The organism is Sulfitobacter undariae (assembly GCF_014196805.1).
GTDB lineage: Bacteria > Pseudomonadota > Alphaproteobacteria > Rhodobacterales > Rhodobacteraceae > Sulfitobacter > Sulfitobacter undariae.
Window position 1 is genome coordinate 1 of sequence record NZ_JACIEI010000016.1, and the last position, 57671, is coordinate 57671.

Annotated in this window: 54 protein-coding genes and 5 tRNA genes (1 of these 59 running past the window's edge); 26 read left to right on the forward strand and 33 right to left on the reverse strand. The window is 52.9% G+C overall.

The features are described from left to right. Positions 1–231: 231 nt before the first annotated feature. A tRNA-Met gene (locus GGR95_RS15630) sits at positions 232–308 on the reverse strand. Between the two features lie 547 nt (positions 309–855). On the opposite strand from GGR95_RS15630, the gene GGR95_RS15635 reads away from it, so the two are divergent. Then, entirely contained in the window at positions 856–1041 is a 186-nt protein-coding gene (locus GGR95_RS15635) for a hypothetical protein (protein WP_184567531.1), read from the forward strand. A 110-nt stretch (positions 1042–1151) separates the two neighbouring features. On the opposite strand, the gene GGR95_RS15640 is transcribed toward GGR95_RS15635, so the two are convergent. Together GGR95_RS15640 and GGR95_RS15645 are read right to left on the reverse strand one after the other, a co-directional pair. Then, a complete protein-coding gene (locus GGR95_RS15640) occupies positions 1152–1430 on the reverse strand; it encodes a DUF167 domain-containing protein (protein WP_184567533.1) in 279 nt (92 codons plus the stop codon). A 4-nt stretch (positions 1431–1434) separates the two neighbouring features. Further along, entirely contained in the window at positions 1435–2760 is a 1326-nt protein-coding gene (locus GGR95_RS15645; RefSeq protein WP_184567535.1) for a DUF7986 domain-containing protein, read from the reverse strand. A 453-nt stretch (positions 2761–3213) separates the two neighbouring features. Between GGR95_RS15645 and GGR95_RS15650 the strand changes: the two genes are divergently transcribed. Beyond that, positions 3214–4068: a hypothetical protein gene (locus GGR95_RS15650; protein WP_184567537.1), complete on the forward strand. Its 855-nt coding sequence runs from the start codon at positions 3214–3216 to the stop codon at positions 4066–4068. 232 nt (positions 4069–4300) lie between these two features. Here GGR95_RS15650 and GGR95_RS15655 read toward each other — a convergent pair whose 3' ends face one another. Next, positions 4301–4591 carry a hypothetical protein gene (locus GGR95_RS15655; protein ID WP_184567539.1) on the reverse strand — a complete coding sequence of 97 codons (291 nt, stop codon included), beginning with the start codon at positions 4589–4591 and terminating at the stop codon, positions 4301–4303. Positions 4592–4864: 273 nt separating this feature from the next. On the opposite strand from GGR95_RS15655, the gene GGR95_RS15660 reads away from it, so the two are divergent. The 3 genes from GGR95_RS15660 to GGR95_RS15665 all read left to right on the forward strand — a co-directional run bounded on the left by GGR95_RS15660 (position 4865) and on the right by GGR95_RS15665 (position 7471). Beyond that, positions 4865–6586: an AIPR family protein gene (locus tag GGR95_RS15660; protein ID WP_184567541.1), complete on the forward strand. Its 1722-nt coding sequence runs from the start codon at positions 4865–4867 to the stop codon at positions 6584–6586. Between the two features lie 121 nt (positions 6587–6707). After that, positions 6708–6830, forward strand: a complete 123-nt coding sequence (locus GGR95_RS19070) for a hypothetical protein (protein WP_281395963.1) — start codon at positions 6708–6710, stop codon at positions 6828–6830. 104 nt (positions 6831–6934) lie between these two features. Beyond that, a complete protein-coding gene (locus tag GGR95_RS15665; RefSeq protein WP_184567543.1) occupies positions 6935–7471 on the forward strand; it encodes a hypothetical protein in 537 nt (178 codons plus the stop codon). Positions 7472–7823: 352 nt separating this feature from the next. Here the strand turns inward: GGR95_RS15665 and GGR95_RS15670 are convergent, their stop codons facing one another. From GGR95_RS15670 to GGR95_RS15690, 5 genes are all read right to left on the reverse strand, one after another. After that, on the reverse strand, positions 7824–8465 hold the full coding sequence (locus tag GGR95_RS15670; protein WP_184567545.1) for a ParA family protein: 642 nt from the start codon (positions 8463–8465) through the stop codon (positions 7824–7826). Beyond that, on the reverse strand, positions 8462–9448 hold the full coding sequence (locus GGR95_RS15675; protein WP_184567547.1) for a ParB/RepB/Spo0J family partition protein: 987 nt from the start codon (positions 9446–9448) through the stop codon (positions 8462–8464). Before GGR95_RS15675 ends, GGR95_RS15670 begins: the two co-directional genes overlap by 4 nt. 440 nt (positions 9449–9888) lie before the next feature. After that, positions 9889–10230, reverse strand: coding sequence for a hypothetical protein (locus tag GGR95_RS15680; protein WP_184567549.1), 342 nt, complete (start codon positions 10228–10230; stop codon positions 9889–9891). After that, positions 10227–11177 carry a DnaJ C-terminal domain-containing protein gene (locus GGR95_RS15685; protein WP_184567550.1) on the reverse strand — a complete coding sequence of 317 codons (951 nt, stop codon included), beginning with the start codon at positions 11175–11177 and terminating at the stop codon, positions 10227–10229. Before GGR95_RS15685 ends, GGR95_RS15680 begins: the two co-directional genes overlap by 4 nt. A gap of 239 nt (positions 11178–11416) precedes the next feature. After that, positions 11417–11683, reverse strand: a complete 267-nt coding sequence (locus GGR95_RS15690; RefSeq protein ID WP_184567551.1) for a hypothetical protein — start codon at positions 11681–11683, stop codon at positions 11417–11419. Positions 11684–11948: 265 nt separating this feature from the next. Between GGR95_RS15690 and GGR95_RS19180 the strand changes: the two genes are divergently transcribed. From GGR95_RS19180 to GGR95_RS15715, 5 genes are all read left to right on the forward strand, one after another. Further along, positions 11949–12359, forward strand: coding sequence for a helix-turn-helix domain-containing protein (locus GGR95_RS19180; RefSeq protein WP_425506414.1), 411 nt, complete (start codon positions 11949–11951; stop codon positions 12357–12359). 232 nt (positions 12360–12591) lie between these two features. Beyond that, on the forward strand, positions 12592–14355 hold the full coding sequence (locus tag GGR95_RS15700; RefSeq protein ID WP_184567553.1) for a hypothetical protein: 1764 nt from the start codon (positions 12592–12594) through the stop codon (positions 14353–14355). A gap of 35 nt (positions 14356–14390) precedes the next feature. Further along, a complete protein-coding gene (locus tag GGR95_RS15705) occupies positions 14391–16037 on the forward strand; it encodes a hypothetical protein (protein ID WP_221384947.1) in 1647 nt (548 codons plus the stop codon). 243 nt (positions 16038–16280) lie between these two features. After that, on the forward strand, positions 16281–16649 hold the full coding sequence (locus GGR95_RS15710; RefSeq protein WP_221384948.1) for a MarC family protein: 369 nt from the start codon (positions 16281–16283) through the stop codon (positions 16647–16649). Between the two features lie 13 nt (positions 16650–16662). Then, the gene (locus tag GGR95_RS15715; protein ID WP_184567555.1) at positions 16663–16935 is read left to right on the forward strand and encodes a YrhK family protein; all 273 of its coding nucleotides are present in this window, start codon (positions 16663–16665) and stop codon (positions 16933–16935) included. Positions 16936–17248: 313 nt separating this feature from the next. Here the strand turns inward: GGR95_RS15715 and GGR95_RS15720 are convergent, their stop codons facing one another. Beyond that, complete coding sequence (locus tag GGR95_RS15720) at positions 17249–17530, reverse strand: hypothetical protein (RefSeq protein ID WP_184567556.1); 282 nt, start codon at positions 17528–17530, stop codon at positions 17249–17251. A gap of 479 nt (positions 17531–18009) precedes the next feature. Between GGR95_RS15720 and GGR95_RS15725 the strand changes: the two genes are divergently transcribed. Next, positions 18010–18333 carry a hypothetical protein gene (locus tag GGR95_RS15725; protein ID WP_184567557.1) on the forward strand — a complete coding sequence of 108 codons (324 nt, stop codon included), beginning with the start codon at positions 18010–18012 and terminating at the stop codon, positions 18331–18333. Between the two features lie 145 nt (positions 18334–18478). Here GGR95_RS15725 and GGR95_RS15730 read toward each other — a convergent pair whose 3' ends face one another. Next, complete coding sequence (locus tag GGR95_RS15730) at positions 18479–18790, reverse strand: hypothetical protein (protein ID WP_184567558.1); 312 nt, start codon at positions 18788–18790, stop codon at positions 18479–18481. 95 nt (positions 18791–18885) lie between these two features. On the opposite strand from GGR95_RS15730, the gene GGR95_RS15735 reads away from it, so the two are divergent. Both GGR95_RS15735 and GGR95_RS15740 read left to right on the forward strand, forming a co-directional pair. Beyond that, entirely contained in the window at positions 18886–19215 is a 330-nt protein-coding gene (locus GGR95_RS15735; protein ID WP_184567560.1) for a hypothetical protein, read from the forward strand. Continuing rightward, a complete protein-coding gene (locus GGR95_RS15740) occupies positions 19212–19625 on the forward strand; it encodes a hypothetical protein (RefSeq protein WP_184567563.1) in 414 nt (137 codons plus the stop codon). The genes GGR95_RS15735 and GGR95_RS15740 overlap by 4 nt, the downstream gene beginning before the upstream one ends. Positions 19626–19942: 317 nt before the next feature. Here the strand turns inward: GGR95_RS15740 and GGR95_RS15745 are convergent, their stop codons facing one another. From GGR95_RS15745 to GGR95_RS15755, 3 genes are all read right to left on the reverse strand, one after another. Further along, positions 19943–22012, reverse strand: coding sequence for a tyrosine-type recombinase/integrase (locus tag GGR95_RS15745; RefSeq protein WP_184567565.1), 2070 nt, complete (start codon positions 22010–22012; stop codon positions 19943–19945). A gap of 204 nt (positions 22013–22216) precedes the next feature. Then, positions 22217–22291 (reverse strand) — tRNA-Asn (locus GGR95_RS15750). 58 nt (positions 22292–22349) lie between these two features. After that, on the reverse strand, positions 22350–23282 hold the full coding sequence (locus GGR95_RS15755; protein ID WP_184567567.1) for an MBL fold metallo-hydrolase: 933 nt from the start codon (positions 23280–23282) through the stop codon (positions 22350–22352). Between the two features lie 44 nt (positions 23283–23326). Between GGR95_RS15755 and GGR95_RS15760 the strand changes: the two genes are divergently transcribed. Next, positions 23327–24646 (forward strand): ATP-binding protein, encoded by a 1320-nt coding sequence (locus GGR95_RS15760; protein ID WP_184567569.1) that lies wholly within the window; start codon positions 23327–23329, stop codon positions 24644–24646. A gap of 80 nt (positions 24647–24726) precedes the next feature. Here GGR95_RS15760 and GGR95_RS15765 read toward each other — a convergent pair whose 3' ends face one another. From GGR95_RS15765 to GGR95_RS15795, 7 genes are all read right to left on the reverse strand, one after another. Then, positions 24727–26694: an ABC transporter permease gene (locus tag GGR95_RS15765; protein ID WP_184567571.1), complete on the reverse strand. Its 1968-nt coding sequence runs from the start codon at positions 26692–26694 to the stop codon at positions 24727–24729. Further along, positions 26694–27713, reverse strand: a complete 1020-nt coding sequence (locus GGR95_RS15770) for a quaternary amine ABC transporter ATP-binding protein (protein WP_184567573.1) — start codon at positions 27711–27713, stop codon at positions 26694–26696. Before GGR95_RS15770 ends, GGR95_RS15765 begins: the two co-directional genes overlap by 1 nt. A gap of 72 nt (positions 27714–27785) precedes the next feature. After that, complete coding sequence (locus GGR95_RS15775) at positions 27786–28736, reverse strand: ABC transporter substrate-binding protein (protein ID WP_184567575.1); 951 nt, start codon at positions 28734–28736, stop codon at positions 27786–27788. A gap of 613 nt (positions 28737–29349) precedes the next feature. Beyond that, entirely contained in the window at positions 29350–29712 is a 363-nt protein-coding gene (locus GGR95_RS15780; protein ID WP_184567577.1) for an SUF system Fe-S cluster assembly protein, read from the reverse strand. A 130-nt stretch (positions 29713–29842) separates the two neighbouring features. Next, positions 29843–30553, reverse strand: a complete 711-nt coding sequence (locus tag GGR95_RS15785; protein ID WP_184567579.1) for an aquaporin — start codon at positions 30551–30553, stop codon at positions 29843–29845. A gap of 173 nt (positions 30554–30726) precedes the next feature. Then, complete coding sequence (locus tag GGR95_RS15790) at positions 30727–31002, reverse strand: NfeD family protein (protein WP_184567581.1); 276 nt, start codon at positions 31000–31002, stop codon at positions 30727–30729. Further along, the gene (locus tag GGR95_RS15795; RefSeq protein WP_184567583.1) at positions 31002–31895 is read right to left on the reverse strand and encodes an SPFH domain-containing protein; all 894 of its coding nucleotides are present in this window, start codon (positions 31893–31895) and stop codon (positions 31002–31004) included. Before GGR95_RS15795 ends, GGR95_RS15790 begins: the two co-directional genes overlap by 1 nt. Positions 31896–32005: 110 nt before the next feature. On the opposite strand from GGR95_RS15795, the gene tgt reads away from it, so the two are divergent. Continuing rightward, positions 32006–33133, forward strand: coding sequence for a tRNA guanosine(34) transglycosylase Tgt (gene tgt, locus GGR95_RS15800; protein ID WP_184567585.1), 1128 nt, complete (start codon positions 32006–32008; stop codon positions 33131–33133). On the opposite strand, the gene GGR95_RS15805 is transcribed toward tgt, so the two are convergent. Genes GGR95_RS15805 through pcaF form a run of 9 tightly spaced genes read right to left on the reverse strand, consistent with a single transcriptional unit; the run spans position 33130 to position 41676 of the window. After that, positions 33130–33999, reverse strand: coding sequence for an aldose 1-epimerase family protein (locus tag GGR95_RS15805; protein WP_184567587.1), 870 nt, complete (start codon positions 33997–33999; stop codon positions 33130–33132). The two genes, tgt and GGR95_RS15805, sit on opposite strands and share 4 nt — an antisense overlap. 35 nt (positions 34000–34034) lie before the next feature. Further along, the gene (gene paaZ, locus GGR95_RS15810) at positions 34035–36074 is read right to left on the reverse strand and encodes a phenylacetic acid degradation bifunctional protein PaaZ (protein WP_184567589.1); all 2040 of its coding nucleotides are present in this window, start codon (positions 36072–36074) and stop codon (positions 34035–34037) included. A 10-nt stretch (positions 36075–36084) separates the two neighbouring features. Continuing rightward, the gene (locus tag GGR95_RS15815) at positions 36085–36852 is read right to left on the reverse strand and encodes a Phenylacetic acid catabolic protein (RefSeq protein ID WP_184567591.1); all 768 of its coding nucleotides are present in this window, start codon (positions 36850–36852) and stop codon (positions 36085–36087) included. Further along, complete coding sequence (gene paaE, locus GGR95_RS15820; protein ID WP_184567593.1) at positions 36842–37909, reverse strand: 1,2-phenylacetyl-CoA epoxidase subunit PaaE; 1068 nt, start codon at positions 37907–37909, stop codon at positions 36842–36844. The genes GGR95_RS15815 and paaE overlap by 11 nt, the downstream gene beginning before the upstream one ends. Positions 37910–37916: 7 nt before the next feature. Then, entirely contained in the window at positions 37917–38375 is a 459-nt protein-coding gene (gene paaD / locus GGR95_RS15825; protein ID WP_184567595.1) for a 1,2-phenylacetyl-CoA epoxidase subunit PaaD, read from the reverse strand. Then, the gene (gene paaC / locus GGR95_RS15830) at positions 38372–39130 is read right to left on the reverse strand and encodes a 1,2-phenylacetyl-CoA epoxidase subunit PaaC (RefSeq protein WP_184567597.1); all 759 of its coding nucleotides are present in this window, start codon (positions 39128–39130) and stop codon (positions 38372–38374) included. The genes paaD and paaC overlap by 4 nt, the downstream gene beginning before the upstream one ends. Further along, the gene (gene paaB, locus GGR95_RS15835; RefSeq protein ID WP_184567599.1) at positions 39130–39444 is read right to left on the reverse strand and encodes a 1,2-phenylacetyl-CoA epoxidase subunit PaaB; all 315 of its coding nucleotides are present in this window, start codon (positions 39442–39444) and stop codon (positions 39130–39132) included. The genes paaC and paaB overlap by 1 nt, the downstream gene beginning before the upstream one ends. Further along, on the reverse strand, positions 39441–40433 hold the full coding sequence (gene paaA / locus GGR95_RS15840) for a 1,2-phenylacetyl-CoA epoxidase subunit PaaA (RefSeq protein WP_184567601.1): 993 nt from the start codon (positions 40431–40433) through the stop codon (positions 39441–39443). Before paaA ends, paaB begins: the two co-directional genes overlap by 4 nt. Positions 40434–40470: 37 nt before the next feature. Next, entirely contained in the window at positions 40471–41676 is a 1206-nt protein-coding gene (pcaF, locus tag GGR95_RS15845; protein ID WP_184567603.1) for a 3-oxoadipyl-CoA thiolase, read from the reverse strand. Positions 41677–42000: 324 nt separating this feature from the next. Here pcaF and lon point away from each other — a divergent pair, with 324 nt between their 5' ends. The 6 genes from lon (at position 42001) to purU (ending at position 47405) form a co-directional block, all read left to right on the forward strand. After that, the gene (lon, locus tag GGR95_RS15850; protein ID WP_184567605.1) at positions 42001–44412 is read left to right on the forward strand and encodes an endopeptidase La; all 2412 of its coding nucleotides are present in this window, start codon (positions 42001–42003) and stop codon (positions 44410–44412) included. 221 nt (positions 44413–44633) lie between these two features. Further along, positions 44634–45143 (forward strand): HU family DNA-binding protein, encoded by a 510-nt coding sequence (locus tag GGR95_RS15855; protein WP_184567607.1) that lies wholly within the window; start codon positions 44634–44636, stop codon positions 45141–45143. A 222-nt stretch (positions 45144–45365) separates the two neighbouring features. Then, positions 45366–45941 (forward strand): histidine phosphatase family protein, encoded by a 576-nt coding sequence (locus GGR95_RS15860; protein WP_184567609.1) that lies wholly within the window; start codon positions 45366–45368, stop codon positions 45939–45941. Between the two features lie 41 nt (positions 45942–45982). Next, a tRNA-Val gene (locus tag GGR95_RS15865) sits at positions 45983–46058 on the forward strand. Positions 46059–46087: 29 nt separating this feature from the next. Continuing rightward, positions 46088–46164: transfer RNA gene (locus tag GGR95_RS15870), tRNA-Asp, on the forward strand. A gap of 356 nt (positions 46165–46520) precedes the next feature. Further along, positions 46521–47405 (forward strand): formyltetrahydrofolate deformylase, encoded by an 885-nt coding sequence (purU, locus tag GGR95_RS15875; protein ID WP_184567611.1) that lies wholly within the window; start codon positions 46521–46523, stop codon positions 47403–47405. A gap of 186 nt (positions 47406–47591) precedes the next feature. Here the strand turns inward: purU and GGR95_RS15880 are convergent, their stop codons facing one another. Then, positions 47592–49103 (reverse strand): leucine-rich repeat domain-containing protein, encoded by a 1512-nt coding sequence (locus tag GGR95_RS15880; RefSeq protein WP_184567613.1) that lies wholly within the window; start codon positions 49101–49103, stop codon positions 47592–47594. 152 nt (positions 49104–49255) lie between these two features. On the opposite strand from GGR95_RS15880, the gene GGR95_RS15885 reads away from it, so the two are divergent. Further along, positions 49256–49332, forward strand: a tRNA-Asp gene (locus GGR95_RS15885). A 135-nt stretch (positions 49333–49467) separates the two neighbouring features. Here GGR95_RS15885 and GGR95_RS15890 read toward each other — a convergent pair. Together GGR95_RS15890 and GGR95_RS15895 are read right to left on the reverse strand one after the other, a co-directional pair. Then, positions 49468–50211, reverse strand: coding sequence for a DsbA family protein (locus tag GGR95_RS15890; RefSeq protein WP_184567614.1), 744 nt, complete (start codon positions 50209–50211; stop codon positions 49468–49470). A 7-nt stretch (positions 50212–50218) separates the two neighbouring features. Continuing rightward, on the reverse strand, positions 50219–51550 hold the full coding sequence (locus tag GGR95_RS15895) for a M48 family metalloprotease (protein ID WP_184567616.1): 1332 nt from the start codon (positions 51548–51550) through the stop codon (positions 50219–50221). 24 nt (positions 51551–51574) lie between these two features. Here GGR95_RS15895 and GGR95_RS15900 point away from each other — a divergent pair, with 24 nt between their 5' ends. From GGR95_RS15900 to prfB, 4 genes are all read left to right on the forward strand, one after another. Beyond that, positions 51575–52717 carry a pyridoxal phosphate-dependent aminotransferase gene (locus GGR95_RS15900; protein ID WP_184567618.1) on the forward strand — a complete coding sequence of 381 codons (1143 nt, stop codon included), beginning with the start codon at positions 51575–51577 and terminating at the stop codon, positions 52715–52717. 76 nt (positions 52718–52793) lie between these two features. Further along, positions 52794–54011, forward strand: coding sequence for an N-acetylmuramoyl-L-alanine amidase (locus GGR95_RS15905; protein WP_184567620.1), 1218 nt, complete (start codon positions 52794–52796; stop codon positions 54009–54011). Positions 54012–54147: 136 nt separating this feature from the next. After that, positions 54148–56691, forward strand: a complete 2544-nt coding sequence (locus GGR95_RS15910; protein ID WP_184567622.1) for a PBP1A family penicillin-binding protein — start codon at positions 54148–54150, stop codon at positions 56689–56691. A gap of 85 nt (positions 56692–56776) precedes the next feature. Further along, positions 56777–57671, forward strand: the 5' portion of a protein-coding gene (prfB, locus tag GGR95_RS15915) for a peptide chain release factor 2 (protein WP_184567625.1). It continues 230 nt past the right edge of the window; the window shows 895 of its 1125 coding nt (coding positions 1–895); it begins with the start codon at positions 56777–56779; the stop codon falls past the right edge of the window.

Consider the following 57671-nt stretch of genomic DNA (forward strand, 5'->3'; position numbering starts at 1 on the left):
GCGCTCCATGGAGAAACTCCCTTATAATCCATCTGTCAGGGCTGAATCTCAGATCAGGGGCTCACAAGGAAGGTGGGGTGGGCGCACCGCTTACATATCATTGCCGAGTCAGATCAAAATAAATTAGGATTTTGCGAAAATTCAATGACATCGAATGATTAACTGTGATGCTAAACGCAGCAAGGCCCGCCAGTGTTGCGGGCCTTGCTGAATGCGAAATTTCGCCTAAATTGGTTGCGGGAGTAGGATTTGAACCTACGACCTTCAGGTTATGAGCCTGACGAGCTACCGGGCTGCTCCATCCCGCGCCAATTCACTTAGACCTACTACGCGTGCTATCAATCAATCACAAGGAAATTATCGATCGGCAACCCGCATCGCACTTGCGAGGACCTTGCGAACAGCATCAGTCGCTTTCCACCCTTCGGGGCTGTTGTTACTTAGATTGGGATAAGCCTTGGTCAGGGCAGCAGGTCGTCGATGGCGTAAAGGTTCGCTTTCCCAAAGCAACCGATAAGGCGCAAAATTTACCTGATTCTGTGGTAGGCTTTAGAAACGATGGTTGAATTCAGAGTTGTTTAATTGGCTTCTTGATAGGAAGCTGAGCATTGGCAGTATTCGCTCCAATTGACGGGTGATAAATAAATGGCAATGTTGTGGAATAATGAACATAAATCTTGAGGTTGCACAATCTTGGACCACCCTATCGCCGAAGACGGATTGAAACAAATCGCTGCGCTCTATCGGATCGAAAAGGATACCTTCCCAACTCTCGCGAGGAAGAACTGATAATCAAGACAAAAATTATGTCCTATAAGACTGGTTGTCGGATACAAAATCGGGCAGGATCGCAGAATGAGAGACAAAGATGATGACACGTTCAGCGAGGCCTTCCGCAAGGCAAGAGGCAAAGTGTCGCCCGAAATCGACCTCGAGTTCTTTGACGCGTCGCGCGACATCGATATAGCCGATGCAGCTGACTTAGCTGACCCCGTTGGCCAGTATCTCGAATACTTGGAAGCGCGGCAACTGAACAAGTGAAAGTAAGAGACGTATGGTAGTAATATGTGCTTGATTGGAAACTCATTTGGCTCAGCATCGACGGAATGACCTCACACCGATTACCGGCGGGGCCTGCCTGAGCTGGCTTATTAAGCCCCGTGATAGACAAATGTCTTGGTGCGAGATGTCTGGCCGCGATGCAAGCTGAGGTGGGACGGGGCAACCTTCATCGCACGCGCGAGGACCTTGCGCACAGCATCATTCGCTTTTCCACCTTCTGGGGCCGTTGTTACTGAGATTAAGATAACGCCATCAGTAAAGCTGATGGCACTTTGCCGCGCCCCTGGTGTCACTTGCACTTTGATCTCTGCTTGCGGGCAGGCCAGGTCGGAAAGATCGGGGATATTGCGAATTTTTGGCTTTGCCATTTCGCTATGGATCCCTTTGAAGCCCGAGCTCTTGCCACATCCACCCGAAGTCATATTCCCCGATTGTACTGTCGTCGCGTTTCGCGCTTCGGTTTTCTATCTGCTTAAGCCATTCAACCACCTGCGCGCGACCCGCAGCACTCTTGACTGCCTTACGTGGCGTTTTGTTACCTAAGGCTGGGACGGGAGTGTCCAGTGTCTCGCGATAGTGGTTGTCCATATATTCATGTGCAATTTGTTGTGCGATTTCCGGAGGAAGGTCATCTTCCTCGTAATCGTCTGGGTGTTCTTCTTCCATCATCTGTTCGACGGTGCGGATTGTCGTCAGCGGCGTCTTTAAGAGGTCGCCAGTGGCCTTGGTCACAAGGGCTTCGATCTTGGCTGCTCGGTTGCTTGAATTCACCCCAATCAGAAGTGCCTTCCCTTTCAGCTCAAGTGTCCCAAGGATCGTTTTTCCATCTATCTGGGTATCCAGCATTAAGCCTTCTGCTTCATTTGTTGTGCGCTTTCGGATTGGAGCAACCCAATTCCAGTATCGCGCTCCATCGGGTATGAGGTTTTTGATGTCTTTTAGTCGTTCCCTTATGTCTTTTTGCAGGACGCGAGGCGCGAGTTGGAAGCGGAGGTCGTGGAACATCACCTCGTCGCCGTCTGAGTTGAGGAATGTTTGCTGCTGCGGGTACATTGCCCGGGGCAGGGTATCAAAAAGCCAGGCGCTTGTGAAAATGGGCGCGCATTTATGCAGCTGTTCTTTGCTAAGAGCTATGACTGCGCTCTCATCAAGTCCGAGAGTGTGGCGCAGGCCGTCAAACAGTATTTCGACCGCATCGGGAGAGAAGGCCAGCAATGCGCCAGATATGATATGCTGATCTCCGTCAGCTATCACCCTGACTACGATCTTATCCCACTTGTTTAGGGATTGTGTGGCAGATTTTTCCACAACAGTGATGGCTTCGCGGCCGCCCAGTAGGTCTTTTAGCACCATTGAGGCACCTGGTTTAACATTGGTGATCTCGTAGAGGCTGACGGGGGTATCACGCAGAGCAGTGAAGTAATCACGGTTGGGGCTGGTCTCGTTCCATCCGCGCCTCTTCAGGTAGAGGTCTACGATATTGTCTTTTCCATAGTGTCGTCCCAGAAAATCTTCAAACCCGCATCCCCAGAGTACACCCGGCCAAGGTTCGCCCAGAATATCTGACATGTCATCATCATTGATTTCGAACTCGGTCAGGGCTGGCATAAGGTGTTCGGCGACGACATCGTGCAGCCTTTCGCGCCAAATGCTATCTTTGCCGATGAAGGTCAGTAAATTTGAAATGTCGTTTCTCATGCTCATCTCTCGGAACTGGGGGTGTGAGCACAATCTAGCAAACATTTTGGCAAAGATACCAGAACTGGCGTGCTACTTGATGCCGTGGTGACCGATTACAGAAGCGGTCTTCATTAATAATTGATATTGAACAGGAAATTACTCGCTTGGGCAGCCGCACGTGTTGTTTTTTGCAACAAAATTTACCCCTCTTTATGGACCGAAAGGTCTTTCTAAGGTTCTGGGTTTCTTAAGGTTCTAAGGTTCGCATAGGGCATTATGTATTTGATACAGCGTCTTAGAAGGGGCATTGCCTCAAAAATACAGGCAGTCGCGCTTAAAAACAGGCGTTTTATCACAGATACCGCGAACGATGGCACGAATACGGGAAACCAAATCTACTGTGAGTCAAACTTAGGTTCCTTTCGATGCGGTTGACCAAATTTCCCTTCCAGAAACTGGAAAGGAAAAACTATGGTTCAAGGCAATAGAAATTTTGTAATATCATGGGCAATGGCGGAGTACCTGAAACTGTCACCACTGCCCGGCGCGGCAAAAAAGCTGTTGCTGGCATTGATATATTTTCAAGAAAATGAACGTGAGGCGTGGCCTACAGCAGAGGTCTATAATGGCGAGTGGTGTTGGCGATATGAGGGCCCAGGTTTGCAAACACATTTTGCGACCCTGGACATGTTCTATGACCTCGGATTTGCCCCATCATCTAAAAACAGCCGGTTCCTCAATGTGCCGGTAGAAGCATTGATAACTCAAACAGGCTTGTTCGATGAACTTAAGTGGCACGGAGGGGAACGGCGGTGCCTTACATGGAAATTCAGCGGTAAAGCTGCGGTAATAATGTCAGACAGGGAACGCTACGCCTTAATGCATCCTGAGGATATTGATGCTTGCTCGGCTGAACTGGATGTCCCTTTGCTGGTGCAGATCTATCTGACGCATAAAATGAAATGGCCGCAGTTCCAGCTGCTACATCCAGACCCGATGTTTCTTCAGGAGGCTCACCCTGGCTTGTTGGCGGCGGTTGGCTGCTCAAATGTAGAGGTTCCAGACACGCGCAGATACAAGGCGAAACTCAAAAAGGCACTGGAAAAGTGGGCGAAAGTAAAGGGCTACAGCTTTTTTGTGGTGTTTCAACAAGAAGGTAGCCGGCCAGGATGCACTGGCATAAATATTAGGATCAGACACTCTGACACAATGTGGAACGACGACCAATTGGGCAAACAACATCCCCGAGATAAGTTAATGGTGGTTCGGCCCGAGGAAAAGCCTGCTGTGCGATCTGAAACGGATGTTTTGATGAGTGAATTTTAAGTTCATAAATTTACTTGCAGGAACAAAACGGCGAAATCTGGAATATTGCGGCGTCATACTTCACTGGCTATGACCTGTTCTAGAGACTTAGCGACCTTTTGTTTTTAAGAAGTTGACGTTAAGACTAAGTAGGTAATTCGTCTAAAAAGGGCTTTGTTGTGCGTTCCCAATTGTCATTCTGGATTTACAGAGCTTGCATAGCGGTTGTTCTTTTTGCGTCGTATAAAAGCGCTCAATATATGTATGAAATGTTCTCCGAGGTTGGTGTCGGTATCTTAGATGCAGGCGGAACTAACGCGGTCTGGGTGACTGCCCTTTGGTCTTCTTTGACCACCCCCATCCTTCTGTTTTTATTAGCTTGTTCTCTTATCTGCCGGTCAGGTGCATCTGTGTGGCTTGCTACATGGTTGTTCTTGTCAGAAGTTGTACCCGTACTTTTTGCGAGCATTGAAAGCGCGTCTGGGGGCGGCCTGATTTTACTTATTTCGACAATGTTTATTCTTGTTATTATTGTCGCAAGCATCTTCGTTTTTCTGATCAGGTCGGGCGAAATTCGGAAGCCATAGTCAGTGGTGTGTTAGTACAGGGGGAAAAGGGCCGTGAGAAGTCGTCTTGTCTTGAAGCAACAATATGGGCGGAGAGCTGCCGTTCGCTGCACGTGCGACCACTTCAGCCTTACATACTCAGGGTGGTATTTTTTCTTAGAGCCGATCTCGCAGACCAGTCATGAACGAGTTGCTGATCAACCTATTTTCCGCTTAGAGTTGAAGAACTAATTTAATAAGGATATTTTTTAATGGCCATGAACCCTATTGTCCGCGCTCAATTAACCGATTTCAAGAATGCTAATGCGCACGAAGAAGGTGATGACAGTGACTTTTTTGAGGTAATGTCCATTTTTGCTGTAGAAAATGGGATTTTGGGCGAAAATATTGATCCGTTTCGTGCTCATCTGAAGGGCGAAGAGTTCGGCATTGATGGGATCGCAATTAGTATTCAAGGCACATTGTGTGTTGACGCTGACGAAGCCGAGTCAATTCTTGCAGTTGGGAGGAACCACGTCGGGTCTTTCCATATGTATCAATCAAAAACCTCTGACAGCCTTGACTACGGTCAGATTTCGAAATTTCTTGACGGTGTTTTTGACTTTTTCACCGACTTAAAGCTCTTAAAGGGTGATCAGATTGAAGATTTGGTCGGTGCGCGCGATCGGGTATTTGCAGCAGCAACGAGATCAAACCCTGACTTAAAGTGCTATTTCTGCACAACAGGTTCTGGGGATGTGTCGGATGCAATCTGTTCCCTGATTGAAAGCAACCGATCTAGACTGGAGGCCCTTAATGTGTTCGGCTCAATCGACATTCTATGTCTAGGTGCCCGCGACATTCAGGAAGCGTTCAGAGCTGCGACAAACTCATCGTTAGCATCAATTAGTTTTCCAAAAAACATGACTCTTCCAGATCACGATAACATCGAAGAGGCCTATATCGGCTATGTAACCGCAGACCAAGTTTTAGAGATGGCTCTAGGGGATGAAGATAGCCAGGGCAAACGTCATATAAACCGTGCAATATTTTATGACAACGTTAGAGATTTTAATCCAAATTCAGAAATTAATAAGTCAATACTTTCTGAACTGGAGGGGGGCGACCTTTCGTCTTTTGTATTCAAAAACAATGGCATTACAGTGGTTTCAAAGAGTATTTCGCGAAAAGGAGATACATTTACTATTGAAGACTACCAAATTGTCAACGGCTGCCAAACCACCAACATCCTTGCTCAAGTTCCCGAAAGTGCAGCCAGTATTAGTGTGCCGCTGAGATTGATCGGAAGCTCTGATCCGGATTTTATAGCCAAAATCATAGTAGGTACGAACAAGCAAAATGAGGTTCGAGAAGATCAATTTTGGGCCTTGCTGCCTTTCATGAAGGACCTTGAGATATATTGCTCTGGTCAAGATGGAGATGCAAGAATTCTTATCGAGCGAAGGGACAATCAGTACAGGGATGTCGCAATAGAGCGAACTCGAATTATGAAGCCGTCTGACCTAATGAAAGTTGCCGCCGCCGCATTCTTTTTTCAACCGAATCGCGCGGCACGCGATCATAGAGGAATTCGCAAAGAGTTTGCCGATAAGATATTTTTGCAAGACCATAGTGTCGAACTCTATCATATGGCGGCGCTCTCTTTATACAAGTTCGACTACCTTGTTCGCACAACCAAAATTCCTCGTTCCTACGTCATCAATAAATTCTTTGTCCTGTATGCCTTAGTCCGTCAGTATTGGGGCACAGCGAACATTTTAGAGGCGCATCCAAAGCAGCGCGCCAAAGTACACAAATCTGTTATGGCCATCATACTCGATAACGACGAATACACAGCGCATATCGAGAACGTTTCAAGCCATATTGATAAATTGATTGCAGCCTCGGGTGCAAAGACTCGAGAGCAGGTGCGGGACTTTATTCGAACAGAGAGTTTCTCCGATAACTTCACAAAATCCTATTTCAAAAAATAGCCGAAAACGGTTTTTCCACCCATTCTGTTCAACGCGTGTAATCTCAATTTTCAGGAGCTTTGTGTTCTACATGCAAGGGTTCACACTTTTTTGCGCGGCTCTCTGCATTGCAGAAATCAGATTGCGCTTCAATGTCCGGTTTGGGCCGGAAGCGGCGCTCAACACAGGGGGGCGGACGCCGACATTAGCTGCGATCCGCACCAACGGCAACTATGCGCAGGAAGTGAACTTCGCAAAGTTGTAATCATTTCCGGTAAGTAGAAATAATTGTGGCATGTATTCCGGAGATTGAAGTAACCTATTTCGATATACTTGAAGGAATTCAGTGCCCTTGATGGATTTTGATGCATGAAGAAAGTTCATTTCGATGCGAACCCGACTGAAGAGTCGGCGCAATTTTCAGAACTGGCAAGCTTGCTACTCGTTTTGCTCAACAGAAAAGGTGTTGAACTCACCGTAGAATCACAGCGCAATAGGGTTCTCAGTGAAAATCAATTTAAAGTTTCTGGAAGCCTCGTCCATTCTGCGTGCGCTGTCGGAACGCTCCTTCCTGAGCTAATCGAGGAAAAGTCAATTCGCCTACCTTATGCGTTCCCGATAGCAAGAATGTGTTATCAGCGGCTGCTGTCAGCAGCATACGTGCTGTCGGACAAAGGGGAGGCCGCTAAGCGCGCGATCCTATATTCTGTATATAGTGCCTTTAAAAACAAAAAAAATCACTACTCGGTCGGGAATTATCTCGAGATGATTTCAGCAGGATTTCGAATTTCACGCAATTCTAATATAGTGGCCGAAGCGATCGACTATTTTGAGAAACAAAAGAACTCAAAACTCGAGTGTGAGCTCGATAGGCATGCCAGATGCAAGATCATTGGAAAAAAGTAGTAAAGCGGGCATACTTTTTGAATCGGTTGAGCAAGCAGGTCATGCGACTTCATCAGAGATCGTGCACGGCAGTTATCATTCGACCCTCCTATTTTCGGACAGCCCAGCAGCGGGCTCTCTTGCAAGGGATCTGGATTAAGCGACAACTCTGATCATGATGATTTTTGTCCTCTCATCTGAGGCCATAGGGCACTTGCTTGCAGAGATATTCCCAGACCTCCCAAGCCCACCTCTATTGATCGAAGTTGGCAGGGCATTCGCGAAGTTTGAACTGCTGGGGCACACAGACCTCGTCAACCGCGCATAGGTGGATAGAAACGCCAGTGCCACCCCCCAGGTTTCACCAGCCTCGCTAATTGCCCAGAAGATCTAAAATCTCTTCGAAAAGGCCCGCAATTTCCAGCTGCCCCTTCTTGCCGTCTCTACCCACCTCTTGGACCCCTTGGCCATCAATCATGGCCTTCTGAAACGCTGTCCGGTACCCGATTTTGGAACGAGTAATCGCCACTTCCGAATGTGCGCGGGCGCAATATGCTTCTGCGTCTGCAACCTGGTTTCCTCGCGCCGGGGTCTGCGATAGCAGAAATCGCATTTTGCAGGCTTTAGCGTTCAGAAGGGTTATTGTACCCGCGACAGCGCGTACGTCAAAAAGTGATGGACGCAGCGGCAGTAGTATAAGATCAGACATTGCAGAAACGAGCTCAATCAATGTCGTATCTTGCCTACCAGGCGTATCAACGACAACATAGTCGAAACCCTCTTCCTGTGCTTGTTTCAAGGTTTGTTCCAGTGTCTTCGCGGTGGCGGAAACGACAACAGGGTTGGCATCTTTCCGCATTCGTGACCATTCTAATACCGAGCCCTGCGGATCCATGTCGATGATTGCCACCTGACAGCCCTCCTGGGACAAGAGGGCTTCCATCGCGAAATGAACTGCGATTGTGGATTTTCCACTCCCGCCTTTTTGACCAATAAAACTAATAATCTTGGTCATTGTATCCCCCGATCACTTGTTTTCTCGCTGTTGAGTACCTCTGTCCTCAGCACTTCGAAACGTTCAATGATCATCGCTCTCAGGATTTCGTGGTTAAGGTGAGCAGCTTCTTGAAGCATCGCTTTTACGTTGGGGTCACCGTCGTATCTCAATTTGCAAAGATTACGTGTATTGAACGTCGCATTTAATAGTGCATCTATTGCGCTTTCGTATGATATTTTGTGCGGCCTATAGGTCGTTGTGGAAAGATGGTCTCTTATTGCTTTTTTTGTGGATATCAATGCCAAAGAAATGGGGTCTGCGTCACACTCACGCTGTAATTGATCAATAATTTTCTGGCAGTTTTTATTTTGTGAGTTATCCGGTAACTCTTGCAGTGCCTTAACCAGACTTTCCCACTTGGGGCGGCCCGCCTTTGATGACAGTAATGCCTTCGGAAATTCTTCTGTTTTTGCAAGATCGGTTAAATTCGCAAAAATCCCAAGCAATTTTGAGACGTCAGTTGGGGAAATACTCATTGTTTCAGCGATGCGAGTTTGTTTGAATGATAGGTTTTTCAACTCAATCATGATACCGATTTTGTCACCCACAGTGTAATCTGCCCTGGCAAGGTTTTCCTGCAACTGAGCCACCAATCGTGCCTCTCCTTCGATAGGACGTACAATCGCTTTAAGTTTTATCCCCAATTGTGACGCAATACGTAGTCGAGTGCGTCCGGCAATGATGGGATACTTGCCTGTTTGCGGGTCGCGAAGGCCAACGAGAATGGGCTGTTGCTGGCCATTCTCGCGAATGCTTGCCATCAAGGTATCAAAACCCTCAGGAAATTCTGAAAACCGATCTCTGATGCCAGCGTTGTGATCGATGTCACTCGGAGGAAGCTCTATCACTGTTTCTGAAAAGTTGGCAGCTGCCAACTTTTCGCTTGGTGCGCGCTCTGCCGCGGCAATGGCACGGAGGCCCATGTTTTTTCGATGCGTCATGTGTTTTTCCTTTGTCTTGTTTACGAGCTGCAAAGTGCACTGATGATCAGTGCCCAGTCGGCTTCTGAAAAAGGAAATTTTGTTTTTTTCGGAATTCTGAAATTGGTTTGAACCGATCGTTGAAAGGACTTCGTCTTGGTGTTTTCACGCGGCATTGAAAAAGAAATGAAACCGTCTGGCCTCTATCGAAGACCCGGCAGACGCCGGCGTTACCCCGTACGGTGTTAGTTGCTGTTGAGAGCTACCTTGGTGAAGTGAGGGTCAGCGGGACCTTTCGGACCTTCGTGACAAGTGCGCCAATGACAGCTTTCAAGCTATCATTGCGGTATTGGCGCTTTAGGATGCGCGATCGCCATTCATGGCGATGCCGTGGAGCAAGTATCAGCCATTCGGTTGCGACGCTAAACTTGTCTCATTCATTTTTGGTGTTTCAAAGTGGATCAGCCGGCCCCGTCCGCCTCTTGCAATCGCTGCGATAACCGTACCCTCGTCTCCGAGGGTTCTGCACTGATTGCCTGAACCACCTGATCCAGCTTGATCTGCGCACCATGCAGCTGATCCAAAAGTGACATGATGATGACCAGTGCATCCTCGTTCACCTCAAAATCGTCCGTCAACTCACACAGCAGTGTAATTCTGCGCACATCAAGCGTCCGATACCGTAAGCCCTGCGGTGTGCTCACCGGCGTTACGATCCGCAATCGCTCGAAATAGCTTAAGCGCTCTGCCGTTAAGGACGCGACCTTTTCGATCACCTGCTCCGGGCCGTAACCATTGGTCATGACGTCTCCTTTTTAGCGCGGGGATCATAGGCATGATCTTCCCGCCAGCTTTCCATGAAGTGTTTCAGTTCATCATCGATTTTCGGTGGGCTAACAATGCGCAGTGTAACCCGTTGATCTCCTTTGCCGGAGCGTCCCTTAACACCACGCCCCTTAAGACGCAGCACCTGCCCGGAACTTGCGCCAGCAGGCACAGTCACGTTCACAGCACCTGTAATGGTGTTTACCGGAACCTTGCCACCAAGGATGGCTTCGTCGATCGAGATGGGTAAGGAAACTACAATATCGTCGCCTTCGCGTTGGAAATCAGGGTTTGGGATAACGTCAAGAACGATAAACGCGTCTCCGGGTGGGCCTGCGCCAAAACCCGGTTGACCTTTGCCGCGCAATCGCAACGTCTGTCCGTCACGCGCCCCCTCGGGGATCGACACCTCCAATGCATTGCCATCTGGCATTGTGATCCGTGTCTTAGCGCCTATTGCGGCATCCAGAAATGGTACGGCAAGGCGGTATTGCGCGTCTTGACCTGGCCTGTCGCTGGGTGCTGCGTGGCCAAAATTATCACCATGCCCCGAAGCGCGGTTTCGGGCAAAATTAGCGAAGAAATCATCCGCGTCGAAACCTTGTCCAAACGGATCGCCGCCTGATGCGGGGCGCTTTTGAGAATAAGGGTTTTCCGGTCTGCGCGCCTCGTCTCGGTAGTAGCCGCGTGGGGCTTGTTCGGCACCAGTGGCGTCAATCTCTCCCGCGTCAAATCTGCGGCGCTGCTCGGGGTCTTTGAGCAAATCATGGGCTCGACCCGCATCCTTAAACCGTGCTTCGGCCGCCGGATCATCCGGATTCAAATCAGGATGGTTAGCGCGCGCAATCTTGCGATAAGCCTTTTTTATCTCGTCAGCCGTGGCGTTCCTGGTCAGGCCAAGCGCAGCGTAGGGATCTTGTGTCATCTTGCTCTCCGCATCGGGGCCAACTTCCAACAATGACAAAGTAAATTTCTCGAAAGGGCAGCCATTGGCGATTCCTGTAGATATAGCATCGACTATATATTCCATCATTTCACTAACTAATGGCAATATCTACCGCAATTGCGGACATTCGATCAACGCGCAGCATCTGTGACTCTGGGCTCGAACCTGCCGTTAGCTGCGGAATGCTTCAAGGTCCGGTTTGGGCCGGTAGTTGCTGCCTATCGTTTGAACGGGATGATGTTTGAATCGCCTCTAACAAAGGCTTTGGGACCTTCTTGTTGAATGGTCGTCAAAGCGTCCTGAAATGCGGCTTGGTCATCATCGAAGAGATCATCCCATACAATAGATGTACCATCCTCGGTGACGACCTCTATCGACCATCCATCTTCACCTTCCAGCTTACAGATGTCGATTTTGAAGCGAATGCCCTCCACAATAACCTGCTGTGATGCACTTGAGGTTATTAGGTTTGGTTCACGATCCACAGGTTGGCCTCCATAACTGTATTCATCATCTTATGAACCATGCACAGTGTTTCACAGATGCGCAATTCGAATGCGGTCTTAAAGGAGACAAGAGACACCCCGTGCTCGGCTTTATGCCAACTATATAAATTTAGCTGATTGGTTAAGATTGACCCGAATGCCAGTCTTGCCATAGCTGGTTGCCGGTAAGTGCGACTGCGAAGCAAAATTCACTTTCTGGTCCAAAGAGTTTTTCTTATTCGGCGTTTGGACCCATTTGCTCACTATGAACAACTGCTTATCCAAATTGAGAAAATCCGCGAGGGCAAATGCAAGCTTGCCTGTCCTCACGCAAAGTCAGATAGCCCGCCGTTGGCAACTTGATCCAGATACTGTCCGAAAGATACTCCGTAAGTGTTCGGTACCTGCTGTTCCAGGCCCGTGGAAAAGAAGCCGTTATTCCATTTTAGAGATATGGCGGATCGAAGGGGTTAGTGCGGTAGATCTGAGTGACCAAACAAAGCATGAGGCTCTTTTTGAGCCATTGTTGACGGCATCTGATCTTGCTGATGAGTTTGGTTGTGTCCCTGCAACGATCCGCAATTACGTTCGCGAAAACCATCTTAAATCAATCCGTCTTGGGGGCAGTATTCGCTTCCGTTGGTCTGACGTGAGGCAGGTTCCTGACGGCGTTTGAGCCTGCTTTGACGGAAGCGGGAAATGATAGCCGAACGGCGAAAAGGTGAGCTAAACGCCTGCTGAATGTCATTTGAATACGTTTGAAGCCCCTTTTTCTCATTTCGTTTTGAAAACGCCGAAATACGAAAAAAACACCTCAATCCGTATTTTTGAGTTTTGTTCTTTTGGCAAACAACAGTGTGGACCCATCTGCTGATTCACACATCCCAAATCAATAGAAGAGTACAACTATGATGACACTTGCTGACGCCATCCAAAACCTCAAAGCTGGCGCATACCCTTTTTCTGAAGCTAACGGTAAAAAAATAATCGGGTCTGCCAATAAATGCGCGCGCCTTCCAGCATACAACTGCCCGGTCGAAATGGTCCCAGTTGATCTCGATGCGTTTGAAGGCAAATGGTCAAAGAAGCTCAAGAATAAGGACACACCTGAAGGTTTCGACAACTTTAGGCAGTTCAAGGTTTGGCACAGCAACGTCAAGACGTTGATGAACCACGCGTCGGGGCGACACGCAGAGGCGTTGATGCAGCGAAAACAAGAAGACGATTGGAAGCGATTGAGGGACGGGGTCTCATCTATCATCGAAAACCATGAAAAATCTGGTGTTCAAGCCACTGACTTGATCTCTCTGACGGTTCTACAATCGGTTGCCCGTGAGCACGGGGTTCAACCAGCGTCGCTCACGAAGGAGAATTTGAAGCTTTGGATGCATAATATGGCTGATGCTGGTCGCCGTAACGCTTTGCGTAAGTCTGCATGCCTCCTCGACAAGCTGCACCATTTTTCAGGTCACCTTTCTTCAAGCCTGTTGCCTTCAATTATCGGAGCGTTACCAAAGGTGACGAAGACCCGGCAGACGCCCGCATTTCCGCACTCTGTTGCGGATGCAATTGATACCTACCTGCATGAGTTGAGCGTCGGTGAGAAATACAAAGGGCTTGCAGCCAATCACAGCCGTAAACCGCTCTCTCCGAGAACGATCAAGTCTGTTCGTGAACAACTGGCGTGGTATTTCACCTGTCTGATAGAGTTAGGACATCTCGACCCCGAGGGGGAAGTGGATATCCGGAAGCTCATGTCCTTGGAGAATATTCTGGCTGCATTTGACGCAGAGACGGCCGGGGAATTTTACTGGAAGCCACTGGCGAAAACGACAAACAAGAAAAATATGGGCGCAGTCTTTCGGTTCGCGCGGCGGTTTCACCCGGAATTTTTTGATGTTCAGCAGGAGTTTTTCAAGGGGAGCTACTTTGTTGACTGGGATACGATGACAAAAGAAAATCAGGACTTCTGTCGCCGGCTTGTTCAATCGCCGAGGAGAAGCCTTAAGTTTATGAACCTGCCAAAGCATTTATTTGAAGATGCTGTTGAGCAGATTGCGCGCTTTGACAGCTTGTCCGAAGGGCAAAAGGCAAATGCGCTCAGGCTGGCAGTTGCAGCTGCTGCGTCTGCCATACTGATGTTCATACCGTTGCGTGCTGATACATTGATCAATCTCAAGGTGACTGGGGAAGACGCCAACATCTTCTTTTTGGACGAGTCAAAAGATGTTCGTTTGAGCATTGAAGCGTCGATGATGAAAAACAAAAAGTCGATGGTCGCCAATTATGGCCGGCGTGGCAAAGTGAATCCGGCAAAAATTCTGAATTGGTGGATGCGCGAAGCAAGACCGCTGGTAATGGAGCAGATTCAGACGCCTGATCCAACTATGCTCTTCGGCGGCGCACGCTATCACTATCTTGCAGCTGGGTGGCGGTTGGCAACGGCTGGGCAAGACATCTACATGACTTTGCACCAAGTCCGTCATGGGATCGCATCTATTTTGATTAACCATCCCGGGGTTAACGTCGATGATATTGCCGCGGTCCTCAACAATACACCTACCACAGTGCTGAAAACTTATGCCTTCTTCGACAGAGAAAAGAGCATTCAAGTTGGGATGGCAGGGCTCAAAGCCGTTAATGCGGCGTTAGAGAAGGGGTTTCGGGGATGAGGTATCAAATCACTGAGGCTGAGTTGCCAAACCGTATGAAGAAATTCTTGGCAGACATTGATGCAGGAAAGGTTTTTAGGGCCAAAGTACTGCAAAATAATCGTGAAGCTGTGGGCTCGGCTCTGAGGGGGCTTATTGAAACGGCACGGGCTCGAAACTTGCCAGAAAAGCTGGATAACGCGACGGCCAAAGTCTTCATTGAACGACTTGTGGAGGAGGGGTGGCAGCAGGCGAGCCTTGTGGGACTGAAAACCCTACTGCGACACTATGCTTATGAAACTAACGAAGGGGTTGAGTGGGCGCTTGCAAGCGGCAGCACTGACCGGCGTCCCCTTGCTTTGGTGTTTCGCGCGTCTCACTGGGCCCCATTCCGGTCATTGATCTCGGATATCGAGGCGAGCTTTACAGCACCTGAAATACGGATGGCGGATCGATGGATGCGTTATCGAAAAACACACATCCGAGTGGATGAGGAGATGGCTCAAAGGTTTGAGCCCGATGGATGGACCTTTTACAGGCTGGCTGCAACTATGACTGCAATAGAACCTGATAGCCCAGAAAACTTAATACTTCAGCAGGTCCAAAGGCAGCGCCGACAGGCACTGGCAGGATACAGCAAGAAGATGCCAAAGGACCCGTATTACGGCCTTCCGGAGCCATTATACAGCGAGATGAAATCGCTATTCATCGGAAATTCTGGATTGTCGCCTTCACGGCTGAAATCCCTGTGTGTGGCTGTGCGGCGGCTTTGGAAAGCCTGTGACAAGGAGGGAGTGCCAGGCGCACTTACTATGGAAACGGCGAGGCTGTATGTTGATGGTCTATTTGCGTCTAAACTGGCCTTGCGAAGTGTTGCTTCGTATTGCGAATTTCTGGCCTGCTTTGCCAAAAGGGCAGGGTATTCACGAGAGATATTTGATGCACTTATGGAGGTACATAATGCCGTCAAATATGATGCGAAGCATGACCTTGCACGAAAGGCCCACAGCCTTGCAAAGCATCCGGTAGATTTGGTCGATGTTGCGCAGAATGCGTATCGACTGCTTGAACAGGCGTGCGATCAGGATGACATCAGAAATCGGCGGCGGGACTATGTTCTTGCTGGCGCAATAGCTTTGCTCAGCAAATTACAGCTGCGCAGCCTTGATCTGAGGCAAGGCGTTGTCGGTCGTGAGTTTAAGCGAGACAGTGAGGGTTGGCGTGTTGATTTAAAGACCTCTAAAAAGGGCGTGCCAATTCAAGGACGCCTGGCGTCTGAACTGACGCGTTATCTTGATGCCGTGTTGTTGATGGATGTCTCAGAAATGCACCTTTGGACGGTTTATAAGCAAAGGACCGGCACATCATTGTTTGGAAATCCGGCGCAGGGGTGGCGGCCCTTCGCGAAGAATTGGCTGTGGGTCAATATGAGAGAATGCCTAAATCACGGCCCCCACATCGTGAGGACCCTCATCTACGATGCTGTCGCAGCCGACCCGAGCCTTGATGCGGTGGTCGCACAGGCGCTTTGCGGGCATGGAAATATTACAAGCAGGAAGTTCTATGAAATCGAGGCTGATCGTTACAGACGGCTTCAAGGTGTGGCATCTATGACTGACATTGCCAAAGGTTTGGAGGCCGAGGTTGCTCAACCCACAGCAGTTGATCGAGATGTGGAAGGTTTCCATAGCGAGGCTAAATAGCCTGTAAGGGATTGAAAGAGGGGGCGCCGATTGTGCGCAGACAGCCGGCCATCATATTCAATTGCTATGCCTAAATTAGGGTAATCCGCCGTTAGAACGCGCTTTCAAAGTGAGGGCCCCCAAGATAGTTTAGATGCAATTCTGGTAGGAGGGTAAAATGGACTATGATGAGTTAGCAAAAGCTTTCGGAGCTTTTTTCGCAATAATGAACCCCTTTGTGAACTTGGCCATATTGCGTGGTCGATGCTGAACGGCAACGAGATCGTTTCCCATCACGGGTCAGACAAGGAGCAGGAGCAGATGCAGGATTTGTCAGGTCTCGCGTTTTATCCGATCACATTTCCGATGATCGTGGGTCCAGCCACGATCGCAACGTTGATCATTTACGCGAGCAACGCAAGCGGTGTTGTCGGGATGATGGCGATTGGTGGCGTTGTTGATGTTATTTTGGCAATCCTGTTTGGCGTCCTGTTTATTGCCTCTTTCTTCGGTAAGGTGTTTACTGACACGATAAGGGTCATTATGATCCGACTTATGGGAATGATCCTGTTGGCTATCTCAGTCGAAATGATTGTAGCAGGCGCAAAAACTGTTCTTCCCGGGCTGGCGTGAGGAATTGACGAGGATGAATTTTTTTAACCCGGATAACCACACGAAGTCGGAAGACCATAAACGGCTCTATGCGATGTGCGAGCTTGCCTACACAATCGTCGATGTTTCTGCCGCTGTATTTTTCGTAATAGGCAGCATCTTGTTCTTCAGTACTGCGACAACGTACTTTGCAACCTGGTTGTTTGTTATTGGTTCAATACTCTTTGGGATAAGACCCACTATCAAGCTCTATCGTGAAATTGGTTATTTGCGGCTGGATGATTATGATGATGTGACGAAGAGCTGAGGTATCCATCATTTTCGTCACAAATGCCTTAACCGGCTAACTTGCATAGTAAACAACATCAAAACCGCACAGCTAAGCTTCAGGGTGTTCTTTCAAAGCGCTCGTTTGTGACACGGTGTCGGAGGTCTGGTGTGCGGACGAAGCAACCATTCGTACGCATGGGGCGAACGGTTGCTGCTAGAAATTCGATTGTTCAACAGGCGATAGCTATAGAAGATTTCTCGCATCTTATGCCGTCAACTTCTCATTTTTCATTCTTAATGAATGCTACGCCTGCGACCGGTGCGGATCCCGGGCCTGTGATCTGAGGTGTTTAGTCTTCAGGTCGAGCTGCAATCCCGAGAGCGGCACCTGCGACCGGCGTGAAGCCCTTACCCTTGGCCTGAGCTTTCTTCTCTTCAGTTTGCGAATGCGTAACGTCAATCGTAGCGCGCTCGGGGGCTTCGGGCGATGATTCTGGCGCGCCGGAATGGACAGCCCCGACAGCAATGATTGCACCCAAGCCGGGTGCCGAAGTACCAGCTGGCTCTGCTGAAGCTGATGTCGTAGTGATTGCACAGAACATGATTGCTGTGTTGCGAAGGGTGCGAAGCATAATATTTCCTCTAAGAACTATGTAAGTGGAGCCAAAGTATCTGGCCTTTTGAATAAGCCCAAACCCCTGAAGATATGCAATTTCAACTATCTGTTATCTGATAGCAGGGTGCAACCCACTTATCCAATAACTAGAAGGAGGGTATGATCTGGCTGTGTACAGCCACACCTTCCGATGTGGGGGGTACTCAGCGAAAAAACCGCGAAGTTGCAACGTCAACATGTCTCGTAGCGCGAGCGACACTTTGGGCTTGAAGAAGATATTTTTCGCGTCACAGCGCAAATTTGGGGAGCAGATCGCTGTTATGCGGACCTTTCAGACCTTCGCGGCAAGTGCGCCAATGTCAGTTCAGCGAACTGTTCAACAAACGGCGGTTTTTGGAAGGGAAAGTGCTTCAGACGAGTCGTGTTATTGCATAACATTTATATACATCATCCCCTATGGAAATGGATTTTGAATATAATTAGATGGAGATTAACATGACACCTTACAAAATCAACTTTAGGTTAGCCGCAGCATTATGCGGGTCTATGGCATCAACCTCGCCGGCCCTTGCGGAGGCAACCCTTTGCAATGCCCAAGGAGCATGCGTTGGTGTCGCCTCATGTGAAATAGTTGGAGACTCGGCCTGCGCAACAGGTCGCAGTGGTGGTTACGCCTGTCATATAGGCGGTGCTTGCGGAATTATAGCTCTTCCTGATACTCAATCAGAAAAGAAAAGTAATATCGTGGTGCAGAGTGAAGAACCAAATGCAGCTCAAGGTGTCGGCAAAGCAAATGTGGATACCAAAATCAAAAAATAGTTTGTGTTTACCATAAGCTAACGGCGAGTCGCACGAGACAGATATCGCGCGGCTTCCCCTCAATCATAGCAAAAAATGTAGTCCAAAAGCCCTCATTATTTGCACGTATGAGAAGCAGTCAACTTTCAACTGCCAAAGACCTCGTTCAAAACTCAATAAGTTGTTGAACGTTTTGAGCTGTCTCGCAACAGCGGACATCCATGGATCGCGCAGTATCGGTCGAACTGGGCTCTAAGCCGCCGTTAGCTGCGTAATGCATCAAGGTCGGGTTCTTTGGATCATCGTGGACATCGCGTTTTGCAATGTGGCGCTTAAAGTTATGCGCTTTCATAAGGTGTTTGTATGCGGACAAGGGAACTGCATTCACAAACTTAGAATAAAGAGTGTTGGATTCAGTTTCTGTTTTTCGTGCTACCCCTTTGTGAGCAGCAAGAAAAACAAAAACTGAATCCATCATTATAAGACCAAACGAAACACCGTGCAGCTGAGAGGAGAACCCGAACTGCGTGCTTGGCCGTCAAAGGGGCGGCGCTTAAGAAGAAGGATTTCCGCATGAACCGGAAACAATTTTATGCGTGGGTGCAATTATTCATCACGCAAAACAATATGGATCTGCAAAACGCAGTTCGACTGATTGGTAGTGCGCCAGCTCTTATGCGACTTCAGGATGAGAGACCATCTATCGCACTGCCTTGTAATAGATACCTAAGGGTGCGTCGTGTGCTGAACCGGCTGTATGGCTGGCCCAACTTTGAGACTGTCAGGGAAATTAGGTCTTATGGAGCTGCTGATGTTGCAATGATCTATCCAGCTGACTGTATCGAGGGTTGTCATGCGCTCACAACCATTGCTGTCGAGCAAGACGGTGAGGTTGTGGTATGAGCTATATTAGGCGTGAAGAAAGCCTGGAATCTATGGCGGCAAGAGCAATCAATGAAGGCCTGAGCTTTGGTGAAAACTATGCGTTCTTCGGTCCAGAGTTGAGCACCTATCACAAACGAATGCTGCAAGACACATTGGCACGCCTGGCGTGTGGCGAAGTGTTTGATGTGCGGGATGATGAGTGCGTCTGCGCCATGGGTGCAGCACTGGTCAGTGCCGCTAACAATCTTCAACCAGGTTATGGAAACCGAGTTCTCAATGTCTGTACGTATGAGGATTTCTTGATCAGCACAGAGCTTGAAGACCTGAGGTGGTTCATCCTGTGTTGGCAGAGCTTTAGCTTGGTAAGAGGCCAGGTGCGTGCCCGAATGGCGGCTCGGAGGCTGCTCGCCGAAGTCGGCGATGCCTAAATTTAGTGAAGCAGGAAGCCGAATTTACTCGGTTTCCTGCGATGTGCAGGTGTGAGGCGGGTACAGAACATTCCGAATTGGGATTGAAGTTGTCCGGATGGTGCCCAGCTCGACAATACGAGTTACCTGACAAATCAGGCAACAGAAAATTGATAATCACGCCGGCTAGAAAACCCTACACAGATCAAATCGCTTCTGGAAAAATATGCGGCTCAGTGTGCTCGGCACGGTATTGATATCCGCTGTAAGAGTAAGGACTTTGCATCAGGCAATGACAGGCAATAACAATAAATGACCTATTTTTCCTCAAAAGGTACTTAGCGACCGACGATTTTCAGGCCGTGTTTCTCAGCTCTGGCGCTGAGCAGTGTAGGCTTTGAGCAATGGATCGGGCTTCTAACCGATTTGGCGTCAAACGGAATTTTGCAGATATGGTCATGAAGGGTATTAATTGAAATCCCATTTTGTGCGTAAGATTTTTCCCCCTCATCAAGAGGCTCGTGCCCCATCAGATTGCGTTTGATATATCCGGGAACGCTGCCATCCATCAGGTCATGGTGAAATGTTGTTCGAAGCGCGTGGAAATCCAGACCATGCCAATAGACGCCATTCTTTTTACGGTAGTGGTTAAAAGACTTTGTGAAGTTTTCTGTAAAATTGTCTTTGCTTTTGCCACGCGTCATTGTTGGGAACAGTCTTTTGCTGCCTTTGATCCGAGCTCGCTTAACCAGTTCCATGAAGTTAAGTTCGATAAGAGCTGGGTGGATAGGGATTTTTCTGAAACCCGCGTCAGATTTCACAGAGTCTCCCACTTGCTGGCGGATGCGCAGATATGCGATATTTTTATCGGTTGAAATATCGTTAGGGCCGAGCTGCGCACCTTCTTCACTGCGTAGCCCATGACACCGAGCAAGTAAGGTCATCCAAAAGATCGGATCGTCCTCGCTTTTCGCTCCGCCTTGGAAAACAGGACTGCTAAACAACTGTTGTTCACGATCGTCCCATTTTTCCCGCTGAATTTTGTCCTCAGTAGCTTTCAGGCGTTTTGTTTCATCATTGCTGAAGCCGCAATCCTTGAAAATATTGGTTTCAGTGATGCCGAGACTATGGAGCATCGTCCCTATCCGCTTCGCACAACGGACATGACGCTGATAGGTTTCAACTCTCATTCTTGGGACTATCTGAGCGAGGCGTGCATCTCTGATTTCTTCTTCATTGGTGCAACCAGCCTTATGTAATTGGCGCTCTGCGAGGTTCATCGCTCTGGTCTCGTCATTTTGCACCTGTTCGATTAATTTTAGGTAACCGTGGTCAGCTCTGATACCTGTCCATTTGCCGTGATTTTTTGGAATATTGCGGATAATCGCAATCGCGTCGTCAACTTCATCTTCTTCTATTGCGCAGATGCTTTGATTTTTTAGTAAATCAACCCAAATGGCTTTGGCAACTTTTAGGCTTGGAAGAGAGCTGCTTACCCACTTTTTGCCAGAAATGGTGTCAGGCTTTTGCTTTCTCTCCCAGTCATCCACGCAGCCGTTTCGCTTGAAATCGATGTAGATATCGAAGCCTTCACTGAGGGAGACATCATCACCTTTTTCAAGCAAAGCAATCGTCTCTTCAGAGCATGCCCTTAGCAAATTCTTGGAGCGCAGAATTTCTCGAATATTCGATGTGTTGGTTTTATCGGCTGTCAAAGGTTCGCTATGCGATGCCGTCGGAACGATTGCATGCTGGATTATATTTTTTGGTTTCAGTTGAGGGGCTTGCGGAGCAGCAGAGGGGGCTTGATCGTCTGTAAAAGTGACTGCGAAAGCTGTTTCCAGCGCTTCACTTGCTTTTGGAATAGATGGCTTGGGAGTAGGAATCCCCAGATCCGATCTGATGGCATGGCGGAAAATTGGGGTTTGTTCACTGTATTCACCGCGATCTCTACTTTCACGTTCACGACTGATGTCGATTGAAACCTTTAAGGCCTCAAGAGCGAGAGTGGCATAGGTGAGTTTAACATCCGGCAATGCAATATTGAGGCGTTTGGCAACGCATTCTAATGGGGCCCTTACAGCTTCCCAGTCCCTCAGAAAGATAGCCTGACGGAGGGCTTCTTGTATCGCCTGCTCGCGTTCTGACGCAAATTCAGCAGCAGCAAGGGATCGCGGACCTGTGGTCAGGCGCGTTTTTTCAAAGGCGGCTATTTCAAACCGAACCAGTTCGGTGAGAAGCCCTCTTAATGTGTCTTGGTCCATATTTGGACACCCCCGTGCATAATCGAAGGCAAGAGAGGTCATCGCCGTGAGGCGTGCGGTGATCTCTCTTGCGTCAGAAGGGATGTCGGTTCGTAAGGAAAAAAATAAAAATGGGTTTGATCCCATTTTTGACAGTTTGGGCATTCTTCGTCGAAAGCAGAAGTTGTCGGCTCGTTTTTCGAGGTAGAGAGGAAGGCTGGACTTAGGCATTCTCTGACTCCGGTCGGACTCCGTGCATTTGGCGTGCACCTGATGTGTCTTTTGGAGTGCAATAGTTGTGACCTGAAACGAGAAAAGGCACCCTATTGGGTGCCTTTTTCCTTAAATATCAACGCCTTGCGGTGTTAATGGCTCCGACGGTAGGGATCGAACCTACGACCAATTGATTAACAGTCAACTGCTCTACCGCTGAGCTACGTCGGAACGGTCTGCATCGTATAGCGTCGAGAAATTCAGACGTCTAGGGGGGGACGGCATGATTTTACGAAAAAATTTCATCTTTTTTCAAAATCGTAAAAGTTGCGGATTCTTGTAGGGGGCCCTCGTGCTTGACCAGCCCGCGTCCACGCAGGTCAATCAGATGTGCCAGCACGTTGCGGGTGGCCGCGCCGAGTAGGGCAGGCGGTGTTGTAGCGTATATTTCGCGGGCAAGTTCGGGGGCACTGGACGGGGCTGTTCTGAGAAGCTCCAGAATGGATGCTTCGCGTGAAAGGCGGTGATTGATCAGCCACTCAAGGCGATCTGCTGTATCGTCAATGGCCGCCCCATGTCCGGGGTAGAAGATTCGCCAGTTGCGTTGCTGTAGGCGTTTGCATGAGGCCATGAAATCGGTGAGGTCGCCGTCTGGAGGCGAGACAAGCGAAGAGGCCCATCCCATGACGTGATCCGCAGTAAAGCATGCATCGCCCCAGCGCAGGCTGATGTGGTTGCCGATATGGCCGGGGGTGTGCAGGACTTCTAGTTTCCAGCCTGCGTGTTCTATGATCTGGCCGTCCTTCAGTATGACATCGGGCGTGAAGTCGGTATCGATTCCCTCACCACCCCCGACAGTACCAGCGGCTGCGAGTTGCTGCATGACTGGCGATCGTCCTGCATCGGCCGTGCCCAATGCCAGAATGGGCGCGCCTGTCTGGTCGGATAATCTGCGGGCCAGTGGCGAATGGTCAAGGTGGGTATGTGTCACGATGATATGGCTGATGTGCTGCGTTGGGCCGACTGCGGCCAGAATGGCCTCAAGGTGCGCCGTGCTTTCGGGGCCTGGGTCAATAACTGCCAGTGCTGTGTCGCCCAGCATATATGTGTTGGTGCCACGGTATGTCATGGGCGAGGGGTTCGGCGCTACAATCCGGCGTAGGCTTGGCTCCAGAGTCTCAGCAATACCAATAGGGGGATCGAATGCGTCAGGTGGCAGCATGGTTTGGGCTTTCGTTTGGATCAGACAGGTCTTAAGTCTAGACTATGTCATTTGATTTGCTCAAACACTATATGCCACGCGGTATTTACGGGCGCGCTGCCCTGATCCTGCTTTTGCCCGTCGTGTTTTTACAGTTGGTGGTCACTGTCATCTTTGCTCAACGCCATTTTGAGGGCGTCACTTACCAGATGACGGATGTTCTTGTGCGTGAACTCAGGTTGGTACTAGACGTAACCGACGCGGCTCCCACGGCCCTGGAAGGGCAACGCGCTGTTCAGCAACAGCTTGGCGTGTTGGACATTATCACAACGCCTTCAGAGGTCGCAGAGCCGCCAAATGATCGTGTCTGGTATGATTATTCGGGAAGCGTGATGATGCGCCGTCTGTCCGAGCAGTTGGATGGATATGTTGCCGCGGATTTGGTGACAAATGGCGAGGTACGGATTTATGCGCAAAGCCGTCATGGCCTGCTGGCGATCGACTTTGACAGGCGACGGATATCAGCCGCGAACCCGCATCAGATGTTTGTCTATACAATAGCCTTTGGTATCATAATGACATTGATCGCCAGCATCTACTTGCGCAACCAACTACGCCCGATCAAACGGCTGGCCCGTGCCGCCGAAGCCTTTGGCAGGGGGCGGCATATGCCCTACACCCCCTCAGGTGCGATTGAGATGCGTGCGGCGGGCAATGCCTTTGTTGACATGCGCCATCGGCTTGAACGCCACATAGAGCAACGCACCTTGATGTTGTCTGGTGTCAGTCATGATCTGCGGACACCGCTTACACGTCTGCGGTTAGGATTGGCCATGCTGGATGATCCAGAGGCCGAGCCTTTGTTGGGGGACGTGGCGGACATGCAGGGTATGCTGGATGAGTTTTTGGACTTCGCCAAAGGGGCTGCAGAGGGTGACCCTGTTGACGTTGATCCACTCGCCATGGTCGAAGACATCGTAACGGGAGCTTGCAGGGCAGGGCAGGACGTAACTTTGATGCCGCGCGAGGGAGAAGGGCGGGGCACTGTGCAACTGCGTGAAGTCGCGATGCGCCGTGCGGTTGATAACCTGATCTCGAATGGGGTGCGCTATGGTGCGCGCGCAGAGGTCTCGGTGTTGTTAACTGAGAAAACCCTTCGTATTCGTGTCGAAGACGATGGCCCGGGCATCCCCGAGGCGCAGCGCGAAGAAGCTACACGGCCCTTCACGCGTCTTGATCCGTCGCGCAATCAGGACAAAGGTGGCGGCGTCGGCCTTGGGCTGGCGATCGCTGTCGACATTGCGCGGAGCCATGGCGGGATATTGAGGTTAGGTGTGTCCGAGCGTTTGGGCGGTTTACGTGCAGATATTGTGATTGCGCGGTGAGGGGAAGCAGCCGTTAACGGATAGCGCGCATTCCTGTGACACCCAGCACCCCATACGCGGGTATGTGGTGCTGGGTCTGGTTATGTTAGGCCCAGTGCTTGTTTCTTTTGGGTGGCCCATTTCATGATGACCACATCAAAGGTCAACGCCATGAGTGACACACAAATCCCCAGCACAAAGTTCTTGCCCAAATCGGTCCCTGCCAAAGTACGCTGCAGTTCCTGACCCAGATCTTGGGTGCCAATAAACGCTGCGATGATCACCATAAAGAAGGCAAACATGATCGCTTGGTTAAACCCGACCGCCATTGTAGGCAGGGCCAGCGGCAGTTCTACATTCATCAGCTTTTGCATGCGGGTGGCCCCCGCCATATCTGCGGCCTCGGTCATCTCAAGCGGGACGGTGCGCAGGCCCTCGATTGTATAGCGGGTTAGCGGCACCATCGCAAAGATGGTGATTGATCCCACGACCGCAGTCGCCGTGATGCCGAACAGCATGATGGCTGGGATCAGATAGATAAAGCTGGGAAAGGTCTGAGCTGTGTCACAGGCGATTAGTATTCTGCGCGACCACTTTTCCGACCGTGATGCCCAAACGCCAAGCGGGATGCCTATCAGCATGGCGATTGATACTGCGGCAAGCACCGAATACAATGTGATGATTGAGCGGTCCCACCAACCGGACAGGGCGACCAAGCCAAAGAAAACCCCAGCGATGATGCCTTCGCGGCGGCCCCCCAGCGAGATTGCAAATGCCACAATGATCAGGATCACCGCAGGTGTTGGAATAGACAACATAAAGTCGCGAAACGGGTTCAGCACCCAGACATTCAGGACATAGCGAATGCCGTATGTGACGCTTTGCACCCCATCAATGGCAAGGAAACCTTTGATGGCGCGGTCCAGTTCACGGCCTTGGCTGAAATCCTGTCCTCGTCCGATGCTGCCCACAAGGGGGATAACCTTGGAGAGCAGCGTAAACCCGACAAAGAGACACACGGCCAAAACCAATGTCTTGTGACGGTTAAGCCAAGATGTGCCTTTTTCAAAATGCACAGGTTGTTTGATGACCCATGCTTTGGACATACGATCAAGCGTCACAGCCAGCAGAACGATTGTGATGCCGATCTCAAACGAGCGGCCCAGTTTGAAGCTACCCATCATGGCAAGGAGTTTGGCGCCAAGGCCCGGCATGCCGATAAAGGCAGTCAAAACGACCATCGCCAGACAGAGCATGATGACCTGATTTACACCTACCAGAATGTCACTGCGTGCTGAGGGAAGATACACGTGGCGCAGCATCTGAAACCGTGAACAACCGGACATCTTTCCAGCTTCCACAACTTCGGGTGATACTTTTTGTAAGCCCAGTGTTGTCATCAGGATCATCGGTGGGATCGCATAGACGATTGTCGCCATGGCACCTGCTGTTGGTCCAACCTTAAAAAAGATCACGGCAGGCAAGAGGTAGGTAAAAAATGGCAAGGTTTGCAGAACGGAAAGGACGGGTTTGATAGCTTTGTTGATCCACTCATATTTCCATGCGGCAATCCCCCAAGATAGGCCGATGATAAATGCCAAAGGAGCCGCCACAACCAGAACCGACACTGTCTCCATTGCGATTTTCCACTGGCCAATCAAAGCGGTCCAAACAAATGTCCCTCCCGCAAGCGCGGCCAAACGCCATCCGCCAAGGTAGTAACCGATCACGGCAGCAACACCCGCCACAGCCGTCCACGGCATCGGGCCAAGGTTGGGCCAGCGGCGTTTGCCAAAGAAGATGTTACCTGACGCATCCAGCACGTTTTCCAATCCCGACGTCAGGAAACGTGTGAGTTTGAGCAACCCCAGATCATCTTTGATAAAGTTGAACACCACATCCAGCCATGCGGCGAAGGGAGGGATCATTGTTTCGGGTAGACGGTGCAACCACGAAGGCAAAAGCGCAGCATATTGTAACATAGTCAGGACCACGGCACAGCCCAGAAACAGCAGTGCGGCACGGCTGCGGTTGAAGGGGTTGGCGGTCACGTAGGGCGCGTCAGCCATTACTGATCCCCCAATAGAATGTCCAAGGCTTCCGCCCGCGAAAAGGCGCCAATGGGCTTTCCTTTGCGGATGACCGGGATAAATTCGCGGGTGTCTTCGATCAACATGCGCGCCATTTTCTGAACGCTTAGCCCTGCATCGACAGGATCACCTTCGCCTGTTTGGCTCACCTCGGCCAAACCGCCCGCCCGTACAACACGCGACTTGTCCACGTCCTCGGTGAATTTGCGTACATATTCGGTGGCAGGTCTCAGGACGATTTTGTCGGGAGTGTCACATTGTTCAATCGCGCCGTCTTTCATGATGGCGATACGGTCAGCAAGGCGCAGCGCCTCGTCAAAGTCATGGGTGATGAACACAATAGTTTTATTCAGCATCTGCTGAAGGCGCAGGAATTCATCCTGCATTTCTTTGCGGATCAGCGGATCAAGCGCCGAGAAAGGTTCATCCAAGAACCAAATATCTGGCTCAATCGCCAAAGACCGCGCAATGCCCACACGTTGTTGCTGGCCACCAGACAGCTCACGCGGAAAGAAATCTTCGCGGCCTTCAAGGCCAACCAGCTTGATCACCTCTAACGCGCGTTCACGGCGCGTGTGTTTGTCTTGGCCGCGCATTTCAAGCGGAAAGGCGACGTTATCCAGAACCGAGCGGTGCGGCAGTAAGCCAAAAGATTGAAATACCATCCCCATCTTCGAGCGGCGCAAATCAATCAGGTCTTTTTCAGCGAGAGACATGATATCCTGACCCTCGACTTCAATTGTGCCTGCCGTGATCTCATGTAGACGCGAAAAACAGCGGACCAGCGTGGATTTGCCAGACCCAGATAGGCCCATGATCACCAGCATCTCGCCTTGGTGCACATCAAGGGAGACGTCTTTGACCCCCGCGATATAGCCGTCTTCGCGCATGTCATCAAAGGACCTGTCAGGTGGCGTTTTGGCCAGATATGCTTTGGGATCGGCCCCGAAAACTTTCCAAACATTTTTGCACGAGATGACAGGGATTTCAGATGACATGGTATTCCTCAGTATAAAAGACCCCGCCCGGCGCAGGGCCGGACGAGGGAAAGTCGATTTAATTTGGAGGGGTTATTTTACCCAAGAAGCCCAAACATCAGGGTTCGCTTCCAACCAGACTTCTGCTGCTTCTTCTGGTTCCAACTCGTCTACATCAACCAGCTTGGCCATTTCGGCGATCTGGGGGTTGGTGAAAGACACAGCTTGCAAGGTTGCAAAGGCCGCTGGCCATTTTTCTTCCATGCCCTCCCACGCTGCTTTTTTCAGGTAGCCAGTTGCGGGGTTACCGCAGTCATACAATGCGTCAGGGTTTGGACCAACCGCTGGATCGGTGTCACAGCCTTCTTCCCACTCGGGGAATTCAACAAATTCTCCGGGCCAGACGGCTTCGGCAAAATTGGGTGTCCAGTTAAACACGACGATTGGCTTTTTATCCGCTTCGGCAGCGCCAATTTCGGCCCATAAAGCAGCGGCAGATCCGGCGTTTACAACGGCAAAATTCATATCAAGGGCTTCAACACGTTCTTGACCATGCTTGAGCCAATCCACAGGCCCATCCAGATAACGGCCTTTTTCACCGGTCTCGGGCGTTGCGAAAAGTGCGGCGCATTCATTTAATGCTTCCCAAGATGGCAGGCCGGGGCAAGCGTCTTTTGTCCACATCGGGTACCACCAGTCTTCGCGTGTTACAGCGTCATGGTTACCCGCATCAACGATGCCGCCTTTTTCCATAGCTGCACGGTAAGACGCGCCAAACGCACCTTCCCAGACTTCAAGCTCCATGGTGACATCGCCGAGACGTACGGATTCATAAACCGCTTGGCTGTCTGTTGTGACGTACTCAACATTGGCACCCTGCGTTTCAAGGATCTGGCCTACAACGTTAGACATGACAATTTGGCTGGACCAATTGTGAATTGGAATAACAATCGGGTCGCTGCTGTCGGTGTTTGTGTCAGCAAAAGCTGCCAGAGGCGCAAGTGTCAAAATACCTGCGGTTAACGCTGTAGTCATAGTCTTCATAGTCAATTCCTATCTATTCACTCTGTTGCCAGAGTTTTCAGGCCCCAGTAGGGGGCGCCGGATTGGTTTGTGAGCCCCGCGCTGTAAAAGCGCGCACGGCTTTTGTTCCCTTTCGTGAGAAAGGGCGACGTGAGGCGTGACAAAGCAATGCCAAAGGCGATGCTTTATATGCCAGCAATCGATTTAAGTCGTGTGAAACGGTCACGCGTTAACGCAGTCCGTAAGTGCATTCCAGTGCTACGATGCTGAGGCTCAAAGGCGCTCGATCAATAGCGGCGGTTCATTACCATGGGGGCAATTACTTGCAACGACTGGGGCCATACATCTATCATTAACGCCTTGTCGTAAAGCGAAAATTTGCCGACGGGTCTTGTCAGGGCCATTTGATGACTGGCTGTGCTTAATAGTTGATCGATTGTCTTGCAAAATAAATCCCACCTAGGGTTGTGGCTGGTTGTTTTGTACAATGCATTCAGATCATGCGCTCGGGATCGCATCAGGGGAAATTATCTCTTTTGTTCGGAGTGGTTAGTCCGTCTACGCTATTCCTGCAAAAGCAAACGGGCCGCCCTGTATTCAGGACGGCCCGTAAAATTCAACCAAGGGTAGGGGCTTACATAAAGCCCAGTTCCAACCGTGCTTCATCAGACATCATATCCATGCCCCAAGGCGGCTCCCAAACCAGATCAACGTCGACCTGTTTAACACCTGCAATCGGTTCAACCGCGTCAGCAACCCAGCCGGGCATTTCGCCTGCCACGGGACAACCCGGCGCTGTCAGTGACATCTTGATCGCCACTTCATTCGCTTCGTTGATGTCAATGGTATAGATCAGGCCCAGCTCGTAAATGTTCACGGGGATTTCCGGATCATAAACCGAGCGGCAGGCCTCTACGATTTGCTCATAGAGGGGATGGTCGGTGCTGGAAGGGGCAATCAGCGGTGTGCCTTCCATAGGGGGGATCGAATTGGTCATCTGCGCCTCATCCTTATACTTGAGCTTTTATATATGGATTGGGGGCGCAGAGGTCCAGAGGGCGGATGCAATCAATCTGCATCTTGGTCTATGTGCTCTTTCGCGGGGCCGCCGCAAAAGAGCGTGGGGATTACGCGTCGCTGTCAGTACCGGTGATACCTGTACGGTGTAAAATGCCGCCAATTGCGCCGCCGATCAGCGGGGCCACAATGAACACCCATAGTTGCGACAGGGCTGTGCCGCCCACAAACAAGGCTGGCCCGATAGAGCGCGCAGGGTTGACCGAGGTGCCTGTGACGGTGATGCCCACAAGATGGATCATGGTTAGCGTAAAGCCGATGACCAGACCTGCCACCATAGGTGTGCCTTTTCCTGCGGTTACACCAAGGATCACCACGATGAAGACCGCTGTTGCGATGACTTCAAATAAAAACGCGGAAATCAGGAAGAATTCGCCACCATAATCTGCACCATAGCCGTTTTGCCCCATACCGTTGGACGCGATGTCATAGCCCCCTGCGGAATTACTGGCGAGAATGAAGATTGCACCAGCAGCGATGATGGCACCGATGGTTTGAAACAAGGCGTAGCCCATAAAATCTACAAATGTCATGCGGCCCGCAACCAATGCGCCCATAGAGACGGCGGGGTTCAGGTGCGCGCCAGATATCTGTCCTATGGAATAGGCCATGGCGATCACCGAGATGCCAAAGGCAAGGCTGATGCCGGTGATTGAAATTGAATCGGCGATGCCAATACCGCCACCCGCCAATACGGCTGATCCAACACCAAAGAAGACAAGGACAAAGGTACCGAAAGCCTCGGCTATATACTTACGCATTAATTCTCTCCCAGAGATATACTCGTTAACTATGGCGGGCGTCACATGCTTTTGGCATTAGACGATTCGCCACCTGTTTAGTCTGGGCGTAGAAAATGGCAGGTACCAAGGGAGAAAAGCGCCTCTGCTCCCCTCAGGTGGGCGTAAGGGGGCAGAGGCAGGGAACACTGGCGTTAGTTTTCGTTAATGTCGCGGGTCACAATCCGTGCGCCACTGGATTGGCTTTTGAACAGCAGTTTCAGGCCAATCCATGCAATCAGGGACAGGCCCGCAAACAGAGCGAGCAGCACGGATGTGTTGGAGATGATCCCTAATGCCACCAGCACCGCCATGACCGCAGCACCCAAGGCAAAGCCGAGAAACACCGAAGCAGGGACCATCAATTCAACCAGCGCAAGCACCAGCGCGGCACAAAGCCAAACCCACCAGATGTGTAACAAACTGTCCATCAGCCACGCCCTTTAAGCAGTTTGAAGGCATCTCCAAAGGCGGCTAATGCGTCGGCAGGCACTACAATGGTCTGGTTGCCTTGGCCGCTGCTCATTACACCCATGGCTTCGACTTGTTTCAGCGCGATCTGGTACTGGGCAGCTTCCATACCGTTTTCATTGATCGCGATGGCGACGGCCTGCGTTGCATAGGCTTCGGCATCGGCCAGAATGCGGCGTGCTTTGGCGGTTTGCTCGGAGGCATAAAGCTCGGCGTCGGCAGCAAGCTCAACAGCACGCTTTTTACCTTCTGCTTCGGTCACTTGCGCACGGCGGGCACGTTCTGCGTTCAACTGCTGCATCATCGCAGCGCGGGTGGCGGCATCTAGGTTCACATCCAGAATTTCAGCGCGGGTCACTTCGATGCCCCAGTTATCAACAGCATCTTCAACAAAGCTTTTGATGGTCGCAATCAACGCCGAGCGGTTGGCCTGTACTTCGTCCAAATCCATTTTGCCGATCTCGGCACGGACAATCCCCGCTACGGTAGTGGCAATAGCGCTGTCTACATTGCGGATACGGTAAACTGTCTTTTCCGGCTCGATGATACGGTAGAATACCGATGTATCGACCTGCACCAACACGTTGTCGCGGGTGATCGCGTCTTGCGATGCGATGGGCAGTTGGCGCTCCAGAATGGAAATCTCATGGGCAACTTTGTCAAAGAACGGGACAATCAGGTTGATGCCCGGCCCCAGTACCGCACGCAGACGGCCAAAGCGTTCAACAACATGCTGTTCGGATTGCGGGACAATTTTGACCCCTTTGAAAATAACAACAATCAGTACAACGGCTAATAAAACCCAGCCAAGGTTTTCCTGAAACAGTCCCAGCAGCTTATCTTCGATGTTCAACGCAACATTCCTCATTAATAATATACACTATATGTGGGGATAATTTGCGCTGATTGCAAGATAGCGCAAGCTGGGGTAGGCCAGCGCAACAGCAGCGGATGAGGCAAGCGATGACCGGAATTTCATATCAGATTGACGCGACAGACGGGCGCGCGCGCACCGGACAGATCAACACCCCGCGTGGCGAAATCCGTACACCTGCCTTTATGCCAGTTGGCACCGCCGCCACCGTCAAGGCGATGATGCCGTCTTCCGTACGCGAAACAGGGGCGGATATTTTGTTGGGGAATACATATCACCTGATGCTGCGCCCCACAGCCGAGCGCATAGCCAGTTTGGGCGGCCTGCACAAATTCATGAACTGGGACCGCCCAATCCTGACGGACTCAGGTGGGTTCCAAGTGATGAGCCTTGCCAATCTGCGCAAGCTGACCGAGCGCGGTGTGACCTTCAAAAGCCACATCGACGGCAGCAAACACGAGATCACGCCAGAGCGGTCGATGGAGATTCAAAAGCTCCTCGGCTCGGACATCGTCATGTGTTTTGATGAATGTCCCGCGTTGCCCGCTGATCGAGACAGGATCGCCTCCAGTATGGAGATGTCGATGCGGTGGGCCAAACGCTCCAAAGACGCCTTCGGGGATCGGCCCGGTCATGCGCTGTTTGGCATCCAGCAAGGCGGGCTTGAGCAAGATCTGCGCCAGCAAAGCGCCGAGGCGCTGCGCGAGATCGGGTTTGACGGTTATGCTGTTGGCGGTCTGGCTGTGGGCGAGGGGCAACAGGCGATGTTCGACTGCCTAGATTACGCGCCTGAACAATTGCCACAGGATAAACCACGTTATCTGATGGGCGTGGGCAAACCTGATGACATTGTTGGCGCCGTGGCGCGTGGCATTGATATGATGGATTGCGTGTTGCCTTCGCGTTCGGGCCGCACGGGGCAGGTGTTCACGCGCAAAGGTGTGCTGAACATCAAAAACGCCCGCCACGCTGATGATCCGCGCCCGCTGGACGAAGATTGCGGTTGCCCAGCCTGCCAGAACTATTCGCGTGCCTATCTGCACCATGTGTTCCGCTCGCAAGAGATGATCAGTTCCATGCTGCTTACGTGGCATAATCTGCGTTACTATCAGGACATCATGGCAGGCATGCGCGAGGCGATTGCAGCGGGGAGGTTTACTGCGTGGCAGTCCGATTTCCATTCAAACCGCGAACAGGGCGATATTGATCCGCTTTAGGTCTGATAGGTGACTGAATAGCCGAACTGCACGCTGGCCTTCGGGGCCAGTGTGATGCTGTTGGGGCGCTGCGCGATTTGTGGGCCGTCGCCGACATAAGACGCGGTGCCATGCCATGGCTCAACGCATAAAAACGGCGCACCCGTTGGACGCCAAAGCGCCAGATCAGGCAGGTTGTGGAATTCAAACGCCAAGGCAGGGCCGTTGCGTGGCCCATAGCGTAGAGCATCTGTGGCATTGGGGAATACCAATGCGCCTTTGGTGAACAAATCCTCTTTGATTTCCAGATCACCCTCCACAAAGGGGCCAGAAACGGGATCAGGGCGCAACAGCCCATCGTCCAAGCCGCGCATGTCAGGGCTGCCACCAGCTGCAAGCGTCACGTGATGGGCTGCGCCTTGTGTATGGGATAAAGGCCAGCAGAACGCGGGGTGAAAGCCGAAACCAAAGGGCATGGGCTGGCTGTCTTCGTTGGTCACCTCAGCGGTGACATGTAGGGTCGCGCCATCCAGACGGTGGGTGATGCGTAGGGCAAATGCAAAAGGATAGGCGTCGCGGCTCTCGGCGGTGTCTTTCAGAACGTGGCGACACATCGTGTCAGTGTGTTCTTCTGGCGTGAAAACACTGCGCCGCGCAAACCCGTGTTGCGCCATGGTGCTGCTATGAGCGCCCACTGCCACCGTGTCATCCACTGCACGTCCGACAATCGGGAACAGTACAGGCGCACGTCCCGTCCAATAAGTGCCATCCCCATGCCACAACAGATCATCACCAGCATTGGTGCGCAGATATTGCATTTCAGCGCCCAGCGGGGCCACCGCAAGGGACAGCGCGTTACTGCGTAATTCTATCTGGCTCGACGTCATGGCGTTCCCTTTCTTGGCCGACTCAGGTCTGAAGCCTATGTTTGTTCATAGGCGTTCATCGTCAAGAGCTCATACTCTGCTACAATCTCGTCACCCTGATTGGTCACAGTGACATGCCAGCGCACTTGACCATACTCATCCGTACGGGGGGTCTTTTTCTTGACCGTAAGGCGGACCTTGATCTCATCATCGGGCGAGACAGGTTTCATGAAGCTCAGGCTGCCAAGGCCGGTATTGGCCAGCACCGGACCTGGATCAGGCTGCACAAACAGACCCGCTGCAAAGCTGAGCAGCAGATAGCCATGCGCCACACGGCCGGGGAAGAAAGGGTTGGCCTTGGCGGCTTCCTCATCCATGTGGCCATAGAAAGTATCACCTGTGAAATGCGCAAATGTTTCAATGTCTTGCAGCGTGACCTTGCGCGAAGCTGTGTACAGGGTCTCACCCAGAACCAACTCGTGATATGTTTTTGTGAACGGGTGCGGGCCACCTGTATGCTCTGCCGCACCGGGGACCCATTGCTCGCCAATCGCGGTAAGGATGTCGGGGCTGCCTTGCACGGCAGTCCGCTGCATATAATGCATGACACCGCGCACACCGCCCAGTTCTTCGCCGCCGCCCGCACGGCCCGGACCGCCGTGGATCATATGCGGTATCGGTGCGCCGTGGCCCGTGGATTCGGCCATGCTATCGGCGTTGTTGAAATACAGCCGCCCGTGCCACGCCGCAGCGCCCAGCACCATTTGCCGCGCCAGATCACCGTCGCGGGTGATGACAGAGGCCACCAATGATCCTTTGCCACGGTTCAACAGCGCAATTGCATGATCCGTATCGCGGTAAGGCATGACGGTGCTGACGGGGCCAAAGGCCTCGGTGTCATGCACATGGGTGGCCGTATCAGGATCGGCGCAATGGAACAGCATGGGCGGCAGGAACGCGCCTTTGGTCGCATCTGCACCTTGCACCTCGAAGTTATCAGGGTCGCCGTAAACAGGCTCTGCCTGAGTGGCCAGCAGGGCGGCTTTCTCAAGCACATCATCACGTTGCGACTGGCTGACCAGCGCGCCCATGCGCGTGTCTTTGTCACGCGGATCGCCGATGGTGGTTTTCGCCAGTTTGGCCGAAAGCGCCGCAATCACTGCATCCACATGCGCCGCAGGGGCGATGATGCGGCGGATGGCGGTGCATTTCTGGCCCGCTTTGGTGGTCATCTCGCGGTGGGCTTCTTTGATAAACAGATCAAACTCTGCCGTGCCGGGACTGGCATCGGCACCTAGTACCGAGGCGTTCAGGCTGTCTTGCTCAGCCACGAAGTGCACGGCATTTTCCAGCAGATGCGGTGTGGCGCGCAGCATCAGGGCGGTTTTCGCTGATCCTGTAAAACTAACCACATCTTGCGCGTCGGTGTGCAGCAATAAATCACCCACACCGCCAGAGATGAGTTGCAATGCACCCTCAGGCAGAATGCCGCTGTCCAGCATCAGCTTCACACATAGATGGGTGACATAGCAACTGGCAGTGGCGGGTTTCACGATGCTGGGCACCCCCGCAAGGAAGGTCGGTGCGAATTTCTCGAGCATGCCCCAGACAGGGAAGTTGTAGGCATTGATATGGATGCCGACCCCTTGGCGCGGCACACAAACATGCTGTCCTTGAAAGCTGCCTGTGCGGCCCAATTGCTCCAATTCACCGTCCAGATAAATCTGTGCGTCAGGCATTTCGCGACGGCCTTTGGCAGCATAGACAAACATCGTGCCGATCCCGCCGTCGATGTCAAAGGCGTGGTCGGATTGCGTGGCACCCGTGTGGAAAGACAGATCATACAATTGCTGTTTGTGCTTGGTCAGATGCAGCGCCAGCGCCTTGAGCATACGGGCGCGGTCATGGAAGGTCAGCTTGCGCAGGTTCGGGCCACCCACATCACGGGCATAGGCGTGCATGCTGCCCACATCCAGATTGGCATTGCCCGCCTGTGCGATGATGTCGCCAGAGATGGCACAGGCGATAGGGCGGGCGGAACTGTCAGGGGCCACCCAAGAACCCGCAGCGAAAGAAGAGATATCCAGTTTGGTCATCGGGGGTTTCCTATAGTTTGGGGGCGTGAAGGTTGAGTGCACAGAGCACATCGCTGGCGGATTGCACCCATTGATTGCGCAGGGCGTCATTGCTGCTGTTACGCAGCCCGAACTTGCGCAGCCGTGTATCGCGATCCTGTGTGCCTGTGCCAAAGCTGGCGGCAACACGTGGCCACCAGTAATCCACACTGGACTGAAGCGATGCGCCGTTCTCTACCAACGTGGCCAAACCTTCGCGTGCCAGATCTGTGTGGGTTTGCTCGACGGGTTCTACCTCGCGGAAGGTTTCGGCCAGAGGTAGATAAGACAAATTGCGATAGTCTTGGAGCAAAACACCCACCGCCAGCCCCATCAGAAGGTTCATCACCACCGCATCTTCCCAACCGTCAAAAGGCGCATTGAACACTGGCAGGCGCATGTCCTCATAGCTGCGCTTGGCGTTAAGCAAGGCATCGCGGGGCAGGCGGTCTGCCCAAGGGTGGCTGTTGGCATACCGGTCGGTATCAGTGCCAAAATCGGCCATTACCCGCAAAATACGTTCAGCGGTTTGATTTTTCTCCAACACGATCCGCGCCGAGGCAATGCGTTGCGTCACCCCAGGTGCTGCATTGATCAGACCCGCAAACCCGGCAGCCCCCGCCAATTCACTGTCCACAAAAATCGCCATCATGCGCAGCACTTCGGCACGGTAGCGCGGCGGTACATTGTCAGGTGAGGTCAGCTTACCACCAGAGGCAAGGTAATCCTCGATGGGCATCGGGGTGTCATCATTGGTCATAGTCAAAAACCACCTTGTCACTGAGAGGATAACATTGACAGGTCAGAACATAGCCTGCTGCAACTTCGTAATCTTCAATCGCGTGGTTGGTGCGCATTTCCACTTCGCCCTCAGTCACTTTGGCACGACAGGTCGAGCAGACGCCCGCTTTGCACGCATAAGGCGCATCCATTGAATTGGCCAAGGCGGCTTCTAACAGGCTTTGATCGCGCGGCATGACAAAACTGCGGGTGGCACCGTCCATGGTCACGGTTGCTGATGTGGTGCCGCCTGTTTGTGCGGCAGCGGTGGATACCGCAGGCTTTTTCGCACGCCCCGTTTGGGCCGAAGCAAACAGTTCGAATTTGATCTGTTCATCGCTAAGCCCATGGGCGCGCAGTGCGGCAGCAATGCCCAGCATCATCGGTTCTGGTCCACAGATGAACGCGGTGTCCACCGAGGCAATATCAATCCAGCGGCTGAACAACTGCGCGCATTTCTCCTCATCCACACGGCCAGTGAATAGATCAATGTCCTGTGCATCGGCTTCCAGCACATGGATCACGTTAACGCGGCCCATGTAGGTGTTTTTCAGGTCCTCCAATTCATCGCGGAACATGATCGTGCTTACGGCGCGGTTGGCATAGACAAGGGTGAAACGCGACTGTGGTTCACGCGTTAGGACCGAGCGTAGGATCGACAGCACAGGCGTGATACCCGATCCCCCCGCAAAGCCCAGATAATGGCGCTGTGCCTCTGCATTCAACGCTGTGTGGAAACGGCCTTGGGGGGGCATGGCCTCAACCGTGTCGCCGACTTGCAAACTCTCATTCGCCCAAGTTGAAAACGTGCCGCCGTCCACGCGTTTGATGCCCACCTGTAAGATACCATCGTCCAGCCCCGCACAGATGGAATAGCTGCGGCGCAGTTCTTCACCGTCGAATTCATGGCGCAGGGTTAGATATTGCCCCTGCTGAAAGGCGAAATCCTCGCCCTCTGGGGCGGCAAGGCTCAGCACCACAGCATCGCGGATGGTCTTGTGGATATGAGTGACGGTCAGGGGGTGAAAACGGGCCATAGCAACCTCAGATACATTTGAAATAGTCGAAAGGCTCAAGGCAGCTCAGACAGCGCCAATGGGCCTTGCAGGGGGTTGAGCCGAACTGGCTCACGCGTTGCAAATCGGTGGAGGCGCAACGCGGACAACGGGACGGGCCGCCAGCGGGCGAGGGCGGTGATATACCGTAAGCCTCAAGCTTGGACGCGCCTTTGGCACTGAGCCAATCGGTAGTCCACGGGGGGGAAAGTTGCCGCTTCAAGCGGATGTTGTCCAAGCCGTGTGCGCGCAGGGCCGTTTCCACATCCAGATTGATGATGCTGGTGGCAGGACAGCCAGAATAGGTTGGGGTAATCGCCACTTCCAGCACGTCACCATCCCAAACTACATCGCGGATGATCCCCAAATCGACCACCGAAATAACGGGAATTTCGGGGTCGGGCACCTCGCCCAGCCACTCCCATATGGTCGCGAGGTCGGGTTTCACCAGACCGCACCGGGGTAGGCGCGTTGAAGCCACTGCATCTGCGTGAGCATATGGCCCAAATGTTCGGTGTGACGTGCGCCTGTGCGACCGCCTTTATGGGCGAAGTTATCCTCAGGGATGTTTAAGGTAGCGAGGGACAAAGTATCGCGCACGCGGAGGTCCCATGCATCCCGCAAGGTGGCGGGATCAGGGGCGATACCACTGGCAGCCATCTGCGCATCCACATCATCGCTCTCGAACATTTCGCCTGCATAGGGCCATAGTAGGTCCAGTGCGTTTTGCATTTTGGCATGGCTCACGTCGGTGCCATCGCCCAAGGCAATAACCGTCTCGGCCGAGCGGTCAAGATGATAGGTGGCTTCCTTAACAGACTTTGCTGCGATCTCGGCGATACGCGGATCACTGGACCGGCTGAGCGCGGTCAGTTGGGCATGGTGATAAGCGTCAAACAGGAACTGACGCATTATCGTATGGCCGAAGTCGATATTAGGGCGTTCCACCATCAGGATGTTGCGGAAATCCCAAACGTCACGCAGCATGGCCAGATCATCGGCACTGCGGTCAGCGCCCTCAACCTCGGCGGCGTAGCCCAGCCACATTTGCGTCTGGCCGATCAGGTCCAGCGCGGTATTGGCAAGTGCGATGTCTTCTTCCAGCGCAGGGGCTTTGCCGCACCACTCGGATATACGGTGGCCCAAGACCAGCGTGTTATCCCCAAAACGCAGGAGGCATTGAAACAGGGAAGCATTGTCCATCACATGTGGCCTACTTCTTCGGGGACATCAAAGAATGTCGGGTGGCGGTAGACCTTGTCATTGGACGGATCATACAGCGCTTCTTTTTCGCCGGGGGCAGAGGCGTGAATGGCTTCGGCTTCAACGACCCAGATGCTCACGCCTTCATTACGGCGGGTGTAGACATCACGTGCGTTTTTGATTGCCATTTCAGCGTCTGGCGCATGCAGTGATCCAACATGGCGGTGCGAAAGGCCGTGCTGGCCCCGAATGAAGACCTCGAACAGCGGCCATTCGCCGGTACGTTTAGGGGCGGCTTTTTCAGGAGTGTTCATTCTGCGGCTACCTTTGCTGTGCGTTTCTTGGCGGCGTGGGCCAACATGCCTTCGCGAACCCACGCACCATCATCCCAGGCTTGTTTGCGGGTTTCCAAACGGTCGTGGTTACACGGGCCGTTGCCTGCCAAGACGTCATAGAATTCGGTCCAGTCCGGTTCGGCGAAATCATAACCACCTTTTTCGTCGTTCCATTTGATGGTTTCATCTGGAACGGTCAGCCCGAGGTATTCAGCCTGTGGAACGGTCTGGTCCACGAATTTCTGGCGCAGTTCGTCATTGGTGTTCATCTTGATTTTCCACGCCATGCTTTGCGCGGAATGCACGCTTTCGGCATCCGAAGGGCCGAACATCATCAAAGAGGGATACCAGAAACGGTTCAACGCATCCTGCGCCATGCGTTTTTGTGCCTCTGATCCGGCGCACATCTTCATCATGATGTCGAAGCCTTGGCGCTGGTGAAAGGATTCCTCTTTGCAAATCCGCACCATAGCGCGGGCATATGGGCCATAAGACGTGCGCTGTAGCGGTACTTGGTTCATGATGGCAGCGCCATCGACCAGCCAGCCAACAGCGCCCATATCGGCCCATGTTAGTGTGGGATAGTTGAAGATGGAGGAGTATTTCATCCGCCCTTCATTCAGCGCCTCAAACATTTCATCGCGGGTGATGCCCAGTGTTTCTGCGGCGCAATAGAGGTAGAGGCCATGACCTGCTTCATCTTGCACTTTGGCCAGCAGGATCGCCTTGCGTTCCAGCGTGGGCGCGCGGGTGATCCAATTGCCTTCGGGCAGTTGGCCTATGATTTCGGAGTGGGCGTGCTGGCCGATCTGGCGGATCAGGTTTTTGCGGTAGCCGGCGGGCATCCAGTCTTTCGGCTCGATCTTGCCGCCGGCGTCGATACGCTCCTGAAAGGCCCGCTCAGTGGGGTCCATTTCATCAAGGGATTTGACGCCCTTGCCTGTGGATTGGATCATCTGTGCATACATGTTTAAAATCCTTTCAGGAGGTGAGGTTGGGCGCGCTTTAGACGCGTTCGAGGATCAGGGCCACGCCTTGGCCCACGCCGACACACATGGTGCACAGCGCATAACGCCCGCCAGTGCGCTGCAACTGATAGGCTGCAGTCAGCACCAAACGTGAACCGGACATGCCCAGCGGGTGACCGATGGCAATGGCACCGCCATTTGCGTTCACATGCGGCGCGTCATCGGCGACGCCCAATGCACGCAGGGTCGCGATACCTTGGGAGGCGAAAGCTTCGTTAAGTTCGATCACATCCATCTGGTCGATGGTCAAACCCGCCCGCGCCAGCACTTTTTCGGCGGCAGGAATAGGGCCAATGCCCATCACACGGGGCGCAACACCTGCCGCAGACATGGCCACAACACGCGCCATTGGTTTCAACCCATGTTTTGCGGCAGCTTCCTCGGAGGCGATCAGCATCGCGGCAGCGCCGTCGTTGACGCCTGATGCGTTGCCCGCCGTGACCGTTTTATCCGTGCCATTGATGCCGCGCAGTTTGGCCAATTGGGCCGCTTCGGTCTGGGGGCGCGGGTGCTCATCACGGTCCACAACCAACGCGTCGCCTTTGCGCTGTGGAATGGTAACTGGCACGATCTCTTGTGCAAAGACACCGGCGGCATCTGCTGCTGCCCACCGCTGCTGCGAGCGCAGGGCGAATGCGTCTTGGTCTTCACGGCTGACGCCGTGATCTTCGGCCACGTTATCGGCGGTCTCTGGCATCGAATCAACGCCGTATTGCGCTTTCATCTTGGGGTTTACGAAACGCCAGCCAATGGTTGTGTCATAGACAGCGTTATTGCGGCCAAAGGCGGTTTCAGATTTCGGCATCACAAAAGGTGCGCGGCTCATGCTCTCGACACCGCCTGCGATGGCCAGATCCATGTCGCCTGCGCGAATGGCACGGGCCGCTTGGCCCACTGCGTCCAAACCCGAGGCACACAGGCGGTTCACGGTGATTCCGGGAACATCCACAGGCAGACCCGCCAGCAGCGCAGCCATACGTGCGACATTGCGGTTGTCTTCGCCTGCTTGGTTGGCGCAGCCCATGACGACGTCGTCAATGGCGGTCCAGTCTACATTGGGGTTGCGGGCCATAAGGGCGGCCAGTGGGGCAGCAGCAAGGTCGTCCGTGCGGACAGAGGATAGAGCGCCGCCGTAGCGCCCGATTGGTGTACGGATTGCGTCGCAAATAAAAGCATTGGCCATGTGTGATTTTCTCCCTGATCATACATTCCATAGAGTATGCTGCACAAACCCTGTGATCAAGTTACGCGTTACACAAATCAAGTCAAGTATTAGTTTGGTGTAACGCATTGATGGCATCACAGGTCAAAAATCTGTTACAAACACCGCATTCTATAGTTGCCGCGGCCTTGCGATCCAGCCATGTTAGGGAAAACGCCCTCGCAAATGGGGGCAGCCCATTGAAACAGGCGGGTAGGGTGCACAAGTAACCTATCCATAAGGAGCCGGCCCAAACGTTGCCTCATTGAGGGACTAAAGCTGGTTTGCCAAGATAAGGAAAAGAGCATGCAAGAGCCTCTGAACGCGAGCTATCCGGTATTGCCGTTGCGCGATATCGTCGTCTTCCCCCACATGATTGTGCCGCTTTTTGTCGGTCGTGACAAATCCGTGCGCGCCCTCGAAGAAGTTATGGCCGACGACAAGCAAATCCTGCTGTCCAGCCAAGTAGACCCGGGCGTTGATGATCCTGACAGCGATGGCATCTTTAAATCGGGTGTGTTGGCGAATGTCCTGCAACTGCTGAAACTTCCAGACGGCACTGTTAAAGTACTGGTCGAGGGACAGGCGCGGGTGCGCATCACTGAATACCTTGAGAACGACAGCTTCTTTGAAGCGCGTGCCGAGTATCTGACAGAAACAGCAGGCGATGTTGCCACCACCGAAGCATTGCTGCGCAATGTTGGTGATGAATTTGCACGTTATGCAAAGGTTAAGAAGAACGTTCCCGAAGAAGCGCTGACAGCTGTTAGCGACGCGTCTGATCCTGCCCGCATCGCGGATTTGATCGCGGGCCATTTGGGTATCGAAGTTGAGCAAAAGCAAGACCTGCTGGAAACGCTGGTTGTCTCTGACCGTCTTGAGAAAATCTATGGCCTGATGCAGGGCGAACTGTCTGTGTTGCAGGTTGAGAAAAAGATCAAAACCCGTGTGAAATCGCAGATGGAGAAAACTCAGCGCGAATATTATCTGAATGAGCAAATGAAAGCCATTCAGAACGAATTGGGTGATGGCGAAGACGGTAAAAACGAAGTTGTTGAGCTGGAAGAGCGCGTCGCCGCCACCAAGCTGAGCAAGGAAGCGCGCGAAAAAGCGGATGCGGAGATCAAAAAGCTCAAGAACATGAGCCCGATGTCTGCTGAGGCGACGGTTGTGCGTAACTACCTTGACTGGATGTTGTCCATCCCGTGGGGTGTGAAGTCGCGTGTGAAGAAGGATCTGGCAAAAGCCGAGGCTGTTTTAGATGCGGATCACTATGGCCTCGAAAAGGTCAAAGAGCGCATTGTTGAATACCTCGCGGTGCAGCAGCGGTCCTCCAAGCTGAAAGGCCCGATCATGTGTTTGGTTGGCCCTCCCGGTGTGGGTAAAACATCGCTTGGTAAATCTGTGGCCAAAGCAACGGGCCGCGAATTCATCCGCATCTCCCTTGGGGGGGTACGTGACGAGTCCGAGATCCGTGGCCACCGTCGGACTTACATTGGCTCTATGCCCGGTAAGATTATTCAAGCGCTGAAAAAGGCGAAAACCACCAATCCGCTGATCTTGCTTGATGAAATCGACAAGATGGGTCAGGATTTCCGTGGCGATCCTGCATCTGCAATGCTTGAGGTGCTTGATCCGGAACAAAACGGCACATTTGTCGATCACTACCTCGAGGTCGAATATGACTTGAGTAACGTGATGTTCTTGACCACATCGAACAGCTATAATATGCCCGGCCCCTTACTGGACCGGATGGAGATCATTCCGCTTTCGGGTTATACCGAGGACGAAAAGCGCGAGATCGCTAAACAGCATCTGGTGGCCAAGCAGATTAAAAACCACGGTCTGAAAGCCAAAGAATTCTCGATTGAGGATTCCGCGCTGACTGGCATGATCCGCTATTACACACGTGAAGCGGGGGTGCGGAACCTTGAGCGCGAGATCGCCAAAGTGGCACGTAAGTCACTGACCAAGATCGTGCGCAAGGAAGTGGATAGCGTTACCGTCACGGGGGATAACCTTGACGAGTTCCTTGGCGTGCAAAAACACCGCTATGGTCTGGCCGAAAAAGAAGACCAGATTGGTGTTGTGACAGGGCTGGCTTATACCTCGGTTGGGGGTGAGTTGCTGCACATCGAGGCGCTGCGTTTGCCGGGCAAGGGCCGCATGAAAACGACAGGTAAGCTGGGTGATGTGATGAAAGAATCCATCGACGCGGCCAGCTCCTATGTGCGCTCGATCAGCCCGTCTATCGGGGTGAAGCCACCGGTGTTCGATACCATCGACATCCACGTGCACGTTCCCGATGGCGCAACGCCCAAAGATGGCCCGTCTGCCGGTTTGGCTATGGTGACATCCATCGTGTCTGTGCTGACCAAGATTCCGGTCCGCAAAGACATCGCCATGACGGGTGAGGTTTCGCTGCGCGGTAACGCCATGCCCATCGGTGGGTTGAAGGAAAAGCTGTTGGCGGCCTTGCGTGGGGGGATCAAAACGGTGCTGATCCCGCAGGATAATGAAAAAGACCTGCCTGACATCCCTGACAACGTCAAAGAAGGTCTGACCATTATTCCTGTAAGCCATGTGTCAGAAGTGTTGGAACATGCACTGGTTTCAAAACCGGTTGCCGTTGAGTGGGACGAAGCCGCAGAGGAAGCCGCCGCCGCAGCTGCGCTGGCTGCCAGAACTGGTTCCCGTGATGCTGCAACGACGCATTAACGGGCTGACCCCTTAAAACCTATCAGCGCCCTGCACAATTTGCGGGGCGCTTTACGTTTGTAAGGTGTCTGTTCTCGTGGCGTTTCGCGGGAAGGTAGAAAATGCCGTGATATGTTACGGTTTATCCCTTTTATTATTGGCATAACTGGAATTTTCTGCGCTGTTCTGGTATAGATTACACCATATAATAAACTAACTGAGCATCAGAGCGGGAATAGGTCATGACTACAGCAGTAAAAACACCAGCAAAAGCGCCTGCCAAGGCGGCAGCAAAAACTCCAATCAAAGTGGCGGCAAAAGCACCTGCCAAAGCGACACCTAAAACAACCACCATAGTCAGCAGCACAGAGGCTGCCATCAAACCTACAGCTTCGGCGCCGACCGCCAAGCTTCCGACTGCCGCCATTACCACGCCGACAGTTGCCAGTGCGATTGATCCGATTTTGGGCAATGAATTGCGCAAAAAAGAACTGTTCGATCTGGTTGTGGACCGGTCAGGTATGAAAAAGAAAGACGTGAAGCCCATTGTTGAAGCAATGCTCGCCGTCTTGGGGGATGCGTTTGCTGAACAGCGCGAGATGGACCTGCAACCGCTGGGTAAATTGAAAATTCAACGTAGCAAAGAACTTGCTGACGGGCAGATGACCATCCTGAAATTGCGTCAGAAAACAGCACGTATGAACGCGGCCATTGATACCGGTTTGTCAAATCCGATTGATCCAGAGCTATAATCCCGGCGGCTGAAACCTGAATTATTGCATTACGCCTCCCAATAAATGGCCGGGCGTAATCGCTATACCAATGGCGCGGGCAGCGCAGATCAATCTCGTTGCGGATGTCATGCATTTAAATCTATTACCTCTGCCCACTTCCGCCTTTCTGAATGATGCCCTAGGTTGATTGAACCTCTGCTTGTCTATGCAAGTGTCAGTTTTGAAAGTGAAAACCTTCCTATGCCTCATTACCCAGAGCTTTACATCCTGCGCCATGGTGAGACGGAATGGAACGCCCAAGGCCGTATGCAGGGAGCGTTGAACTCTCCGTTGACACAAAAAGGCAGGGAGCAGGCGATGCGGCAGGGCGAAATCCTGTCGGGCATAGACTTGACGGGATTTGACATCATTACCAGCCCCCAAGGACGGGCGTTTGAGACAGCCGCGATCGCTTTGGCGCGGCAGGTGGATCATTTGCATACGGACACACGTTTACGCGAAATCGGTGTGGGAACTTGGGCCGGCAAACTACGCCGAGACTTAGCTGAGGGCAGGGATGTTGTTGAGGGGCCAGACGGCGCGCTTGAACTTTATGAGCACGCACCAGAAGGTGAAGGCTTTGCCGCGCTGGAACTGCGCTGTGCTGAATTTTTGGAATCACTTACACGCCCATCAGTCTTGGTCACTCATGGCATAACATCCCGTATGTTCCGTGTTCTTGCTACGGGAAATAAGGGCGAAAACCTTGTAAATATTGGGGGCGGACAGGGGGTCGTCTTTCATTTGAAAAAAACCGTACAAAAACGTTTAGATTGAGGTTGCGCTCCCTAATTACATTGTCTAAACCCCAACTTATCGGGTCGTTAGCTCAGTTGGTAGAGCGCTTCGTTTACACCGAAGATGTCGGGAGTTCGAGTCTCTCACGACCCACCATTTCTCCTTAGGGAGAGAGAAATATATGCGCGGTTGTAGCTCAGTTGGTTAGAGTATCGGCCTGTCACGCCGAGGGTCGCGGGTTCGAGTCCCGTCAACCGCGCCACTTTCTCATTTAGTCCCCAGATATCAAATTCATGATGCCACTGGGTGACTTGAGACGATTTAAATCCAGTTGTCTAACCAGCCCAACATGAGCCGTATTCGATGCATGACGTGCCGATTATAGGCATGTGCGGCGCAGGTGTCTGATGCAGGGTGGTTTTGCTGCTGCCTCGTTGTGGTCCCCTTTGTGCATGATCGGAAACCTAATCTCCAATAGGGTCCTTGTTCACTGTGACAACGCGCGTGTTGGCAGGTCTGGTGTCTTGACGGGGCAGTGCCCCTGATAAACACATATCCAACCGGCAATCGCCGCCTTTGCAACTGAACGCTTGTTAGCGTCCCGACTGGACTATTGTTATGAAAAAATATGCCCTTACAGTTACTTGTCCTTCAAAGCGCGGGATCGTGGCTGCGATTGCGAACTACCTTGCGGATACGGATTGCAACATCACGGACAGCGCCCAGTTCGACGACAAAGAGACCGCTAATTTCTTTATGCGGGTCAGCTTTGAAAGCGAAGGGGATGCGGAGCTGGCGGATGTGGAAAAAGGCTTTGCCGATGTGGCGGGGGCCTTTGGGATGGAATATGAATTCCACGACGAAGCGCAGAAGATGAAAGTGGTGATCATGGTGTCGCGGTTCGGGCATTGCCTGAACGATCTGCTGTACCGCTGGCGCATCGGGGCGCTGCCGATTGATATCGTCGGGGTGGTTTCAAATCACATGGATTATCAAAAGGTTGTGGTCAATAACGACATCCCGTTCCATTGCATCAAGGTCACCCCAGAGAACAAACCAGAGGCCGAAGCACGCATTATGGCGGTGGTCGAAGAGGCGGGGGCGGACCTGATTGTGCTGGCGCGGTATATGCAGATTTTGTCGGATGAGATGTGCCAGAAGATGTCAGGGCGCATCATCAACATCCACCACTCGTTCTTGCCCAGCTTTAAGGGGGCAAACCCTTATAAACAGGCGTTTCAACGCGGTGTGAAGCTGATCGGGGCGACGTCGCATTATGTGACGGCTGATCTGGATGAAGGCCCGATCATTGAACAAGACACCGTGCGGGTGACACATGCGCAATCTGCCAATGATTACGTGTCCTTAGGCCGCGATGTAGAGAGCCAAGTCCTGGCCCGCGCCATCCACGCGCATATCCATCGCCGGGTGTTTTTGAACGGCAATAAGACCGTCGTTTTCCCCGCGTCGCCCGGATCATATGCATCGGAACGGATGGGGTAATCTGACCCTGACAAAGTGTTGCGCGGCGGGGGATTTTGGATTTCCCGAGAATCGTCGCCGTGCAGCGGGTTAACGTGCTGAAATCTGGGCGTTTTGGGGCGGTGCTCTGCGTACATTTCCCGTGCACAACGCGTACACCCCCTGTGCACCGATTTGGCCGGTAACAGGGCGTGCGGTGTTGTTGCGTTAGCGTTTGTACTTGCGCAACATTTCCATTGAGCGTGCGATCAGGTCTGCGGCCCAGATGTGGCCTTGTTCACTCCAACTGCTGGCGACGATCATGATAGCCTCGCGGTTGGCGGAAATGAATTTTAGGGCGGTCACGGCTTCCTCAGTCAAGAGAGACATTGCTACTGCTTTTGAGAGTTTTGATATCCCAACAAGAAGCATATTTTTGACATAAGATATACGATAGCCTGCTGTCCGCCCTTCATCGGGTGCGTTCACAGCGGTCTGGCCAAAATGTGCCGCGCGTTCAGTGAGCAACGGACTGTCAATTAAGGCTTGAGCCATCGTGCGTTCGCTATTTACTACCGCCTCATCACGCTTCTGCTGGGCGTATTGCAGGTTTCTTGCCTCAAACAGCTCTACGTCAGGATTTCCGAGGGTGAGTGGCGGACCCAGACGGGTGACTTTACGCAGGGTATCCAGACAGTCTTGATCCAGCGGATCATGTCGCTGGGCGTTGCCTGCAACCAGATCGGTCAGTGTTGCGATTTCGATGTGGATGTCGAGCAGGTCTGCGTCCTCGAAGCTGCCGCTGAATATGTCATTCAGGGCATTGGCGGGGGCTGACAGCTCGGGATATCGATTGCCAAGGCGGGCGAGGTCAGAGACCGCTGCGCGAAGGCGTTCGAACATGCGTGCTTTGAGGGGATCATCATGATCGCTTTGATCCAGCGGGACGTGTTCGAGGTCCAGCTTGCCATCATCAGTGATCTGAACCCTTGGGCCTGTGTCTGGTTCGGGGGCTTTGGGGGATTTTTTCACATCCCACGGCAGCGGATCGGGGTAGGGCGGGATGCTGCGCAGATAGGCGAGGGTTTTTTGGGTTCTTTCGGTGTCGTCTTCGATTTCGGATAGTTCGGTGAGTTCTGGTGAGGAGGCCGCGGCTGGTGTGTTGCGGAAACTCAGGCCGGACGCTAGGTCTTCTACTTCTTCATTGAACTCAAGCTGTGCGATGGGGCGTAAATCGCGCACTTCTGTGTCGTTCAAAGTCAGCCAAATGAGGTGAGAAAGGACCTGTAAAGCGGAAATATCTGCTACTGAAGTAGCCCAAAGCGATAAACTTCTGAGCGTTGTGATGTTCTGGAGTGGGGAAATATCCGCAATAGGCGTCTGGCCTAAGCCCAGATGCTTCAGTGCCCTTAGCGCGGAAATTGGGGTGAGATTGTTTACATGTGTGTTGTTGCAGTTGATTAGTTCAAGATTTTTGCAATGTTGAAGGGGTTCGAGGCTAGAGACTTGAGTATCGGCAAGGGACAGCACCATAAGGTGCGGCAGCGCTGCTATGGGGGTGAGGTCGGAAATCTGTGTGTTATCAAGGTCGACATGGATAACTATCGGTAGATCATTAAGCGGCGGCACGTCTTTGAGGTTGGGCAGATAGCTAAAGTCGAGGATTGTAGCCCCCTCAGCCCGCGCTTCTTCAACCCGCTGCTCTGCTTCGGCGTATGCTTCTTGTGCTGTCAGTTCCATTGCTCTGCCTCGCCGTTTCTCTGCCTGCTTTGCCGTCTATCCTGCCTGCTGAAAATTAATCACACAAGCCGTGAAGTAATCTCTTGACGCATGCGCCGCCTTGGCCTATTCCGCACGAACGCTCTGAGGGTTCGCCCAAAGAGACGCAGCAAGCGGTTGTAGCTCAGTTGGTTAGAGTATCGGCCTGTCACGCCGAGGGTCGCGGGTTCGAGTCCCGTCAACCGCGCCACTGCTGCTTTTAAAAAGGTCTCCTTCGGGAGGCCTTTTTTGGTTTTGGGCATCTGATTGTTTTTGGGCGTCTGATTTATGAGGATCGGGAGGGGGGCCAGCAGCGCGGGTGCCACGCTGCTGGAAAGGGTGTGATTTAGCCGCGTTTGTCAGCCACAATCGCCTGCATTTGTTGCAAAGGCAGATAGCCCCGCAGCATTTCGTCTTTCAGGACAAATGTGGGGGTGCCCGTGATGGCCAGCGTGTCGGCCAAGGCGCGTGTTTTGGCGATTTCGGCGGTGACGTCGTCGCTGTCCATATGCGCCTCAATGGCTGTCATGTCCAAACCGAAGGTCGTGCCCAAGCGGCGCAGGCTGGCCAATGTGATGTCGCCATTAAAGCTCATCAAGGCGTCAGAGACGGTTTTGTAATCATCGCCGCCGGAAATCTGTTTGACCGCAATGGCAAAGCGCGAGGCAAGCACAGAGGCTTCTCCCAGAATGGGGAATTCTTTTACGATCATTTTGATGTTGCCATCTGTTTCCAGCAATTCGGCCACTTCGCTGTGGGCTTTTTTGCAATAGCCGCAGCGGTAGTCCAGAAATTCAACCAAGACGATGTCGCCGTTGAGGTTGCCGCCCTGCCATGAGTAGCCATCGTCAAAGATGGCGGCGGCGTTGTCAGCGACCAGATCAACGTCAGCTTGTACTTGCTGCTGCTGCTCGCGCTGTTGCAGGACCTCGACGGCCTGCATGATCACTTCGGGGTTTTCCAGAAGGTAGGAACGGACTTCGGCGCGAAAGAGGGCGCGTTCTTCGTCGGTCATTTCCTTGAGATCGGCAGCAAAGGCCGTGGTGGCAAGTGCGCCCAAAAGGGCGGAGGTGGCGAGAAGTCGTTTCATAGGAGATTTACTTTCGTTTTGCAGCGCGTTCAGACGCAATCAACACATCTTGCGCCCGCTGCCAAGGGCCGGAGCCCTCGGAGAGAAGGTGGGATGCGCGTTTGGCATGGATTCCAGCGTCTTTTAACCGCCCGTTCAGGGCGTAACGCTCGGAGGTGACAAGGGCAGCCATGCCGGTTTGACCGGATTTGGCATAGGCGGTGGCCAGATCGCGCAGCATAGAGCCGTCGCGGTAATCCTGGTGGCGGGACTTTTCGAGCACTGAGAGGGCTTGTTTCACCTGACCAGAGGCCAGCAGCGCACGGCCATAGCCCGACAGGATCAGCGGATCATTGGGGGCGCGTTTGACGGCGCTGGCGTAGGTTGCTGCGGCGGCTTGGAAGTTGCGGGTTTCCAGCAGGATTTGGCCTTTTTGATCGCGCAGAAACGGATCATTGGGGCGTGCCGATATTGCTGCGTCTATGGCGGACAGCGCCTTTTTCGTGCGCGAGTTGCGATGTTCGGCGACGGCTTGGCGCAGGCCGCGCACATCGGCGTAGCGTTCTGATTTCAGGCGGCGCAGGGTCCAACTGGGCGCGCGGGTATAGGCGGTCAGTTTCCCTTGCAGGCGGGCGAACCAGTAGTCCGCTGTGGGATCAGCGGGGAGGGTGCCATAGCTGGCCGCATAACCCGCCACAGCCCGCACACGGTCACGGCTAAGTGGATGGGAGCGGGCGTAGGGGTCTTGGCGGCCAACGCTGAGGACTTCTTGTCCGGCAAAAATCTCAAGCGCGTCCTGCATGCCCTTGGGGGAGACGCCAGCGGATTTCATAAAACGGATGGCGGATTGATCGGCTGAGGCTTCCTCGGCTCTGGTGTGTCCCAGAAAGGCACGTTGTGCCGATGATGTTGTCCCTAATGCGATACCCGCCGCTGCCGATCCGTTGCCCGAAGCTGCTGCCGCAGCGGCAAGCGCGATCCCCAAACCGCTGATGGTGCGGGCGTTGCCTATGTTCCCCATGCGGCGCACGATATGGCCGTTTGCGATATGCGCGGCCTCATGGGCGATAATCCCTTGCAGCATCGCGGCATTATCAAGTTTGTTGATCAGGCCGTAATGCACATAAATGGCATCATTGCTGACGACAAAGGCATTGAGAGTACTGTCATTCACGACCAGAATTTTTACTCGTGCGGGGCTGAGGCCTGCGGCCCGCAATATAGGTGCGCTGATTTGCTTTAGCGCGTGCTCCATATCCGCATCGCGCAGCAATCCTATAGCCTGCGCAGGCGAGGCCAGCAGGGCAATTACAAACAGGGCGGCTATTGACGTCATCAGACGGATCAGGTGAAAGCGCATAAACACTACTCTAGGAGAGCAAGCATGCGGAATTCAAGCAGATCCGAAGTTGATCCCTTTATTGTGATGGATGTCATGCAGGCGGCGGCGCGTGCCGAAGCTGCTGGCCGTCACATTATCCATATGGAGGTGGGACAGCCCGGAACCGGTGCGCCAAAGGGGGCCGCGGCTGCATTGACCACTGCGATGGATCAGGGGTCATTGGGGTATACAGTGGCGTTGGGTATCCCTGAGCTGCGCGCACGTGTCGCACGGATGTATGGTGAATGGTATAACGTCGATCTGGACCCGAACCGCGTGGTGATCACATCGGGATCATCCGGCGCGTTTATTCTGGCGTTTACCGCGCTGTTTGACAGCGGCGACCGTGTGGGCATCGGCGCACCGGGATATCCCAGCTATCGCCAGATTTTGGGTGCTTTGGGAATGGTGCCTGTTGATCTGCCCACGGCTGCCGAAAACCGCTATCAGCCCGTGCCAGCAGATTTTGCAAATATGGATTTACGCGGGTTGATGGTGGCGTCGCCTGCGAACCCGACAGGCACGATGCTGGACCGTCCCGCATTGTCGGCGCTGATTGGGGCGTGCCATGAGACAGGCGCGTCCTTTATCTCGGACGAGATTTATCACGGTGTAGAATATGAGAAGAAGGCGGTAACGGCGCTTGAGGTCACAGATGAATGTTATGTGATCAACAGCTTCTCCAAGTATTTCAGCATGACAGGCTGGCGAGTGGGCTGGATGGTGGTGCCAGAGGATCAGGTGCGAGTGGTGGAGCGGATTGCGCAGAACATGTTTATTTGTGCGCCTCATGCCTCGCAGGTGGCGGCGCTGGCCGCGATGGACTGTGACGATGAACTGCAGGCCAATATGGATGTCTACCGCGCCAACCGTGCCTTGATGTTGGACGGTCTGCCCAAAGCAGGGTTTGACCGCATCGCCCCCCCAGACGGGGCGTTTTACGTCTATGCGGATGTGAGTGAGATTACGCAGGATAGCCGTGCTTTGGCTGCGGATATTTTGGAAAAAGCGGGGGTGGCTGTGACGCCTGGATTGGATTTTGATCCGCTGCGCGGCCATACCACGCTGCGTTTTTCCTATGCGCGTAGCACGGCAGATATCCGCGACGGGTTGGAACGGTTAAGCGCCTATATGAAGACCCGCTGAGGCGCTGGACCGAAGGGGCGATTGAGTGGTATACACCGCGCAAAGCGCCACATAAGAACGGATGGCCGGAGCAGTGATGAAACGACTTTTACTCAGCCTTATCTGTGCCTTGGGCGTTTCTGGCGCGGGGTATGCGCAGGACCTTACCGCGCTTGCGCGTGTGGACGTGCAGGGCAGCGGGATCGAGGATGGCTGGTTCGGGCGCACGGATATTACCCTGCGGTTGAGCCAAGGGGTGCCCTTTCGCGTCTTTACGCTGGCCGAGCCTGCGCGTTTGGTTGTGGATTTTCGGGAAGTCGATTTTTCGGGGTTGCTGGCCAGTGATTTCATCGGGGACAGCAAATACATCAGCGCGGCGCGCTTTGGGGCCTATCACCATGGCTGGTCGCGGTTGGTTGCTGATCTGGCAGAGCCGATGTTGCCCGACGAAATTGGCATGCCTGTGGATGTGAACAGTGGCCGCGCAGCTTTGGAAATATCGCTCAAGGCCGTCAGTGAAGAGGTGTTTGCGGCGGCGTCGGGCGCGCCAAATGACCCCAATTGGACGCCTGCGTTTTTAAAAGCGGTGCCTGCGGCGAAGCAACCACAAGAGAACCGATTTACGGTTGTGTTAGATCCGGGTCATGGGGGTGTCGATCCGGGGGCTGAGCGCGACGGGTTGGATGAAAAGACATTGATGCTCAGCTTTGCGCGTACCTTGGCGGATGCACTACGGCGTGAAGGTGTTGAAGTGGTATTAACCCGTGATGATGATGTCTTTGTCGCGCTTGAAAGCCGTGTTGCGATTGCCCATCAAGTTGGCGGCGATCTGTTTATTTCGCTGCATGCAGATATTCTGAGCCAAGGCGGGGCGCGGGGGGCGACGATTTATACCTTGTCGGATGAAGCCAGCGAAGAAGCGACATCGCTGCTTGTGGCGCGTCATGAAAAATCCAGCATCCTTGCGGGATCGGACTTAACTGGCGTGGATGACCAAGTTGCGCAAATCATGCTGGATTACGCCCGCAAAGAAACCGAGCCACGATCAGAAGCCTTGGCCAAAGCCTTGGCTGGGGGGATGGCAGACGCAGGGGGCCCGATGAACCGCCGCCCGTTACGCAGTGCCGGTTTTTCGGTTTTGAAATCGGCGGATATTCCTTCGGTTTTGATTGAAATCGGGTTTCTTAGCTCGGACCGCGATCTGGCTAATCTGGGTGATCCGGTCTGGCGGCAAGAGATGGCGCAGGGGATTGCTAAATCGGTGCTGGCATGGCGTGATGCGGATGCGGCGCGTGCGCCACTGGTGCGCCAATAGAGGCGGCAATATAAAACGAACAGGCCTGAAAATTAGGCGATGTTTCGCCCTCTTTCTCCATGCTTGCCTTTTGACCATCGTAACCTTTGCGCGTATAGGGAAGGCTATTCAAACAGCTATATAGGAGCTGTCACGCGTGTTTCGGATGATCCTGTCATTTTTTGGGGGTATTTTTACCACCCTGACCATGTCTATTGGCATGGTGGCGCTCACTATTGGGGCGGTCTTCTGGATGTACGGGCGTGATTTGCCCAGTCACGAATCTCTGGCCTCTTATACGCCGCCCACGATCAGCCGGATTTATTCCGGCCAAGGGCGGTTGATTGACGAATTTGCGCAAGAGCGCCGTTTGTTTGCACCTGCGGATACCATCCCCGATTTGGTCAAGCAGGCGTTTATTTCCGCAGAAGACAAGAATTTCTACGACCACGATGGGTATGACCTGCGCGGCATCGGCTCGGCTGCTGTGGACGCGGTTAAATCACGTGGGCAAGACGTGCGCGGCGCCTCGACCATCACACAGCAGGTCATGAAGAACTTTTTGTTGTCGGGCGACCGCCGTGCCGAACGCAAGATCAAGGAAATCATCCTTGCTGCGCGCGTTGAAGAGGCTTTGCCCAAAGAGAAGATTCTTGAACTGTATTTGAACGAAATTTTCTTGGGTCAGAACAGCTATGGTGTAGCAGCGGCCAGCCAAACCTATTTCAACAAAACCCTGAGCGAGCTTGCCCCCCATGAAGCGGCGTTTCTGGCGAGCCTTCCCAAAGCGCCTTCTGATTACCATCCGGTGCGCCGCAAGGATCGCCTGACCGCACGCCGCAACTATGTTTTGCGCGAGATGCAGCAGAACGGTTACATCACCGAAGCGGTTTATCAAAAAGAACGCCAAGAGCCTCTGCGGTCGGTTCAGAATGGTGACTTTGAAAGCTTTAAGGCCGAATTGCCACCACGTGATTATTTCACCGATGAAATCCGCCGCCAATTGTCCGAACATTTCGGCGAGGGCGAGTTTTTCACAGGCGGCCTGACCGTGCGCGCAACCATCGATAATGAAATGCAGCCGATTGCTGCGGACGCCCTACGTCGCGAGTTGGAGAGTTTCGACCGTGGGCGCGGTGTTTGGCGCGGCACGGGAGAGACATTGCCCGCCGAAGCTTTGGTCGATGAGGAAACGTGGCGCGCTGCGTTGTCCAACGTGCGTGTGCCGCGTGACATCACGCTGGAGACACAGTGGTTTCCTGCGGTTGTTCTAGAGGTGGGGACAGGCGGTGCGCGTTTGGGTATCGAATCTGTTGAAAATGACGAAGGCGGCAATTGGGTGCCGCGCAATGATATGGAGTGGGCGCGTGCGCGTCAGGAAAACGGCAAGCTGGGCGGCCGTGGTGATCTGGTAGACGTCGGTGATGTGGTGCTGGTGCGCCGCATGGTGACGGATGCCGACGGGTCATTTATCCGCTGGACGTTGCGGCAGGTTCCAGAGGTGCAGGGCGGCTTTGTTGCGATGGACGTGAACACTGGCCGTGTGATAGCCATGCAGGGCGGGTTCAGCTATCAATCCTCGGTGTTCAACCGCGCTACACAGGCGAAACGCCAGCCCGGTTCCAGCTTTAAACCCTTTGTTTTTGCGGCTGCATTGGACAGTGGATATACGCCTGCAACGATCATTGTGGATGCCCCGATCGAGATCAACACACCGCAAGGGGTGTGGCGTCCGCAGAACTCCTCCAACCGCTATTACGGCCCGACGCCGCTGCGCACAGGGATCGAGCAATCACGCAACTTGATGACCATCCGGCTTGCACAAGAAGTCGGGATGCGTACTGTCGGCGATTATGCTGAAAGGTTCGGGGTTTATGACAATCTGTCGCCCGTTTTGGCAAACGCATTGGGGTCGCAAGAAACCACATTGTACCAAATGGTTGCGGCCTATGCGATGTTTGCCAATGGCGGCGAACGGGTTGAACCTACGTTGGTGGACCGCGTGCAAGACCGCTATGGCCGGACGGTCTATAAACACGACAAACGTGTTTGCGAAGATTGTAGTCTGACAACTCTGCCTGCTGGCACATCGCCACGGGTGATTTCAAACCGTGAGCGGGTGATGGACCCTGTGACGGCCTATCAGCTGACGTCGATGATGAAAGGTGTTGTTGAGCGCGGGACCGCACGCCGCACGGTGAACTTGCCTGTGCCAACTGCGGGTAAAACGGGCACAACCAACGATGCAAAAGACGTTTGGTTTGTTGGCTTCACCTCTAACATCGTAGCAGGTTGCTATATCGGCTATGATCAGCCGCGCAGCTTGGGACGTGGTGCATCAGGTGGGGGGATGTGTGGCCCTGTTTTCCAACGCTTTATGTCAAAAGCAGTGAAAAAATACGGTGGCGGTAAATTCGCTGTGCCGCAGGGGTGTGAATTCATCAAAATTGACCGCTTTACAGGCGCACGTTTGGGGGCAGGCGCAAGCGGCGCAAATGTTGTGTCTGAATGTTTCCGCGAAGGCGAAATCATCAACTTCGGTATCACTTTTGACGGCGGTTTTGCCATGGGGGCAGATTTGCCACTGGTTGAAGAGGTTGGCGGAAACAGAGGTAGAGAAGTCACAACCTCGTCGGGGAAAAAAGCAGTCGTCGGGCCAAAAGCGGGATTTGGTACGCTTAGCTCGGGTGGTTTGTACTAGGCGACCTTGTAGCGGCGCACGTGCTGGTCTATCACATGAGCGGCTCCCGTATCTTCGGGGGCCGCTCTATAATTTAGGACTGATCATGCGCGCAGAAGTACAAAGCACCGTCGATAAAATCCGCAAATCGTTGGACCTTCTGGGGCAGCGGCTGAACGTGGAAACTGCGCCTTACCGGCTGGAAGAATTCAATGCCCGTGTTGAGGACCCCACACTGTGGGATGATCCCGATGCAGCGCAAAAACTGATGCGTGACCGTCAGGCACTGGTGGATTCCATCGGCACCTATGAGGGCATCAAAAACGATCTACAAGACAACATAGACCTGATTGAATTGGGTGAAATGGAAGACGACGCCGAAGTTGTCACCGAAGCCGAAACCGCGCTTGCGGCCTTATCCGTCACCGCCGCCCAGAAAGAGCTGGAAGCGTTGCTGGATGGCGAGGCGGATGCAAATGACACCTTCCTTGAAATCAACTCGGGTGCGGGTGGCACAGAATCATGTGACTGGGCCAGCATGCTGGCGCGGATGTATGTGCGGTGGGCCGAGAAAAAAGGCTATACGGTTGAGCTTCAGGCCGAGAGTGCAGGAGAAGAGGCGGGGATCAAATCTGCGTCTTATAAGATCAGCGGCCATAATGCCTATGGCTGGCTGAAATCGGAATCAGGGGTGCACCGTTTGGTGCGCATCTCACCGTTTGACAGCGCTGCCAAACGCCACACGTCTTTTACCTCGGTCAAAGTTTATCCTGTGGTAGATGACAACATCGAGATCGAAGTGAACCAGTCCGATATTCGGATTGATACTTACCGTTCCTCCGGGGCGGGTGGCCAGCACGTGAACACCACGGATTCGGCTGTGCGTATCACCCACCATCCTACGGGCATTGTTGTGACCTCGTCAGAGAAATCACAGCACCAGAACCGTGACATCGCCATGAAGGCGCTGAAATCGCGGCTGTATCAGATTGAGTTGGATA

Coding starts and splice junctions, on each gene's coding strand:
- GGR95_RS15635 (WP_184567531.1), top strand. CDS start 856: ATGAGAGACAAAGATGATGACACGTTCAGCGAGGCCTTCCGCAAGGCA.
- GGR95_RS15640 (WP_184567533.1), bottom strand. CDS start 1,430: ATGGCAAAGCCAAAAATTCGCAATATCCCCGATCTTTCCGACCTGGCC.
- GGR95_RS15645 (WP_184567535.1), bottom strand. CDS start 2,760: ATGAGAAACGACATTTCAAATTTACTGACCTTCATCGGCAAAGATAGC.
- GGR95_RS15650 (WP_184567537.1), top strand. CDS start 3,214: ATGGTTCAAGGCAATAGAAATTTTGTAATATCATGGGCAATGGCGGAG.
- GGR95_RS15655 (WP_184567539.1), bottom strand. CDS start 4,591: ATGCTTGCGACAATAATAACAAGAATAAACATTGTCGAAATAAGTAAA.
- GGR95_RS15660 (WP_184567541.1), top strand. CDS start 4,865: ATGGCCATGAACCCTATTGTCCGCGCTCAATTAACCGATTTCAAGAAT.
- GGR95_RS15665 (WP_184567543.1), top strand. CDS start 6,935: ATGAAGAAAGTTCATTTCGATGCGAACCCGACTGAAGAGTCGGCGCAA.
- GGR95_RS15670 (WP_184567545.1), bottom strand. CDS start 8,465: ATGACCAAGATTATTAGTTTTATTGGTCAAAAAGGCGGGAGTGGAAAA.
- GGR95_RS15675 (WP_184567547.1), bottom strand. CDS start 9,448: ATGACGCATCGAAAAAACATGGGCCTCCGTGCCATTGCCGCGGCAGAG.
- GGR95_RS15680 (WP_184567549.1), bottom strand. CDS start 10,230: ATGACCAATGGTTACGGCCCGGAGCAGGTGATCGAAAAGGTCGCGTCC.
- GGR95_RS15685 (WP_184567550.1), bottom strand. CDS start 11,177: ATGACACAAGATCCCTACGCTGCGCTTGGCCTGACCAGGAACGCCACG.
- GGR95_RS19180 (WP_425506414.1), top strand. CDS start 11,949: ATGAACAACTGCTTATCCAAATTGAGAAAATCCGCGAGGGCAAATGCA.
- GGR95_RS15700 (WP_184567553.1), top strand. CDS start 12,592: ATGATGACACTTGCTGACGCCATCCAAAACCTCAAAGCTGGCGCATAC.
- GGR95_RS15705 (WP_221384947.1), top strand. CDS start 14,391: ATGAAGAAATTCTTGGCAGACATTGATGCAGGAAAGGTTTTTAGGGCC.
- GGR95_RS15710 (WP_221384948.1), top strand. CDS start 16,281: ATGCTGAACGGCAACGAGATCGTTTCCCATCACGGGTCAGACAAGGAG.
- GGR95_RS15715 (WP_184567555.1), top strand. CDS start 16,663: ATGAATTTTTTTAACCCGGATAACCACACGAAGTCGGAAGACCATAAA.
- GGR95_RS15720 (WP_184567556.1), bottom strand. CDS start 17,530: ATGCTTCGCACCCTTCGCAACACAGCAATCATGTTCTGTGCAATCACT.
- GGR95_RS15725 (WP_184567557.1), top strand. CDS start 18,010: ATGACACCTTACAAAATCAACTTTAGGTTAGCCGCAGCATTATGCGGG.
- GGR95_RS15730 (WP_184567558.1), bottom strand. CDS start 18,790: ATGATGGATTCAGTTTTTGTTTTTCTTGCTGCTCACAAAGGGGTAGCA.
- GGR95_RS15735 (WP_184567560.1), top strand. CDS start 18,886: ATGAACCGGAAACAATTTTATGCGTGGGTGCAATTATTCATCACGCAA.
- GGR95_RS15740 (WP_184567563.1), top strand. CDS start 19,212: ATGAGCTATATTAGGCGTGAAGAAAGCCTGGAATCTATGGCGGCAAGA.
- GGR95_RS15745 (WP_184567565.1), bottom strand. CDS start 22,012: ATGCCCAAACTGTCAAAAATGGGATCAAACCCATTTTTATTTTTTTCC.
- GGR95_RS15755 (WP_184567567.1), bottom strand. CDS start 23,282: ATGCTGCCACCTGACGCATTCGATCCCCCTATTGGTATTGCTGAGACT.
- GGR95_RS15760 (WP_184567569.1), top strand. CDS start 23,327: ATGTCATTTGATTTGCTCAAACACTATATGCCACGCGGTATTTACGGG.
- GGR95_RS15765 (WP_184567571.1), bottom strand. CDS start 26,694: ATGGCTGACGCGCCCTACGTGACCGCCAACCCCTTCAACCGCAGCCGT.
- GGR95_RS15770 (WP_184567573.1), bottom strand. CDS start 27,713: ATGTCATCTGAAATCCCTGTCATCTCGTGCAAAAATGTTTGGAAAGTT.
- GGR95_RS15775 (WP_184567575.1), bottom strand. CDS start 28,736: ATGAAGACTATGACTACAGCGTTAACCGCAGGTATTTTGACACTTGCG.
- GGR95_RS15780 (WP_184567577.1), bottom strand. CDS start 29,712: ATGACCAATTCGATCCCCCCTATGGAAGGCACACCGCTGATTGCCCCT.
- GGR95_RS15785 (WP_184567579.1), bottom strand. CDS start 30,553: ATGCGTAAGTATATAGCCGAGGCTTTCGGTACCTTTGTCCTTGTCTTC.
- GGR95_RS15790 (WP_184567581.1), bottom strand. CDS start 31,002: ATGGACAGTTTGTTACACATCTGGTGGGTTTGGCTTTGTGCCGCGCTG.
- tgt (WP_184567585.1), top strand. CDS start 32,006: ATGACCGGAATTTCATATCAGATTGACGCGACAGACGGGCGCGCGCGC.
- GGR95_RS15805 (WP_184567587.1), bottom strand. CDS start 33,999: ATGACGTCGAGCCAGATAGAATTACGCAGTAACGCGCTGTCCCTTGCG.
- paaZ (WP_184567589.1), bottom strand. CDS start 36,074: ATGACCAAACTGGATATCTCTTCTTTCGCTGCGGGTTCTTGGGTGGCC.
- GGR95_RS15815 (WP_184567591.1), bottom strand. CDS start 36,852: ATGACCAATGATGACACCCCGATGCCCATCGAGGATTACCTTGCCTCT.
- paaE (WP_184567593.1), bottom strand. CDS start 37,909: ATGGCCCGTTTTCACCCCCTGACCGTCACTCATATCCACAAGACCATC.
- paaC (WP_184567597.1), bottom strand. CDS start 39,130: ATGGACAATGCTTCCCTGTTTCAATGCCTCCTGCGTTTTGGGGATAAC.
- paaB (WP_184567599.1), bottom strand. CDS start 39,444: ATGAACACTCCTGAAAAAGCCGCCCCTAAACGTACCGGCGAATGGCCG.
- paaA (WP_184567601.1), bottom strand. CDS start 40,433: ATGTATGCACAGATGATCCAATCCACAGGCAAGGGCGTCAAATCCCTT.
- pcaF (WP_184567603.1), bottom strand. CDS start 41,676: ATGGCCAATGCTTTTATTTGCGACGCAATCCGTACACCAATCGGGCGC.
- lon (WP_184567605.1), top strand. CDS start 42,001: ATGCAAGAGCCTCTGAACGCGAGCTATCCGGTATTGCCGTTGCGCGAT.
- GGR95_RS15855 (WP_184567607.1), top strand. CDS start 44,634: ATGACTACAGCAGTAAAAACACCAGCAAAAGCGCCTGCCAAGGCGGCA.
- GGR95_RS15860 (WP_184567609.1), top strand. CDS start 45,366: ATGCCTCATTACCCAGAGCTTTACATCCTGCGCCATGGTGAGACGGAA.
- purU (WP_184567611.1), top strand. CDS start 46,521: ATGAAAAAATATGCCCTTACAGTTACTTGTCCTTCAAAGCGCGGGATC.
- GGR95_RS15880 (WP_184567613.1), bottom strand. CDS start 49,103: ATGGAACTGACAGCACAAGAAGCATACGCCGAAGCAGAGCAGCGGGTT.
- GGR95_RS15890 (WP_184567614.1), bottom strand. CDS start 50,211: ATGAAACGACTTCTCGCCACCTCCGCCCTTTTGGGCGCACTTGCCACC.
- GGR95_RS15895 (WP_184567616.1), bottom strand. CDS start 51,550: ATGCGCTTTCACCTGATCCGTCTGATGACGTCAATAGCCGCCCTGTTT.
- GGR95_RS15900 (WP_184567618.1), top strand. CDS start 51,575: ATGCGGAATTCAAGCAGATCCGAAGTTGATCCCTTTATTGTGATGGAT.
- GGR95_RS15905 (WP_184567620.1), top strand. CDS start 52,794: ATGAAACGACTTTTACTCAGCCTTATCTGTGCCTTGGGCGTTTCTGGC.